Below are 57,671 nucleotides of genomic sequence, written 5' to 3'. Positions count from 1 at the left end.
ACCGCGGGCAGCGTCGGCGCCACGGCCAGCAGGCCGGCGAACAGGCCGCGGCGCACGGCGCCGGCCAGGGTTTGAGTGGTTGGTGTCGGTTGGTAAGGCATTCCGGAACTCCCCATGAGAATGCGTCTTGATCGGTTTCAAGAGGTATCCCGAACGGGTGGCAAAAAACGACAAGGGGAAAAACGGATTTTTTCAATCGCGAGCCTTCAGGCCCTCGGCTTGAGCGTCACCCAGTAGCGGGTGACCGCATGGGCGCGCACCGGCAGCGAGCGTTCCAGCGCGGCCAGAATCGCGTCGCTGTCGTCCAGGGGGAACACCCCGGTCAGCAGCAGATTGGCGACCTCGGGGTCGCAGCGCAGGACGCCCGGCCGATAGCGCGACAACTCGGCGATGAACTGCCCCAGCGGCTGGCGTTCGGCAACCAGTCGGCCCTCGCTCCAGCTGCTGGCGTTCGGGTCGGCCGCGTACACCGTCGACACCCAGCCGGCGTCGAACCACAGGCTGGCGCCGGCCTTCAAGTGCACGGCCGGCGCCTGGCGCGGGCTGATCCGCAACTCGCCCTCGTACAGGTTCACCCGCGTGCCGCCGTCGACTTCGCGAACGCTGAAGCGCGTGCCCAGGGCCTGGATATCGCCGGCCGGGGTTTCCACGATCAACGGGCGCGAGCGGTCATGGCCGCTGGTCAGCTGGATCTCCCCGCTGATCAGGCGGATACGCCGCTCGCGGTCGCTGTACAGCAGGTCGACGGCGGTGTCGCTGTTGAGGTCCAGCCGCGTGCCGTCGCTGAGGGTCAAGTGGCGGATCTCGCCGGTTGCCGTGCGCTGGCCGGCCAACGCATTGCGCCAGGGCTGGCTGCCCTGGACCAGGTAAGCGCTGCCGCCGACCACCAGCAGCAAGCCCAGCAGTTTCAAGGCCGAACGCCGCTGCGCATCGGGGATTTCGCGCAACACCGCGCGCGCGCTCTCGGCCGGCACCTCGCCCAGGGTCCGTTGCAGTTGCTGCAACCGCTGCCAGGCGCGCAGGTGTTCGGGGTCGGCGGTTTGCCAGCGGGCAAAGGCCTGGCGCTGTTCGGCGTCCAGTTCGCCGCCCCAGTGCAGCATCAGCCATTCGCTGGCCTGCTCGACGATGGCCGGCGCGATGGGCGCGTCGTGGTGGCGGCTCATTCTTCGTAGACCACCTGATAACAGGCCTGGATGGCGCGGATCATGTACTTCTGCACCGAACTGACGGTGACCCCCAGGCGCTCGGCGATCTGCGCGTAGGTCAGGCCTTCGAACTGCGACAGCACAAAGGCCTCGCGCACCTTGTCCGGCATGCGGTCGAGCATGGCGTCGATCTGCATCAGGGTTTCGAGAATCAAGGCGCGGGTCTCCAGCGACGGCGATTGCGGCTCGGGCAAGTGAGCGATGCTGTCCAGGTAGGCGCGCTCGATGCGCAGGCGCCGCCACTGGTCGATCACCAGGTTGCGCGCGATCTGCGTCAGGTAACTGCGGCTTTCCAGATGCCCGGGAAAACGCCCCGAGACCAGCAGGCGCAGAAACGTATCCTGCGCCACGTCCGCCGCATGCTCGCGATCGCCCAGGCGCTTGCGCAACCAGCCTTGCAGCCAGCCGTGATGGTCGCGATAGAGACGATGAAGCTGCGTATTGCCGTCAGTCGTTGCTTCCATGAATGGAACCACGCGTGATTGAGAGCAATTATCATTACACTTCTACCACCCTCCAGGCAAAGCGCATCTTCAGTGAGTGATGGTTACCGGCCGAGCGTCCGCCAACGGATACACCGACTCCCAACCCCCGCCCAGCGCCTTGTACAGGCCGACCATGGCCAGCGACACGCCGGTGGAGCTTTCCACCAGCTGTTCCTGGGTGGCGAGCAAGGCGCCCTGGACGGTCAGGACGTTGACGAAGTCCACCACGCCTTCGACGTATTGCTGTTGCGCGGTGCGCAGGGCGATCCGGTTCTGGCGTACGGCTTCGGCGAGGCTGTCGCGGCGCAGCTGGCTGCTGTTGTAGCGGGTCAGCTGGTCGTCGATTTCATGCCAGGCGCGCAGCACGGTCTGCTGGTAGGCGATGGCCGCTTCCTGTTGCTGGGCCTCACGCAGTTGCAGCATGCCGCGCAGGCGGCCGCCGTCGAACAGCGGCAGGCTGAACTGCGGGCCGATGCCGAACTGCCGCGAACCCCAGGAGCCGAAGTCCGACAGTTGCATGGCCTGGGAGCCGAAGTTGCCCGACAGGGTGATGCGCGGATAGAAATCGCCCTTGGCCACGCCGATGCTGGCGGTGGCGGCATGCAGGCGCGCTTCGGCCTGACGGATGTCCGGGCGGCGTTCGGCCAGTTGCGACGGCAGGCCGATGGCGACCTCGCGCGGGGTTTGCGGCACCGGCGCATCCGCCGCCAGCTCCGCGTGCAGCGCCTGGGGCGGCTCGCCCAGCAACAGGCTCAGGGCGTTGATCAGTTGGGCCTGGCGTTGCTGCAAGGCCGGCAGTTGCGATTCGATGGTCGCCACCTGCGCAGCGGCTTCGGCCACGTCCAGGTCGGTGGCGACGCCGTCGGCCAGGCGCAGCTGCGAGAGCTTGAGGCTGTGGCGGGCGACGTCGAGGTTCTGCTCGGTCACCGCGCGGGTGCTCTGCGCGCCGCGCAGCTGGATGTAGTCCTGGGCGGTCTCGGCCAGCACCGACAGCAGCACCCCGCGGCGGTCGTTTTCCGCGACTTCCAGGGTCGCGTCGGCGGCCTCGGTTTCGCGCCGTACGCGGCCCCAGAAATCCAGCTCCCAGGAGGCCGAGAAACCCGCGTCCCACAGGTTGAAAGCCGACTTGCCGGCATGCCCCGAGGGGTCGTTCAGGCCTTCGCCGCTGTTGCGTTTGCGCGCGTAGCCGCCGCTGGCGCTCGTGCTCGGATAACGTTCGGCGGTGACCACCTGGCGCGCCGCGCGGCTCTGTTCCAGGCGGCTGGTGGCCAGTTGCAGGTCGAGGTTGTCGCTCAGCACGCGGCGGCTCAGGGCCGTCAGCTGCGGGTCGTTGAACACGTCCCACCAGCGCTCGTCCAGGGGGCTGTCGACCACCTGGCTCGGCGCGGCTTTCGGCGGCGTGGCCCAGGCCTCGATCCGGGCGCCGTCCGGGCGCTGGAAATCCGGGCCGACGCTGCACGCCGCCAGGGACAGCAGGCTCAAGGCAAACAACGGTTGCAGCAGGCAACGCCGGCTCATCGCTTGGCCACCTCGGACGCGGCGGCAGGCTTGCCGAGGAGATCGACCCGCGCCTCCACCGACATCCCCACCCGCAGGCGCCCGGCCAGGGGCTGGCCGGGCTCCAGCAGGATCTTCACCGGAATGCGCTGCACCACCTTGGTGAAGTTGCCGGTGGCGTTGTCCGGCTTGACCGCGGCGAAGGTCACCCCGGTGGCCGGCGCCAGGCTCTCGATCCGCCCATGCAGGGTTTCGCCGTCCAGGCTGTCGACCCGCACCTCGACCGGTTGCCCGGGGTGCATATGGGCCAGTTGGGTTTCCTGGAAGTTGGCCACCACATAGGCCTGCTCCAGCGGCACCACGGCGAGGATCTTGCTGCCCGGCGTGACATAGGCGCCGACCCGCACCGCGCGTTCGCCGACCATGCCGTCCACCGGCGCGACGATGCGGGTGTAAGACAGCTCATAGCTGGCCATTTCCAGGGCCGCCTGGGCGCGTTTCAGGCCGCCTTGGGCGGCATCGCGCTGGGCGGTGAGGACTTCCACCTGCTTGCGTTCCGCCGCCAGGGCCGCCGTGGCCGTGGCCAGCCGCGCACTCGCCTGGTCGATGCGGGTCTTGGCCTGCTGGGCGTTCTGCACCGTGCCGGCGCCGACGCCGGCCAGGTGGTTGTAGCGGTTCAGCTCATGTTCGGCGAAGGCCATTTCCGCCCGCGCGGCCACCACCGAGGCCTGGGCCTGGGCGATCACCGAGCTTTGCCGGTCGAGGGTGGCCCGGGCGTTCTGCAACTGCGCCTGGGCCACCAGGGTTTCGGCATCCGCCGCCTGGGCCGCGGCGCGCAGGTCGCGGTCGTCGATCAGCGCCAGCAACTGGCCGGCCTTGACCCGCTGGTTGTCCTCCACCAGCACTTCCTTGATGAACCCCGCTACGCGCGGGGCCACCAGGGTGTAGTCGGCGCTGACGAAGGCGTCGTTGGTGGCTTGCTCGGTGGCCTTGCCGGTGACCAGGTACGCCAGCACGCCGAGGACCGCGACCGCCGCCACACTGACGGCGACTTTGTGTTTGATGTGGATTGTCATAAAAACCTTCTGTCTCGGTGAACGTTCAAGTCGGCGCGCGAGGCGGATAGATCCGCGTCGGCAGCCAGAAAATCAGCAGGATCAGGGCCGCCGCCACGCCGGCCATGACGTAGTAGAGGTCCGCGGAGGTCAGCACCACGGCCTGCCGGTGCAGGCGCTGGGCGATGTTGCCGGCATCGACGGCGCTCAGCGGCGAGTTGCCGAGGCTGTCCACCAGCATGGTCGAGTGAAAGTGCAGGCGGCGGGTGGTCAGGGCGTCCAGCACGCCGGTGGCGATCACCGCCGCCAGGCCTTTCACGGTGTTGAACCAGGCGGACGCGAACGGCCCCTCGATCGGCTGGATGCTGCCGGTGGAAAGCATCAGCAGCGGCAGCACCGCCATCGGCTGGCCGAAGATCTGCAACAGTTGCAGCACATAGAAGTCGTCGCGGATCCATACCGAGGTCAGCTGCGTGCCGCCCAGGCACGACAGCACCAGCATCGTCAGGCCGATGCCCAGCACCCAGCGGCAATCGACCCAGCGCAGGTTGCACAGGGCCGCCACCAGGGGTAACGCGATCAGCTGCGGCAGGGCCATCACCAGCATCACCGGGGCGGTCTGCAACGGCCGGTAGCCCTGGACCTGGGCCAGGAAGCTCGACGGAATGATGATCACCGCGGTCAGCACCACCAGCACCCCGGCCAGGGTCAGCAGCGCGAAGGACAGGTTGCGGATGCCGAGCATCTGCAACTTGAAGAACGGAATCGGCTGCGACCATTCGTTGATCAAAAACAGCACCAGCAACAATGAGCCGCCGCCCAGCAGCAGGCAGATCAGCGGCGAGCCGAACCAGTCCAGGCGGTTGCCCTGGAGGATGCCGATCACCAGCATGCAGATCGCCGGAAAGCCCAGCAGCAGGCCGCGCCAGTTGAACGCCTTGAAGCGCTCCAGGCGCAGCGGGTCCTGGGGCAGGCCGTAGGCCACCGCCAGCATCGCCAGCAAGCAGGGCGCCACCACCTGCCAGAACGCCCATTGCCAGCCGACGTATTCGGTCCACAGGGCGGCCAGCGGCGTGCCCAGGCTGGGCCCGAAGGTGGCGGTCAGGGCGTAGCCGGCCAGGCCGTAGAGCTTGACGTTGGCCGGCAGGAAACGCAGGGCCACGGTCATCAGCATCGGCGGCAGCGCGCCGCCAGCCAGGCCCTGCACGGTGCGCAGCAGCAACAGGCTTTGGTAGTTCGGGGCGAACGGGCAGAGCACGCCCAGCACGGTGAACAGGGCAATGGCGCAGAGGGTGAAACGGCGCAGCGAGAAGGTCACCGAACACCAGGGCGCGAAGGCCATGGCCGCCACCGAGGTGGCGGTGTAGCTGGCCACCAGCCAGGTGCCTTCGTCGTAACCGATGGCCAGGGCGCCGCGGATGTCGGCCAGGGCGATCTTGGTCACCATCTCGTTGAGGCCCGACACCAGCACCGCCAGCAATACGCCGAGCAGGCCGATGACAATGCGCGGGCCAAAGACCGCAGGGCTGGCGGCGACCGGTTTGCTGGCCGTTTCAAGGGGCGCCGCCGCGGCGAGGGAACTCATGCAGGAAACAACTCCGGAGAAAAGAGACCGGAGCAGTTTAAGAAGCCCGAAAGCTGACGAAAACTGACTTATCGACAGCTTATAAGTGCATCAAACACAATGATTGGAGCACCTAAAACTGTAGGAGCGAGCTTGCTCGCGATCGCGGAACTACATCCAACCGAGATGTCGGCTGTTACGGCCCTATCGCGAGCAAGCTCGCTCCTACAGGGGTTTCGGGGTCAGGGCTGGGCGTCCTGCCAGGTTTCGTTGCACGAGGCGCGCAGGGTCTCGCGGAACCATTTGTGCGCCGGGTCCTTGTCGTAGCGCGGGTGCCAGGCCTGGGTCAGCACCAGGGTCGGCAAGGCGATCGGCAGGGCGAAGGAGCGCAGGCGCAGGCCCAGGCGCGACACACTGAGCAGGGTTTCCCTCGGTACCGGCAGGATCAGGTCCGAGTCCGGCAGCATGAACATCGCCGCATGGAAACTCGGCGCGATCAGCGGCACCCGGCGCTCCAGGCCCAGGGCGTTGAGCGCCGTATCGATAGGCCCGCGGGCCAGGCCGCGCCGCGACATGCTGATGTGCGGAAAAGCGGCGAAACGCTCGGCGGTGATCTCCTCGTCGAGCAACGGATGATGCTCGCGGACCAGGCCGACGAAGGTCGTGGAAAACAGGTTCTGTACCTTCACTTCCGGGGTCAGCGGCCGGGTGTTGCTGATGCGCAGGTCGATGCGGCCTTCGCGCAGGGCCTCGTCGTCGCCGTCGCCTTCGGGGACGAAACGCAGTTCGCAATGGGGCGCCTGGCGCTCCAGGGTGTCGATCAGGCGGCCGCCGTAGACGCCGACGAAGAAGTCGTTGGCGCGCACATTGAAGCGCCGGCGCAGGGTGCTGAGGTCGACCTGGTCGGCGGAGCGGAACACCAGCGCCGCCTGTTCCACCACATCGCGCACCTGGCTGCGCAGTTCCAGGGCCTTGGGCGTGGGCACCAGGCCGCGACCGGCGCGCACCAGCACCGGGTCGCCCAGGGCTTCGCGGATCCGCGTGAGGGTGCGGCTCATGGCCGCCGGGCTGAGGTTCATGCGGCGCGCCGCGCCGACCACGCTGCCCTCGTCGAGCAGGGCGTCGAGGGCGACCAGAAGGTTCATGTCCGGGAGTTGCATGCTGAGCACTCGTAAGCGACCGGGAGTGAGTCGGGTGCAATGCTAGCAGGTTGGATAATCGGTGGCTGATAGGGCCTTATCGCGAGCGAGCTCGCTCCTACACCACGCCTGGGGATCGGTGAACTGCCTGGAAAACGTGTTGGCCGGTCTACGACGGCTACGCCGCCGATCGCAGCCTGCGGCAGCGGCTACAGGAACCGCGGTGTTTGTGTAGCCGCTGCCGAGCCTGCGAGGCTGCGATCGAGGACGAAGTCCTCGCCAGATCTGCGCACGCGGTGTGCCAGACAGAAGGCGCGGTCAGGTTTCGCGGCTCTCAGCGCTGCATGCCCCAGCGTTTCACGGTGACCCGCTCCAGGGTGTCGAACACCAGATTTTCCACCAGCAGGCCGATCAGGATCACCACCGCGAGGCCGGCGAAGACCTTGTCGGTGTACAGCTCGTTGCGGTTCTGGAAGATGTACCAGCCCAGGCCGCCCTTGCCGCTGGTGGCGCCGAACACCAGTTCGGCGGCGATCAGCGTACGCCAGGCGAAGGCCCAGCCGATCTTCAGGCCGGCGAGGATCGACGGCAACGCCGCCGGGATCAGGATGAACAGCACGAAGCGCAGGCCCTTGAGCCCGTAGTTGCGCCCGGCCATGCGCAGGGTTTCCGAAACCCCGAGAAAGCCCGCGTAAGTGTTCAGGGCCAGGGCCCAGAGCACCGAATGCACCAGCACGAAGATCAGGCTGTTCTCCCCCAGGCCGAACCACAGCAGGGCCAGCGGCAGCAGGGCAATCGCCGGCAGCGGGTTGAACATCGACGTCAGGGTGCTGAGCAGGTCTCGGCCCACCTGGGTCGACACCGCCAGGGTGGTCAGGGCGAAGGCCAGGACAATGCCGATCAGGTAGCCCTTGAGCAGCACGACCAGGGAAATGCCGACCTTGCCCAGCAGCTCGCCGCTGAGCAGGCCGTCGTACAGCGCGCTGGCGGTCTGCAGGAAGCTCGGCAGCAGCAGGTCGTTGTTCTGGTAGCGGGCCACGGCTTCCCAGAGCAGCGCCAGCACGATCAGGATCAGGCTCTTGCGCAGCCAGCCTTGCTGCCACAGGCGTTGGCCCAGCGGCAATTCGCGCTCCAGCGGCACCGCCAGCAAGGGTTCGAGGGCCACTTCGTATTCCTGGCGAACGGGTGATGAATGGCTCATCGGGTGCTCCTTATGCAACGTCGGCCTACAGGCTCAATAAGCGATACGGATATCGGTGAAATCCAGCTCGCGCTCGGTTTCCGGCGACTGGCCTTCGTCGAACAGCAGCCGGTGGATACGTCGCGCGGTTTGCTGGAAAGCCACGCCGCCGAGGCTTTGCAGGTCGTACTGATGGCTGTGGATTTCCGCCCGCACCCGCCCCGGATGCGGCGACAGCAGCAGGATGCGATTGCCCACCACCAGCGCCTCCTCGATGGAGTGGGTGACGAACAGCAGGGTGAAGCGCACCTCCTCCCAGAGCAGCAGCAATTCTTCCTGCATCTTGCGCCGGGTCAGGGCATCGAGGGCGGCGAAGGGCTCGTCCATCAGCAGGATTTTCGGCTGCATGGCCAGGGCCCGGGCAATGGCCACCCGCGCTTTCATGCCGCCGGACAGGGTATGCGGATAAGCATCGGCAAACGCCGCCAGGCCGACCTTGCCCAGGTAATGCAGCGCCCGTTCCTCGGCCTCGCGGCGGTTGAGGGTCTTCGACGCCAGCAGCGGGAACATCACGTTCTGCTTCACGGTTTTCCACGGCGGCAGCTGGTCGAACTCCTGGAACACCACGATCCGGTCCGGCCCCGGCTGGCTGATCCGCTGCCCTTGCAGGCGGATTTCGCCCTCGCAGGGCGCGATGAACCCGGCGACCGCCTTGAGCAGGGTCGACTTGCCGCAGCCCGAAGGCCCGAGCAGGACGAAACGGTCGGCGGGATCGATTTCGAAACTGACCTGGTGGGTGGCGCGCACCACGCGCTGCGGAGTGCGGTACTCCAGGCTGACCCGGTCGACCGCCAGCAGCGCCTGGGCCGCTGCGGTCGGGTTGCTGGCCGTGTGGCCTGGCAAGGGGGCGTTCATGGCATCAGCTCCCTTGCAGCGGGGTGGCGTCCTGGAAGAAGTAGTCCTTCCACGATTGCGGCTTGTTCTTGATCGCGCCCACGCGGTAGAGGAACTCGGCCAGCGGGTAGGTGTTCTTCGGTGTGACGGTGAATTCGTACTGCGGGTTGTCGATGATTTTCAGCAGCGCCTCGCGATCGATCTTGGCCTTGGTCACGCGGATATAGGTATCTGCCGCCGCGCCTTTGTCTTTCTGGGCGAAGTCGGCGGCCTCGGCCAGCGCCTCGACAAAGGCCTTGTAGGTTTTCGGGTTCTCGCTGCGGAATTTCTCGGTGGCGAACAGCACGGTCGGCGAGTTCGGGCCCAGCAGGTCGTAGGTGTTGAGCACCACGTGCACGTTCGGGTTGGCCAGGGCCTGATCCTGGAACGGCGGGTTGGAGAAGTGCCCGGTCAGCTCGGTGCCGCCGGCGATCAGCGCCGCGGTGGCGTCCGGGTGCGGGACGGCGATGGTGTATTTGTCCAGGCGGTTGAATTCCTTGTCGCCCCACTGCTTGGCGGCCGCGTATTGCAGGAAGCGCGACTGCACGGAAACCCCCACCGCCGGTACCGCGATGCGGTCCTTCTCGCTGAAATCGGCGATGGTCTTGACCTTGGGATTGTTGCTCACCAGGTAGTAGGGGAAGTTGCCCAGGGACGCCACGGCCTTGACGTTCTGCTTGCCGTGGGTGCGGTCCCAGATGGTCAGCAGCGGGCCGACGCCAGCCCCGGCGATATCGATGGAGCCGGACAGCAGCGCATCGTTGACCGCCGCGCCGCCGGACAGCTGGGTCCAGTCGACCTTGATCTCGATGCCTTCTTCCTTGCCGTGTTTCTCGATCAGGTTCTGGTCGCGCACCACGTTGAGCAGCAGGTAGACGATGCCGAACTGTTCGGCGATGCGGATCTCGCCTTCGGCCTGGGCCGCGCTCGGCGCGAGCAGGCTGCCGGCCAGCAGGCTGAAACCGAGGCCGATGGCCGCGGCCAGTTTGCCCAGGCGCGGGCGACGTTGAGTCGGTTGGGACATGGTGATTCTCCTGCCGTGGGTGGCCGATCAGTAAGGGGCGTCGCCCTGGATGGTGGTGCGGTACAGCTTGCGGCGCAGATGGCTGGGGCAACCGGCGGCCAGGTGGATCAGCGAGCGGTTGTCCCAGAACACCAGGTCGTGGGGCTGCCACCGATGGCGGTAGATGTTTTCCGGCAGCACGCTGTGGGCGTACAGCTCGGCGAGCAGTTGCCGGCTCTCGTCTTCCGGCAGGCCGACGATGCGGGTGGTGAAGCCTTCGCTGACGAACAGCGCCTGGCGGCCGTTCTCCGGGTGGGTGCGCACGACCGGGTGCACCACTTCGGCGACCTGGGCCAGTTGCTCCGGGGTCAGGGTCGGGCGCCAGTTGCCCTCGAACTTGGTCTCGCTGTAGCGCGCGGTGTAGGAGTGGGCGGCGGAGCGCCCCTCGACTGCCTTGCGCAGCGCTTGCGGCAGGCTGTCCCAGGCTTTGTGCATGTCGGCGAACAGCGTGTCGCCGCCTTCGGCGGGCAGCTCCTGGGCGTGCAGCATCGAGCCCAGGCTCGGCAGCTCTTTATAGGAGAGGTCGGAGTGCCAGAATTTGCCGGCGTCCCCCAGGCCGATGGACTGGCCGTTTTCGATGATGTTGGAAACGATGAGGATTTCCGGGTGCCCGGCCAGCAGGAACTGCTTGAGCACATGGATTTGCAACACGCCGAAACGCCGGCTGAAGGCGATCTGTTGTTCGGGGCTGATGCGCTGGTCGCGAAATACCACGACATGATGGTCCAGGTGCGCGCGGTGAATACGCGCGAAGTCCTGGTCGTTGACCGGTTGGGCCAGGTCCAGGCCGACGATCTCGGCACCGACGGCGCCGTCGAACGGGCGGATGGCAAAGCCTTGTGCGGCGATGGGCGCGGCACTTGGAGAGGGTACGGACATAAATCACTCCCACGCAGGGCACGCCCAGTGGCGCGCGCGTCGATCAGAAACTCACGGAGGTCCCGTGTTGGTTCGTGTCGTGCGGCGCGCCGATTGGTCGGCAGGTACGCAGGGAGTCGACTTTATAGATATAAGAACTTAATTTTAAATACCGTTAGCGAATAACGATATGGCGATTCGGGCGGGGAGTTTCGTGGCGAATTCGCAGACGCCATCGCGAGCAAGCTCGCTCCTACAGGTGGATACCAATCATGTAGGAGCGAGCTTGCTCGCGAAGCGGTTTCAGCGTTCGTGCAGCGCCTCGGCGCGGGCGCGGATGATCGGCTTGAGCAGGTAGCTGAGGATGCTTTTCTTGCCGGTGATGATGTCCACCGAGGCGACCATGCCGGGGATGATCAGCAACGGCTTCTCGTCGGTGCCCAGGTGGCTGCGTTCGGTACGCAGCTTGATCATGTAGTAGGTGGTCTTCTTGTCTTCGTCGGTGATGGTGTCGGCGCCGATCTGCTCCAGCTTGGCCTTCAGGCCGCCATAGATGGTGTAGTCGTAGGCGGTGAACTTGACGATCGCTTCCTGCCCCGGGTGCAGGAAGGCGATGTCCTGCGGACGGATCTTCGCTTCCACCAGCAGGGTGTCGTCCAACGGTACGATTTCCACCATGTCGCTGCCCGGCTGGATCACCCCGCCGATGGTGTTGACCATCAGTTGCTTGACGATACCGCGCACCGGCGAGGTCACCAGGGTCCGGCTGACCCGGTCTTCCAGGGCCTTGCCGGTGGCGCTGGCCTTGTTCAGTTCGGTGCGCGCCTCGTTGAGCTGGGTCAGGGCTTCGCTGCGGAACTTGCCGCGGGTTTCGTCGACCTTGCGCTGCACTTCCTTGATCGCCGACTCGGCACGGGGGATCGCCAGGGTGGTGGCGTCCAGTTGCCCGCGGGTTTCGACTTCGGCGCGCTTGAGCCGCAGCACTTCCACCGGCGATACCGCGCCCTGGGCCACCAACGGCTCGGACATGGCGATTTCCTGGCGCTGCAAGCCCAGTTGCTGGCGGTATTGCGCCTGCTTGGAGGTGAATTCGCGCAGCTCCTGCTGCTTCTGGATCAGTTGTTCCTGCAAGCCGCCGACTTCGTCGTGCAACTGCTGGCGCCGGCTTTCATACAGCGACTTCTCGCTGGCCGCCTGGCCGGGCACAGCGGCGATGGCATCGGCCGGGAAATTCAGCTCGCGGTCGTCGATCTCCGCGCTCAAGCGTTCCACCCGCAGCAGCATCGACAGCCGGTCGGCCTCGGTCTCGCCGACGTTGGACTTGAAGCGCGTGTCGTCGAGACGGATCAGCGGGGCGCCGGCTTCGACGATTTCCCCTTCCTTGACGAACAGCTCGGCAACGATGCCGCCTTCCAGGTTCTGGATTTTCTGCACCTTGGACGACGGGATCGCCTTGCCCTCGCCCTTGGTCACTTCGTCGATCACCGCGAAGTTGGCCCACAGCAGCAGGAACAGGAAGAAACCGATGATGCCCCAGATGGTCAGGCGGATAACCCGCGGCGCATCCTCGATCAGCGCCTTGTTGACCTCCGGCAGGGGTTGGTCGTGCAGCGATTCGGTACCTTTGAAATAGCGCAGGATCGAATCTTTCACACCGGACTTAAGCAACACTGATCTGCCCCTTCTTCAACGCTTCCATCACCACGGCCTTCGGCCCATCGGCCAGGATCTGCCCACGGTCGATCACCAGCAGGCGATCCACCAACGACAGCAGCGAAGCACGGTGGGTGACCAGTACCACCGTCTTGGTTTCCACCACGGCTTGCAGGCGTTGTTTCAAGCGTTCTTCACCGGTGTTGTCCATGGCGCTGGTCGGTTCGTCGAGCAGCAGGATCGGCGGGTTGAGCAACAGCGCACGAGCCAGGGCGACGTTCTGCCGCTGGCCGCCGGACAGGTTCTGCCCGCGCTCGCCCACCTGCAACTCGTAGCCCTGCGGGTGCAACCGGGCGAACTCGTGGACGCCAGCCAGTTCGGCGGCCTGCAGCACCAGTTCGTCTTCGACGTAACGGGCGCCGGAGGTCAGGTTGTCGCGCAGGGTGCCGGCCAGCAGCTGGATGTCCTGGGCCACGTAGCCGATGTTATGCCGCAGTTCGCTGACGTCGATCTGGCGAATGTCCACGCCATCCACCAGCAGCGCGCCGGAGTCCGGGGTATAGAGGCCCACCAGCAGCTTGGCCAGTGAGCTCTTGCCCGAGCCACTGCGGCCGATGATGCCGATCTTCTCGCCCGGCTTGATCACCAGGTTGATGTTCTTCAGCGCCGGGTTCTGCTGCCCCGGGTAGGTGAAATTCAGTTGCCGGCATTCGATGGCGCCTTGCAGCACGTTGCGGCTCAGGGGGCGCTCGTCGAAGTTGCGCTCCTGGGGCAGCTCCATCATCTGGTCGACCGAGGTCATGGTCACCCGCGCCTGCTGGTAGCGGGTCAGCAGGCCGGACAACGAAGCCAGCGGGCTGAGGGCGCGGCCGCTGAGCATGTAGCAGGCGATCAGCCCGCCCATGCTGAGGTTGCCGTCGATGATCTGGTAGACGCCGAAGACGATCATGATCACCCCGGCCAGTTGCTGGATCAGCAGGGTGATGTTCATCGCCAGGCTGGACAGCATCTTCACCCGCAACTCGAGACGGCCGAGGGTGCCGATGGTCTGCTCCCACTGGTACTGGCGCTCGCTTTCGGCGTTGTTGACCTTCACCGCGTCCAGCCCGGCCAGGGTCTCGATCAGGCTCGACTGGCGCTCGGCGCCCAGGGCCATGGTTTTTTCCATGGTCGCGATCAGCGGCTTCTGCAGGGCGTAGCCAATGCCCAGGGCAATCGGGAAGGCCAGCACCGGAATCCACACCAGGTGCCCGCCGAGGATGGCGATCACCAGGAAGATCAACAGGGTGAACGGCAGGTCGATCAGGCTGGTCAGGGTCAGCGAGGCGAGGAAGTCACGCAGGCTCTGGAACTCGTGGATGTTCTGGGCAAAGCTGCCGACCCGTGCCGGCCGGTACTTCATGGCCATGCCGACGATGCGCTCGAACAGCGTGGCCGAGATGATCAGGTCGGTCTTCTTGCCGGCCAGGTCCAGGCACAGGCTGCGCAGGCTCTTGAGGATCAGGTCGAACAGGTAGGCGCCGGTGATGCCGATGGCCAGCACCCACAGGGTGGCGGCGGCCTGGTTCGGTACCACGCGGTCGTAGACATTCATCACGAACAGCGGCGCGGCCATGGCGATGATGTTGATCAGGAAACTGGCGGCGATGGCGTCGGCGTACAGCCAGCGCGAGCGCTTCAGGGTGTCGCGGAACCAGGAGCGGGCGCGGGGAATCAGCGAGCCGTGGTTCACATCGAACTTGTGTTGCGGCTGGGCAAAGAACACTTGCCCGCTGTAATCGTCGGCCAGCATCTGCCGGCTGACGCTGACTTCGCCGCCATCGCTCTCGCTGAGCAGCAGGCGGGCCCGGTCCTCGCCCTGCCAACCGAGCAACACGGCGCTGCGGCCGTCCTTGAGCAACAGCAGGGCCGGCATGGCGATGGCGGGAATCTGTTCCAGCTGGCGCCGCAGCAGGCGCCCCTGCAAACCGGCGCGAGCGGCGGCGCGGGGCAGCAGCTCGGCGCTCAGGCGCTGGGACGGCAACGGCAGGCCGGTGGTCAGCATGGCGGCGCTGGCCGGTTTCTGATGCAGGGAGCAGAGGGTCAGCAGGGCATCCAGCAGCGGGTCGTCATGCATGCCGCGTGGATCATGGCTGAGTTGCACTCGACTGACTTCTGATTCCACGCTCGGCACTCTTTAACTGTCAATTGGATGAAATGTACTCAATTCATCCCAGGCAGTTGGACCTTGGGCTTCACGTCGTTCTGCACGACGGAAGCCATGGGTGCGACCACTCCCTGGCTCTTGAGCAACTCGCCCATGGTCGCCTTGATTCGATACTGAGTAAATAACTGAATGTTCTTGATTTCGGCCAAGCGGCGCGAAGCGGTGAACAGTTCATTCTCGCTATCGAGCAAGTCGAGCAAGGTACGCTCGCCCAGACTGAATTGCTTCTGGTACGCCTCGCGGACGCTGGCGCTGCGATCGACATATTGCTGGGCGATCGGTACCTGGGCATTCGCGTTGTTCAAGGCGTTCCATGCCAAGCCTAGCTCTTCATTCAAAACACGCAGGGCATTGTTGCGAATATCCAGGGCCTGGGTGGACTGGTAGGCCTTGGACTCCAGGTCGGCCTTGTTGCTGCCGCCGGCGAACAGGTTGAAGCGCATGCGCAGCATGGCCTGCCATTCGTTGTTGTGGCCGTCGAGCCCGTCCAGGTTGTTGTCGGCGGTACGCCCAAGCTCGGCATCGAAGCGTGGGTAGAAGGTCGATTTGGCGGCCTCGTACTGTTTCTCGGCGGCGACGATGTCGGATTCGGCCGAACGCAGGATCGGGCTGTTTTCCAGCATCTGGCGCTGGGCCTCGTCGAGGGTGGCCGGCAGCAGGGCCATGAAGCCCGCCGGACGCTCCAGCTGGTCCGGCATTTGGCCGACCGCGCTGAGGTAGTTGGTCTGGGCATCGGCCAGGTTGGTCTGCTCGGTGATCAGGTTGTTGCGGGCCTGGGCCATGCGCGCGTCGGCCTGGTCGAGGTCGGCACGGCTGCCGACGCCACGCTGGGTACGCAGCTGGATCTGGTCGAAAATGCGCTCGTGATTGCGCATGTTGTCTTCGGCCAGGCGCACGAACTCGCGGCGGGTCAGTACGTCCAGGTACACCTGGGCTACAGTCAGCGCGGTGCGCTCGGAAGTCCCGAGCAACGAATAGGCCCGGGAGTTGACGGTGGCTTGTTGACGCCCCACTTCGCTGGAGGTGGCAAAACCGTCAAAAACCATTTGTTGGAGACGTAAACTTGACTCGCTACGGTTCAGCGTTTCCCAGTGGTTGCTCGAGCCGGCACGGGTGGTCGGGCTGTCGGTGCCCTCGCGACCGTAGCCACCGAGCAAATCGACCCGCGGCAAATAGCCGCCCTTGGCCGCTTTGAGTTGGTAATCGGCCGACAGACGGCTGTTCACGCCAGCCTGGATTTCCGGATGCACATCCAGGGCTTTCTGCATGGCTTCAGGCAAGGTTTGCGCGTGGACAAAACTGCTGGCGAGGACGAACGGTAAGGCTTTGAACAACTGCGGACGCATAGGAGGGGTTTCCCAGGACTTCTTGTCCCAAATCACAGCAATACAAGGTGCTGCATCGGATGATGGCAACCGGAATGACCGTATATCGGAAAGTTCAAAATAAGAACTGGGTCACACACTTTTAGACAGGTCACCGCATAAATATCAATGTGACATTACCTTGACGATTGTTTAGGATGGCACACAGAAGGTCAATAGTTTGGCATATACTTAATCGCAAAAAAATATAGCCAATTTATTGACGAATACTCGCGTCAAAAGCACGTGTTTCTACACTCTGAATAACGTCCAGACTGCATTGGCTATCGCCCGTCAGGAACATGGAAGTTTACTGAACGGTACCCCCCGGAGAATCCTCAATGAGCAGTGTTGTTGCTACCGTCAAAAGCATTGTCGGCCAAGTTTTCGTCGTGTCCCCAGAGGGGGTCCGCCGCGTACTCGTTGAGGGGGACCGCCTGTATGTAGGCGATCAGGTCGACACTGGCCTGGCGGGTGCCGTGAGCCTGGAACTGGCTGACGGCCGGACCCTGGACCTGGGCCGCGAAACGCAGTGGAGCGGTACTGCTCCGGATTCCAGCATCGATACCGCTGCTGCCGCGCAAGCCGCGCCGTCGGTGGCCGAGCTGCAGCAGGCGATCGTCGCCGGCGCGGACCCGACCACCGACCTGGAAGCCACCGCGGCCGGCCCGACCGCCGCGGGTACCGGCGCGGCGGGCGGCGGCCACAGCTTCGTGATGCTCGATGCCACGGCGGGCCGGGTCGATCCGACTATCGGCTTCCCGACCGCGGGCATTGGCGCGACAGCCACGGCAGCGCAGGACACCACCGGCGCGCTGACCAACAACAACGACAGCACCACCCAGGTCCTGCGCGGCTCGACCCTGACCCTGGGCGCGACGCCGACCATCACCGAAGCCGGCGGCGTGCTGGTGTACACCGCCACGCTGACCCAGGCACCACTGACCGACCTGACCATCACCCTGTCCAACGGTTCGGTGATCGTGATCCCGGCCGGGCAAACGACCGGCAGCGTCAACGTCCCGCTGGCCCCGAACGACACCGTCTATAACGACCCGAGCCAGATCACCGTGAGCGTTACCGGCACCACGGGCGGCAGCGGCCTGGTGGTGACCGTCGACCCGACGCCTGCCGTAACCCAGGTCACGGACACCGTGGACACCACCACCGTGACCCTGACCGCGGGCTCCAGCGTGACCGAAGGTGGCCAGATCACCTACACCGCGACCCTGACCAACCCGGCCCAGACTCCGGTGACCGTGACCTTGTCCAACGGTTCGACCATCACCATCGAAGCCGGCAAGACCACCGGTACCGTGGTGGTCGATACTCCGCCGAACGATGTCTACAACAACGGCAGCACCGTCAGCACCACCATTACCGGCGCTACCGGCGGCAACTTCGAGAACCTGGTGCCGAACACCACGCCGGCCGTCACCACCATTACCGACTCGGTGGACACCACCGGCCTGACGTTGACCGCCACCGGCACCGTCGTCGAAGGCGGCCAGATCACCTACACCGCGACCCTGACCAACCCGGCCCAGACCCCGGTCACCGTGACCCTGTCCAACGGTTCGACCATCCTCATCGACGCCGGCAAGACCACCGGTACCGTAGTGGTCGACACTCCGGCCAACGATGTCTACAACAACGGCAGCACTGTCAGCACCACGATTACCAGCACCACCGGCGGCAACTTCGAGAACCTGGTGCCAAGCACCACGCCTGCGCAGACCGTCATTACCGACTCGCCGGACGCCACCGGCCTGACGCTGACCGCCACCGGCACCGTCGTCGAAGGCGGCCAGATCACTTACACCGCGACCCTGACCAACCCGGCCCAGACCCCGGTCACCGTGACCCTGTCCAACGGTTCGACCATCCTCATCGACGCCGGCAAGACTACCGGTACCGTGGTGGTCGACACCCCGGCCAACGATGTCTACAACAACGGCAGCACCGTCAGCACCACGATTACCGGGGCGACTGGCGGCAACTTCGAGAGCCTGGTGCCGAGCACCACGCCAGCCGTCACCACCGTGACCGACTCGGTGGACAACACCGGCCTGAGCCTGACCGCCACCGGCACCGTCGTCGAGGGTGGCCAGATCACCTACACCGCGACCCTGACCAATCCGGCCCAGACCCCGGTCACCGTGACCCTGTCCAACGGCTCGACCATCGTCATCGACGCTGGCAAGACCACTGGCACCGTGGTGGTCGACACCCCGGCCAACGACGTCTACAACAATGGCAGCACCGTCAGCACCAGCATTACCGGCGCCACTGGCGGCAACTTCGAGCAGCTGACACCGGACACCACGCCCGCACAGACCGTCATCACCGACTCGGTGGATGACACCGGCCTGAGCCTGTCGGCCAGCGGTTCGGTCGCCGAAGGCGGTTCGATCGTCTACACCGCGACCCTGACCAACGCTGCCGGCACGCCGGTGACCGTGACCTTGAGCAACGGCGCGGTGATCACCATCGCCGCGGGCGCGACCACCGGTTCGGTGAGCGTTGCCGCGCCTGCCGATGACGTCTACAAGGACGCCGGCAAGGTCGAGGCGACCATCAAGGACGCGACCGGCGGCAACTTCGAGAACCTGGTGCCGAGCACCACGCCGGCCGTGACGGACATTACCGACACCATCGACACCAGCACCGTGTCGCTGACCGCCACGCCGTCCGTGGCCGAGGGCGGCACCGTGGTGTACACCGCCTCCGTGACCTCGCCCGTGACTGGCTCCCCTGTTGTCGTCACGCTGTCCAACGGTCAAACCATCACCATTCCGGTGGGCGAATCCTCGGGCACCGTCAATATTACGGCGCCCAACGATGCCCTGGCGGGCGGCAGCTCCCTGAGCGCGACCATCACCGGCGCGACTGGCGGCAATTACGAGAAGCTGGACGTTGATAGCAAACCAGCTGATACCTCGGTTACCGATACTCCGGACACCACGAATCTCAGCCTGACAGCGACCGACACTGTGGCCGAAGGTGGCTCGATCGTTTACACCGCGACCTTGACCAATGCGGCTGGCACGCCGGTGACCGTGACCTTGAGCAACGGTGCAGTGATCACCATCGCCGCGGGTGCTACTACTGGCTCCGTGACCGTCGCAGCCCCGGCTGACGATGTGTACAAGGACGCCGGCAAAGTTGAAGTCACCATCAAAGACGCCGCTGGCGGCAACTTTGAAAACCTGGTGCCGAGCACCACTCCGGCTGTCACCGATGTCACTGATACCATCGACACCAGCACTGTTTCGTTGACCGCCACTCCGTCTGTTGCCGAAGGCGGCACTGTTGTTTACACCGCTTCCGTCACCGCTCCAGTTACTGGCTCGCCTGTTGTCGTGACTCTGTCCAACGGCCAGACCATTACTATTCCGGTCGGTGAGTCCTCCGGCACCGTGAACTTCACCGCGCCAAACGACGCCCTGGCGGGCGGTAGCTCCTTGAGCACCACCATTACCGGCGCGACTGGCGGCAATTACGAAAAACTGGACGTTGATAGCAAACCAGCTGATACCTCGGTTACCGATACTCCGGACACCACGAACCTGACCCTTAGCGCGACCGATACCGTCGCTGAGGGCGGCTCGATCGTTTACACCGCTACCTTGACCAATGCTGCCGGCACTCCGGTGACTGTGACCTTGAGCAATGGCGCAATCATCACCATCGCTGCCGGCGCGACCACTGGTTCGGTCACCGTTGCGGCCCCTGCCGATGATGTCTACAAAGACGCAGGCAAAGTTGAAGTCACCATCAAAGATGCCGCTGGCGGTAACTTCGAGAATCTGGTGCCGAGCACCACGCCGGCTGTCACCGACGTTACTGACACCATCGACACCAGCACCGTTTCGCTGACCGCCACTCCGTCTGTTGCCGAAGGCGGCACTGTTGTTTACACCGCTTCCGTGACCGCTCCAGTTACCGGTTCGCCAGTCGTCGTAACCCTGTCCAACGGTCAGACCATCACCATTCCGGTCGGCGAGTCCTCCGGCACCGTGAACTTCACCGCGCCAAACGACGCTCTGGCGGGCGGCAGCTCCTTGAGCACCACCATTACCGGCGCGACTGGTGGCAATTACGAAAAACTGGACGTTGATAGCAAGCAGGCTGATACCTCGGTTACCGATACCCCGGACACCACCACTCTTAGCCTGACGGCAACCGATACTGTCGCTGAAGGCGGTTCGATCGTTTACACCGCGACTTTGACCAATGCTGCCGGCACTCCGGTGACCGTGACCTTGAGCAATGGCGCAATCATCACCATCGCTGCCGGCGCGACCACTGGTTCGGTCACCGTTGCGGCCCCTGCCGATGATGTCTACAAAGACGCCGGCAAGGTTGAAGTCACCATCAAAGATACCGCTGGCGGTAACTTCGAAAACCTGGTGCCAAGCACCACGCCGGCCGTTACTGATGTCACCGATACCATCGATACATCAACCGTCAGCCTGACTGCTACCCCATCCGTGGCAGAAGGCGGCGTAGTGGTTTACACCGCTTCCGTCACCGCTCCAGTTACCGGCTCGCCGGTTGTCGTGACTCTGTCCAACGGCCAGACCATTACTATTCCGGTCGGTGAGTCCTCCGGCACCGTGAACTTCACAGCACCAAACGACGCCCTGGCTGGCGGCAGTTCCCTGAGCACCACCATTACCGGCGCGACTGGTGGCAATTACGAGAAGCTGGACGTTGATAGCAAGCCTGCCGACACCACCGTCACCGATACTCCAGACACCACGAATCTGAGCCTTAGCGCGACCGATACCGTCGCTGAGGGCGGTTCGATCGTTTACACCGCAACCCTGACTAACACTGCCGGCACGCCGGTCACCGTGACGCTGTCGAACGGTGCGGTGATTACTATTGCCGCCGGCGCGACCACTGGTTCGGTCACCGTTGCCGCGCCTGCCGATGACGTCTACAAAGACGCCGGCAAGGTTGAAGTCACCATCAAAGATACCGCTGGCGGTAACTTCGAAAACCTGGTGCCAAGCACTACTCCGGCTGTCACCGATGTCACTGACACTATCGACACCAGCACCGTGTCGCTGACCGCGACTCCGTCTGTTGCCGAAGGCGGCGTAGTGGTTTACACCGCGTCCGTCACTGCGCCGGTGACTGGCTCGCCAGTCGTCGTGACCCTCTCGAACGGTCAGACCATTACCATCCCGGTCGGCGAGTCGTCTGGCACCGTGAACTTCACCGCGCCAAACGACGCTCTGGCGGGCGGTAGCTCCCTGAGCACGACCATCACTGGCGCGACTGGCGGCAACTACGAAAAACTGGACGTTGATAGCAAGCCGGCTGACACCACCGTCACCGATACTCCAGACACCACGAATCTGAGCCTTAGCGCGACCGATACCGTCGCTGAGGGCGGCTCGATCGTTTACACCGCGACCTTGACCAACGCCGCCGGCACGCCAGTCACCGTGACCTTGAGCAACGGTGCAATCATCACTATTGCTGCCGGCGCGACTACTGGCTCCGTGACCGTCGCCGCTCCGGCTGACGATGTGTACAAGGACGCCGGTAAAGTCGAAGTCACCATCAAAGATACCGCTGGCGGTAACTTCGAGAACCTGGTGCCGAGCACTACTCCAGCGGTGACTGACGTTACCGACACCATCGACACCAGCACTGTTTCGCTGACCGCGACTCCGTCTGTTGCCGAAGGTGGCGTGGTTGTTTACACCGCGTCCGTAACCGCTCCAGTCACCGGCTCGCCGGTCGTCGTGACCCTTTCCAACGGCCAGACCATCACCATCCCGGTCGGCGAGTCGTCCGGCACCGTGAACTTCACTGCTCCAAACGACGCCCTGGCTGGCGGTAGCTCCCTGAGCACCACCATCACCGGCGCGACTGGCGGCAACTACGAGAAGCTCGATGTCGACAGCAAGCCGGCCGATACCTCGGTCACCGATACTCCGGACACCACAACACTCAGCCTGACGGCCACTGATACTGTCGCCGAGGGCGGTTCGATCGTTTACACCGCGACCCTGACTAACGCTGCCGGCACGCCAGTCACCGTGACGCTGTCGAACGGTGCGGTGATTACTATTGCCGCCGGCGCGACCACTGGTTCGGTCACCGTTGCCGCGCCTGCCGATGACGTCTACAAAGACGCCGGCAAGGTTGAAGTCACCATCAAAGATACCGCTGGCGGTAACTTCGAAAACCTGGTGCCAAGCACCACGCCTGCTGTCACCGACGTTACTGACACTATCGATACGTCGACCGTCAGCCTGACTGCAACCGCAACCGTCGCCGAAGGCGAGACCGTGGTCTACACCGCCTCGGTGACCGCGCCAGTCACCGGCTCGCCAGTTGTCGTGACCCTGTCGAACGGTCAGACCATCACCATCCCTGTGGGCGAAAGCAGCGCATCGGTGAATTTCGTTGCCCCTAACAGCCCATTGGCTGGTGGCAGTTCGCTGAGCACCACCATCAAGGACGCTACCGGTGGCAACTACGAGAAGCTGGATGTTGATAGCAAGCCTGCCGACACCACTGTCACAGATACTCCAGACACCACCACTCTTAGCCTGACGGCAACCGATACCGTGGCCGAGGGTGGCTCGATCGTTTACACCGCCACCCTGACCAACGCTGCAGGCACGCCGGTCACCGTGACGCTGAGCAATGGCGCAGTCATCACCATTGCTGCTGGCGCAACCACCGGTTCGGTCACCGTTGCGGCACCCGCCGATGACGTCTACAAGGACGCCGGCAAAGTCGAAGCGACCATCAAGGATGCTACCGGTGGCAACTTCGAGAACCTGGTGCCGAGCACCACTCCAGCTGTCACCGACGTTACCGATACCATCGATACCAGCACTGTTTCGCTGACCGCGACTCCGTCTGTTGCCGAAGGCGGCACTGTTGTTTACACAGCTTCCGTGACCGCTCCAGTTACCGGCTCGCCGGTTGTGGTCACTCTCTCGAATGGTCAGACCATTACCATTCCAGTGGGCGAGTCGTCCGGCACCGTGAACTTCACCGCGCCTAACGATGCCCTGGCTGGCGGTAGCTCCCTGAGCACCACCATTACCGGTGCTACTGGCGGTAATTACGAGAAGCTCGATGTCGACAGCAAGCCTGCCGACACCACTGTCACCGATACTCCAGACACCACCACCCTCAGCCTGACGGCAACCGATACCGTGGCCGAGGGTGGCTCGATCGTTTACACCGCGACCTTGACCAACGCTGCCGGCACCCCGGTGACTGTGACCTTGAGCAACGGTGCAGTGATCACCATCGCCGCGGGCACTACTACTGGCTCCGTCACCGTCGCAGCCCCGGCTGACGACGTGTACAAAGATGCCGGCAAAGTCGAAGCGACTATCAAGGACGCCACCGGTGGCAACTTCGAGAACCTGGTGCCGAGCACCACGCCTGCTGTCACCGACGTTACTGACACTATCGATACGTCGACCGTCAGCCTGACCGCGACCCCATCCGTAGCAGAAGGCGGTACTGTTGTTTACACCGCTTCCGTCACTGCGCCGGTTACCGGTTCTCCGGTTGTTGTCACGCTGTCCAACGGCCAGACCATCACCATCCCGGTCGGTGAGTCGTCCGGCACTGTAAACTTCACTGCGCCAAACGATGCACTGGCTGGCGGTAGCTCCCTGAGCACCACCATTACCGGCGCTACCGGTGGCAACTACGAAAAACTGGACGTCGACAGCAAACCTGCCGACACCACCGTCACCGATACCCCGGACACCACCACCCTCAGCCTGACGGCCACCGATACCGTGGCCGAGGGTGGCTCGATCGTTTACACCGCAACCTTGACCAACGCCGCCGGTACTCCGGTGACTGTGACCTTGAGCAACGGCGCGGTGATTACCATCGCCGCCGGTGCAACCACTGGTTCCGTCACCGTTGCCGCGCCTGCCGATGACGTCTACAAAGATGCCGGCAAAGTCGAAGCAACCATCAAGGATGCTACCGGTGGCAACTTCGAGAACCTGGTGCCGAGCACTACTCCAGCGGTGACTGACGTCACTGACACCATCGACACCAGCACTGTTTCGCTGACTGCCACGCCATCCGTAGCCGAAGGCGGCACCGTGGTGTACACCGCCTCGGTCACCGCCCCCGTAACCGGCTCGCCGGTTGTGGTCACGCTCTCGAATGGCCAGACCATCACCATTCCGGTGGGTGAGTCCTCCGGCACCGTGAACTTCATCGCGCCGAACGATGCCCTGGCCGGTGGCAGCTCGCTGAGCACTACCATCACCGGCGCGACTGGCGGCAACTACGAGAAGCTCGATGTCGATAGCAAACCGGCTGATACCTCGGTTACCGACACCCCGGACACCACGAATCTGACCCTTAGCGCCACCGATACCGTGGCCGAAGGTGGTTCGATCGTTTACACCGCGACTTTGACTAACGCCGCCGGCACGCCGGTCACCGTGACGCTGTCGAACGGTGCGGTAATCACCATTGCTGCTGGCGCAACCACTGGCTCCGTCACCGTCGCAGCCCCGGCTGACGATGTGTACAAAGATGCTGGCAAAGTCGAAGCGACTATCAAGGACGCTACCGGCGGTAACTTTGAAAATCTGGTGCCAAGTACGACGCCTGCCATCACCGACGTTACCGATACCATCGATACCAGCACTGTTTCGCTGACCGCGACTCCGTCTGTGGCCGAAGGCGGCACTGTGGTGTACACCGCTTCCGTGACCGCTCCGGTGACCGGCTCTCCGGTTGTCGTAACCCTGTCCAACGGCCAGACCATCACCATCCCGGTTGGTGCCAGCAGCGGTACCGTGAACTTCGTGGCACCGAACGATGCTCTGGCCGGTGGTAGTTCGCTGAGCGTCACCATCAAAGACGCCACCGGCGGTAACTACGAAAAACTGGCCGTCGACAGCAAACCTGCCGACACCTCGGTCACCGATACCCCGGACACCACAACACTCAGCCTGACGGCGACCGATACCGTGGCCGAGGGTGGCTCGATCGTTTACACCGCGACCTTGACCAACGCTGCCGGCACCCCGGTGACTGTGACCTTGAGCAATGGCGCGGTCATCACCATCGCTGCCGGCGCAACCGCTGGCTCGGTCACCGTTGCAGCACCCGCCGATGACGTCTACAAGGACGCCGGTAAGGTCGAAGCGACCATCAAGGACGCTACCGGCGGTAATTTCGAGAATCTTGTTCCGAGCACCACGCCTGCCGTTACCGATGTCACTGACACTATCGATACGTCGACCGTCAGCCTGACTGCTACCCCTAGCGTCGCCGAGGGTGGCATGGTCGTTTACACCGCGTCCGTCACTGCCCCGGTGACCGGTTCGCCGGTTGTTGTCACGCTCTCGAATGGTCAAACCATCACCATTCCAGTCGGTGAATCCTCCGGCACCGTGAACTTCACCGCGCCTAACGATGCCCTGGCTGGCGGTAGCTCCCTGAGCACGACCATCACCGGCGCCACTGGTGGCAATTACGAGAAGCTGGACGTTGATAGCAAGCCGGCTGACACCACCGTCACCGATACTCCAGACACCACGAATCTGAGCCTTAGCGCGACCGATACCGTCGCTGAGGGCGGCTCGATCGTTTACACCGCGACCTTGACCAACGCCGCCGGCACGCCAGTCACCGTGACCTTGAGCAACGGTGCAATCATCACTATTGCTGCCGGCGCGACTACTGGCTCCGTGACCGTCGCCGCTCCGGCTGACGATGTGTACAAGGACGCCGGCAAGGTCGAAGCAACCATCAAGGACGCCACCGGTGGCAACTTCGAGAACCTGGTGCCGAGCACCACGCCTGCTGTCACCGACGTTACTGACACTATCGATACGTCGACTGTCAGCCTGACTGCGACCCCATCCGTGGCAGAAGGCGGCACTGTTGTTTACACCGCATCCGTCACAGCACCAGTCACCGGCTCGCCCGTTGTGGTCACTCTGTCCAACGGCCAAACCATCACCATCCCGGTTGGCGCCAGCAGCGGTACCGTGAACTTCATCGCGCCGAACGATGCTCTGGCCGGCGGCAGTTCCCTGAGCACCACCATCAAGGACGCCACTGGCGGTAACTACGAAAAACTGGCCGTCGACAGTAAGCCGGCTGATACCTCGGTTACTGATACCCCAGACACCACAACGCTTAGCCTGACGGCCACCGACACCGTGGCTGAAGGTGGTTCGATCGTTTACACCGCGACCCTGACCAACGCTGCTGGCACCCCGGTGACCGTGACCTTGAGCAACGGTGCAGTGATCACCATCGCCGCGGGCGCTACTACTGGCTCCGTGACCGTCGCTGCCCCGGCTGACGATGTGTACAAGGACGCCGGCAAAGTCGAAGCGACCATCAAGCACGCCACCGGCGGTAATTTCGAGAACCTCGTTCCTAGCACCACGCCTGCCGTCACCGATGTCACTGACACTATCGATACGTCGACTGTCAGCCTGACTGCGACCCCATCCGTGGCAGAAGGCGGCACTGTTGTTTACACCGCATCCGTCACAGCACCAGTCACCGGCTCGCCTGTTGTGGTCACTCTGTCCAACGGCCAGACCATCACCATCCCGGTCGGCGCCAGCAGCGGTACCGTGAACTTCGTGGCTCCAAACGACGCCCTGGCTGGCGGTAGCTCGCTGAGCACCACCATCAAGGACGCCACCGGCGGTAACTACGAGAAACTGGCCGTCGACAGCAAGCCTGCCGACACCACCGTGACCGATACTCCGGACACCACCAACCTGTCGCTCACCGCGACCAACACCGTGGCCGAAGGCGGTTCGATCGTTTACACCGCAACTTTGACCAACGCCGCCGGCACCCCGGTCACCGTGACCCTGAGCAACGGTGCGGTAATCAATATCGCTGCGGGCGCGACCACTGGCTCCGTGACCGTCGCGGCTCCAGCCGACGACGTCTACAAAGACGCCGGCACCGTTGAGGCGACCATCAAGACCGCCACTGGCGGCAACTTCGAGAACCTGGTCACCAGCACCACCCCGGCCGTGACCAACGTCACCGATACCATCGACACTTCGACTGTCAGCCTGACCGCGACCTCGAACGTGGCCGAAGGCGGCACCGTTGTTTACACCGCGTCCGTCACGGCACCAGTCACCGGCTCGCCTGTTGTGGTCACTCTGTCCAACGGCCAAACCATCACCATCCCGGTCGGCGCCAGCAGCGGTACCGTGAACTTCACCGCACCAAACGACGCCCTGGCCGGCGGCAGCTCGCTGAGCACCACCATCAAAGACGCCACTGGCGGTAACTACGAGAAACTGGCCGTCGACAGCAAGCCTGCCGACACCACCGTGACCGACACCCCGGACACCACCAACCTGTCGCTCACCGCGACCAGCACCGTGGCCGAAGGCGGTTCGATCGTTTACACCGCCACCCTGACTAACGCTGCGGGCACGCCGGTGACCGTGACGCTGAGCAATGGCGCCGTCATCACTATCGACGCTGGCAAAACCACCGGCACCGTGACCGTGCCGGCGCCAAGCGACGACGTCTATAAAGACGCCGGTACTGTCGAGGCAACCATCAAGACCGCCACCGGCGGCAACTTCGAGAACCTTGTTCCGAGCACCACGCCAGCGGTGACCAATGTCACCGACACCATCGACACCTCGACCGTCAGCCTCAAGGCCACCGCGTCGGCGGCCGAAGGCGGGACCATCACCTATACCGCAACCGTGACCTCTCCGGTCACCGGCAGCCCGGTCATCGTGACCCTGGCCAATGGCGAGAAAATCACCATCGCCGTCGGCCAAACCACCGGTACGGTCAACGTCACCGCGCCTAACGATGCACTGGTCGGCCACACTCCGCTGACCAACTCGATCAGCACGGTCAGCGGCGGTAACTTCGAGAACCTGGTAGGCGACAAGACCCCGGTCAGCACCACCGTGACCGACACCACCGACACCACCAACCTGTCCCTGAGCGCTACCGCTACCGTGGCCGAGGGTGGCTCGATCGTCTACACCGCCACCTTGACCAACGCTGCCGGCACGGCGATGACCGTGACCCTGAGCAACGGCGCGGTGATCAATATCGCCGCCGGGGCAACGACCGGCACCGTGACCGTGGCCGCGCCGAGCGACGATGTGTACATCGACGCCGGCAGCGTCAACGCCAAGATTACCGCCACCACTGGCGGCAACTTCGAGAACCTGGTCACCAGCACGACTCCGGCTGTCACCAGCGTCACCGACACCATCGACACCTCGACCGTCAGCCTCAAGGCCACTGCCTCGGCGGCCGAAGGTGGAACCATCACCTACACCGCTACCGTGACCTCCCCGGTCACCGGCAGCCCGGTCATCGTGACCCTGGCCAATGGCGAGAAAATCACCATCGCCGTCGGCCAGACCACCGGTACAGTCAACGTCACCGCGCCTAACGATGTACTGGTCGGCCACACTCCGCTGACCAACTCGATCAGCACGGTCAGCGGCGGCAACTTCGAGAACCTGGTGGGCGACAAGACCCCGGTCAGCACCACCGTGACCGACACCACCGACACCACCAACCTGTCCCTGAGCGCCACCACTACCGTGGCCGAGGGTGGCTCGATCGTCTACACCGCCACCTTGACCAACGCCGCCGGCACGGCGATGACCGTGACCCTGAGCAACGGCGCGGTGATCAATATCGCCGCCGGCGCAACGACCGGCACCGTGACCGTGGCCGCGCCGAGCGACGATGTGTACATCGACGCCGGCAACGTCAGCGCCAAGATTACCGCCACCACCGGCGGCAACTTCGAGAACCTGGTGCCGAGCACCGTGCCGGCCGTGACCAGCGTTACCGACACCATCAACACCACCACTGTGAGCATCAACGGCAGCACCTCGGTCACCGAAGGCCAGGCCGCGACCTACACCGTCAGCCTGACCAACCCGGCGCAGACCGAAGTCACCCTGAAGATCAGCTACAGCGGCACCGCCGCCGACGGTTCGGACTTCACCGGCGTGTACACCGTGAAGATCCCGGCCGGCGCCAGCAGCGCCAGCTTCAACGTCGCCACCATCGACGACAAGATCACCGAGAGCACGGAAAACTTCGTGGTCAAGATCGACTCGGCGACTGGCGGCAACTTCGAGAGCCTGGTGGTCAGCGGCACCAACGGCAGCGTCACCACCTCGATCATCGACAACGACGCGCCACCGGTGATCGACCTGGACGCCAACAACTCCAGCGGCGCCACCGGGGCCGACTACAAGGTGACCTTCACCGAAAATACCCCGGGCGCTGGCGTATCGATCGCCGATACCGACCTGAGCATCACCGACCCGGACAGCACCATGCTGACCGGCGCCACCATCGTGCTGACCAACCGTCAGCCGGGCGACTCGCTGAACCTGGGCAACAGCGTCAACGGCATCACCATCAATGCCAACAGCCAGACCGGCACCATCACCCTGACCCTGTCGGGCAATGCGACGCTGGCCGACTACATGCAGCAGATCAAGAACATCACCTTCACCAACAACAGTGAGGACCCGAGCACCACGCCGCGGACCATCACCGTGACGGTGACCGATGGCAGCAACTACTCCAACGTCGCCACCACCACGGTCAACGTGGTCGCGGTGAACGACGCGCCAGTGGCCACCGGCGGCGCCGTGACCGGCACCGAGGACACCGCCCTGACCCTGAACTGGGCCACCTTCGGCGTCAGCGACGTCGACAGCCCCGCGGCCAGCCTGGGCGTGAAAATCACCCAGCTGCCGGGCGACGGCAAGTTGCAGTACCTGGACGGTTCGACCTGGAAGGACGTGACCCTCAACCAGACTCTGACCAAGGCCGATATCGACGCCGGCAAGCTGCGCTTCACGCCGGATGCCAACGAGTCGGGCGTCGACGGTTATAACGGCAGCGGCGTGGGCAACCAACAGGCCGACTACGCACAGATCAAGTTCCAGCCAACCGACGGCCAGGCCCTGGGCAATACCGGCACCGTGAAGATCGACATCACCCCGGTGGCCGACGCGCCGACCCTGAACGTGGCGAACAACAGCGTGAACTCCATCGGCCTGCTCAAGGAGTCCTGGACCAGCCTCAGCGGCCTGGGCACCAACGGCAACGGCATCACCGGCGATGCGCTGAAAGCGGTCTTCGACAAGTCCGGCAACCCGACCAGCACCACCACGGTGACCAATGCCCAGTCCGACAGCAGCGTGGCTGGCGGCAGCGGCTCGAAAACCTCCGGGCTGATCTACCTCGAGGCCGGCAAGACCTACAGCTTCAGCGGTACCGGCGACGACAGCCTGCTGATCACCATCGGCGGCAAGAACGTGGCCACCGCGCTCTGGGGTTCGGGCGGCGGTATCAGCGGGTCGTTCACCCCGACCACCAGCGGCTACTACACCCTGGACATCTACCACGCCAACCAGAGCGGCCCGGGCAGCTATGACGTCAACCTGTCGGTCAACGGCGGCACGGCGGTCGACCTGAGCAGCGCCAACATCCCGATGTACCCGAACGAAGCCGCGCTGAACAATGCCGGCGTGACCCTCTCCGAGCTGCATGGCAGTAACGGCGAAGGCTACTACGACGGTTACAAGTACAACGAAGGGGCCGAAGGCGGCAGCGTCAAGCTGGCGAAGATCACCACCGCCCTGACCGACACCGACGGCTCGGAAAGCCTGAGCGTGAAGATCGGCGGCATTCCGGCGGGCTCGGTGCTCAGCGATGGCGCAGGCCATACCTTCACCGCCAGCGCCAGCGTCGGCGAAGTGAACGTCACCGGCTGGAACCTGGGCTCACTGACCATCACGCCGCCGCCGTACTACAACGGCTCGTTCAACCTGAACGTGACCTCGACCTCCACCGAATCCCTGGGCGGCTCGGCCAGCAGCACGGCGCAGATCCCGGTCACCGTGTACCCGGCGACCTACAGCGCCAGCCTGGGCACCGCGGCCGACGACACCAACTTCGTCGGCACCGAGGGCAACGACATCATGGTCGCCGACGTGGCCGGCCTGAACGTGGTGCAAGGCAAGAACTACAACATCGCGTTCATGGTCGACAGCTCCGGTAGCATGAGCACCGCCTCGCTCACCGCGGCCAAGGACTCGCTGACCACGGTGTTCAACTCGCTGAAGAACAGCCTCGGCGCCAGCACCTCGGGCACCGTGAACATCTTCCTGGCGGACTTCGATACCCAGGTCAACAAACAGATCTCGGTGAACCTGAACGATCCGAACGCCCTGACCCAGCTCAAGTCGGTCCTGGACTCCATGGCGTCCGGCGGCGGCACCAACTACGAAGACGTGTTCAAGACCACGGCGAACTTCTTCCAGAGCGCCCAGGCCACCGGCAATACCAACGCCACCAACCTCACGTACTTCATCACCGACGGCCAGCCGACGTACTACCAGGCCGGCGAGCAGACCAACCCGACGCTGTACGGCAACGTCAAGTTCGACAGCGTGGTGACGACCAGCAACTACACGCTGGGCAACAGCTTCGCCACTTACATCGACAGCACGCACTACCTGACGATCAGCACCGCCGGTGCCGTGGTCTTGCAGACTTACAGGAACGGCAGCTGGAACTGGAGCAACCTGGGCACCATCCATGCCCAGGGCGACGGCACCTACGAGCTGTCCAGCCTGGGCGGCACCGGCTATGGCGACTCATACAATGTGTCCACCAGCAACAACGCCAGCACCAGCAGCTTCACCCTGCTGAGCGGCCTGTCGCAGGTGGAAGCGATCGGCCTGAACAACGACGTCAGCCTCAACGACCTGAAGCCGTACGACAGCGATAAAACACCACAGACCAACATCGACCCGTCGAACTTGGCCAACGCCATCCTCGGCCATACCGAGGCGACATTACCGGGCTCCGATACGGCCAGCGGCGGCAACGGCAACGACATCCTGTTCGGCGACCTGGTGAGCTTCAACGGCATCGCCGGCGAGGGTTACCAGGCCATGCAGGCCTTCGTGGCCCAGCAGACCGGCGTGGACGCCAGCAAGGTCACCACCAGCAACGTGCACCAGTACATCACCGAGCACTACACCCAGTTCGATGTGTCCGGTGCCCATGACGGGGCCGACACGCTGCTGGGCGGCGCCGGCAACGACATCCTCTTCGGCCAGGGCGGCAACGACCTGCTCGACGGTGGCAAGGGTAACGACATCCTGTTGGGCGGTACCGGCAACGACACGCTGATTGGCGGTTCGGGCAACGACATCCTGATCGGCGGATCGGGCGCCGACACCTTCGTCTGGAAGGCCGGCGACACCGGCAACGATGTGATCAAGGACTTCAAGGCCAGCGAAGGCGACCGCATCGACCTGCGCGATCTGCTGCAGGGCGAGACCGGCAGCACCATCGACAACTTCCTGAAGATCACCACGGTGGACGGTACCTCGACCCTGCAAGTCAGCTCCGAAGGCAAGCTCAACGCGGCCGGCGGCATCGCCAACGCGGACGTGACGATCAAGCTGGAAGGCAACAACTGGTCCAATACCAACATCAGCTCGCTGATCGCCGGTAGCGACCCGACCATCAAGATCGACCACAACAACAACTGATCCGCGGTCGACCGGCCACCCGTCCTGGGTGGCCGGTTCTTCGCGCCGTGACGATTGCGCCGCCACGTCGCATACTCGCGACCAAAGCGCGCCGTTGGCCTATGCTGCTGACAGCATGATGCCGGACCATATCTAGAGGGATTCCCCATGTTCTACGTGCAACGCGATGCACAGGGCCAGCTGGTTCGCGTGGAGCCCGCAGCTTATGCCGAGGCCACGGAAACACTGCCGGCCGACCATCACGAGATCCAGGAGTGGTACGCCAACGAAGTGGTGGAAATCAGCCTCAAGCAACTCAAGCAGAGCGACCTGGAAATGATCCGGGTACTCGACGACCTGATTCAGGTGCTGACCAGCAAGGGCGTGATCCGTGTCACCGACCTGCCGCCGGCGGCCCAGGCCAAGCTGATGGACCGGACCCAGGCGCGCGAGGCGCTGGGCGGCTTGAGCCATTTGATCAACGACGACGAAACCGGCCTGATCTGATCCATCGCCGGCCATGGGCTCCCACGTTATAGCGCGGGAGCCGGTGGCCGGCGATGTTCAGCGCCTCAGCGCCAGGGCGCGGGCTCGCCGCACAGGCGGCCCTGCACGCCGTACAGGCCCATCTCGCGAATCACCTGCAACTCCCCTTCGGTTTCCACCCGCTCGGCAATCAGCGGCAGGTCGATGCTGTGGGCGGCGCGCTGGATCGCTTCGATAAACAGGCGCTTGTCGCTTTCCTGGTCGATGTCGCGGATGTAGCTGCCGTCGATCTTCAGGTAGGCCAGGCCCAGGCGCGCCAGGTTGCCGATCATGCTGAAGCGCCCGCCGAAGCGTTGCAGGCTCAGGGAGAAACCCAGTTCGCGCAGGCGCCGGGTCAGTTGTTCCAGCAACGCTTGCTCGGGCAGTTGCTCCTCGCCGATCTCCAGGGTCAGGCGCGGTCCCAGGTTGGGGTGCTGGCGCAGGATCTCGAACACCTTGTTCAAGGCCTGCGGGTCGGCCAGGGTCGCGGCCGACAGGTTCAACGCCAGCGAATCCTGATGCCCGGTCATCTGCTTGAGCACCAGTTCGAGCATCAGCAGGTCCAGGCGCGCGGTCCAGCCAAAGCGCTCCAGCCACGGCAGGAAGCGCCCCGCGGCGATGGTCTGGCCCTGCTCGTCGAGCAAGCGCGACAGCACCTTGTAATGCAGCACCAGCGCGGTGTCCCGAGTCGCCACCACCGGCTGGAAGTACAGCTCGAAGCGCTGCTGGCGCAGGGCTCCGTCCAGCAGGGTGTGCCAGGCATGATGATCGTCGCCGACACTGGCCGCGGCGCTATGGTCCAGGCAGGCCCAGCTGGCGTCGCCCTGCGCTTCGGCCTGGGCCAGGGCCTGGTCGGCCAGCCCCAGCACGGCTTGCGGCGAATCGCCATGGACGAAAGGCGCCAGGCCGATGGACGCCACCGACGCCACGTCGGTGGCCCCCGTGGCATGCAGGCTGGCCAACGCGCTTTCCAGGTTCTGCGCCAGCTGCAGGGCTTCTTCGCGCACCAGCCCCGGCGCCAGCACGGCAAATTCGCCGCCGCGGATCCGGGTCACCAGGTTGTGGGTTTCCGGGTAGCGCGCGCATTCGCGCTGCAATTGTTCGCCCACCGCCTGCAGCAGCTGGTCGGTGCGCTGCCCGCCCAGGCGCTGGTTGAGGCCGGCCAGGTCCTTGACCCGCAGCAACAGCAAATAACCCGAGCTGGCCTGCTCCGGGTTGCTCACCCGGGCGTTGAGCTGCATCTCGAAATAACGGCGGTTGGCCAGGCCGGTCAGGTTGTCCTGGTAGGACTCGACCCGCAGCTTCTCGCTGCGCTCGGCCTGCTCCTGGAACAATGCCTTGAGCTTCTCGACCATCTGGTTCATGGCCTGTACCACGCGGCGCAATTCCGGGGTGCGCGGCAGCTCGGGCAGGCTGAGGAACTCGCGGCGGGCAATGGCATGGGATTGCTGCACCATGTAGTCCAGCGGCTTGAGCTGGCGGCGCAGCAGCAAGGCCCCCAGCACCGCGCTCACGGCGCCGCACAGCAGCAGCCAGCTCAGACTGCCCAGGGCGCTTTGCCAGAGCTTGGCGACGGCGAACATCGGATGGCTGACCACCTCGACCCGGGCCGCCTGTTGCCAGCCGCGGCTGACCAGCGCGTCGCCGCCGGCCGGCTCCAGGCCGATCAGCTTGACGAACCAGTCCGGCACGTTGCTGACCTCGGGGGTGCCGCTGCGCTCGACCATGACTTCTTCAGTCACCTGGTTGACCACCCGGATGCTCGAGTAATAGCCGCTGTCGAAAATCGAACTGACCATCAGCTCGACCATCGCCGGGTCGTCGATATTCGGGGTCAGGGACAAGGCCAGCGCCGTGGCCGCGTCCTGGGCATGGGAACGCAGCTGGTTGACGTACTGGGTCCGCGAACTTTCCAGGCTGACCATGAAGCTGCCGCTGAAGGCGACCACCAGGAACAGACAGATTGCGATCAACAGTTGTTTGAACAAAGACATCTGAGCTCGTGCTCCTAGTGAGTCGTCTCGACCGGAAAACCTTCGGCCTGCATTTTCTTCAACACGTCCTGCCACCGGGACAGGCGCTTGGTGTCACCGACTTTCTTGTTGCCCTTGGCGCCGGGCAGCCACAGGCCCTCGGCGTTGAAGGAGTACACCGGCAGCAGGTCGGTACGCTGGCTGGCCGGCTGGATGGCGTCGATCAAGCTGTCGAGTACCAGGGGCATGGCCTCCGGGCTTGAATAGTAGGTCAACACCATGTGCGCGCGGTTCTGGCGCAGCGCCTTGACGTAGGTGATCCGCAGTTTGTCACTGGAAACGCCCAGGTGGCGCAGGCTGAAATACTTGGCGATCGCATAGTCCTCGCAATCGCCGGCGCCCTTCCACAGGGCCTCGACCGGGGTCTCCCAGTAATCCACCTGGTGCCACAGGTCGATGTCTTCCACATAGCGCATGTTCTTGTTGAAGAACAGGTTGACCACCTTGAGCTGTTCCATCTCGCTGGCCTGGTTCTGGGCCACCAGCAGTTGCTGCCAGGCGTCGATGCGTTTCTGCCCTTCGCCCAGCGGCCCGTACAGCGCCGTGGCGCGGCGGCTGATCTGCGAGAAGTCCCAGTCGGCTTGCAGGCCGCCCAGCAGCAAGCCGGCCAGCAGCAGCGCCGAACACAACCAGCGCAGGGTCCGAGAAAGAGCTAAACGTGCCGCCAATGCGAAGAGTCCATGGGAGCTGTCGTGAGTCGAAGGATGGTGCAGGCTGGGCCGGCAAAAGACAATGGCACCTTACAATCACCGCCCTTGCGCAGACGCTAAGCTGAAAGCAGGCACCTGTTCGTTTATCGGCCGGTACTTGAGCCGCAGGAGCGCTACCCCGAAAATCGGCGCCGGCCAAATCCGCGACAGCGCGCCGCCCGTTCGGCGCAGCCCTGGTTTGACAAGCGACAGGGCGCTATCTAGCGTCCATTGGATCCAAATCTTCATAGAAAACAGGATAGCGTTAACGTGACAGAAAAACCGAGGCCCTTGAGCAAGATCGCCGTCAGCGGGCCCATTCCCGCCCACCTCGCGCGCTCGGTGATCGAAGAAACCCTGCGCGCGGCGATTCTCGACGGCCGCCTGCCCAGCGGCACCGCACTGCGCCAGCAAGACCTGGCCGACCTGTTCGGCGTCAGCCGCATGCCGGTGCGCGAGGCCTTGCGCCAGCTCGAAGCGCAATCACTGCTACACGTGGTGCAACACAAAGGCGCGGTGGTCGCCGAGCTGATCGGCTACGACGCCGTGGAAACCTATGGCCTGCGGCTGCTGCTCGAACTGGAAGCGCTGCGCCTGTCGATCCCGTTGCTCGACGCCGAGGACATCGCCCGGGCCCGCGGCTATATCGCGCAACTGGAAAGCGAAACCAGCCATGCCGAGATCGGCCGCCTCAACCGCCTGTTCCACATGTCGCTGTACCACCGGGCTCCGAACCGGAAGCTGCTGGGCCTGATCGAGCTCGAGCTGAACGAGGAAGAGCGCTTTCTGCGTTTCCATCTATCCTCCATGGGCTTGGGCAAACTCACCCAGGACGACCACAACGCCATGACCGATGCCGCCGAGGCCAAGGATGTCGAGCGGGCGCTGGAGGTTTTGCGCAGCCATCTGGAAAAGGCCGCGAAGACCATTCGCAACTACCTCGAACGGCCCGCCGACAGCTGACAGCGGTAACGGCGGCAGGAGCCGCCAGAGGCAACACGCAATGACCGGCACACCGGCTTAAGGAAAAGCAGTGCACGCTCGCAATGAAAAATGGCTGATGGTCCTCAATTCCGGCGAACCGGCGCGGACCCGGCTCATCTGCTTTGCCCAGACCGGCGCGGACCCGGAGCAACTGCGCAACTGGTCCACGGGGCTGGCCGGGCACATCGAGCTGGTGCTGGTCCGGCTTCCCGGCCATGGCAGCCGCCAGGCCGAAACGCCGCTCGACGACTGGCCGCTGCTGCTGGTGGATACCTTCGCCGCGCTGCGCCCGATGCTGGCCGAGCCCCATGCGCTGTTCGGCCATGGCCTGGGCGGGCTGTTGGCTTACGAAACCGCCAAGCGCGCCCAGGCGCACTATCCGGGGCAGACCCGCCACCTGTTCGTTTCCGCCTGCCGCAGCCCCGACAGCCCCTCCTCCCGGCCACTGCTGCACACCCTGCCGGCGACGCCTTTCCAGGAAGCCATGCTGTCGCTTGGCGCCACGCCGATCGAAATCCCCCGCGACGAGGCCAGCCGCAATCAGTACGAGAGGTTGTTGCGCGCCGACCTGAAGCTGTTCGAGTCCTGGTGCGACCAGTCCAGCGACAACCTCGAGATTCCCCTCACGGCCCTCTATGGCAGCGAGGACCCGCTGGCCCCCGCCAGCAACATGGCCAATTGGCGAGAGTTCACCCGTCGCGAGTTCGAGCTGATCGAGGTCGCCGGCAACCACTTTTTCATCAAGTCCCAGCGCCAGCGCCTGCTGCAAATCATCAATACCCACCTGGGCCTGCTCGGCGAATAATCCGCCGCCGCGCCATCCTCATCCGCCCCCGAACGCACGCCGACGATGGCTCAGCCATCGATTTAGGCCCACTCTTGCTGTCGCCGACTGAAAAAGGGACGTGGGCGCGGCTATCCGCCCGCTACACGTCGTTCCAAAAGCCCCATGCAAGGAGCCCAGCGACTGGAGGACATGACCGGGATCGGCTCCCGGACCTGTTCTCCCGGATATTCAACGACTTCAACTCAGCGCTGCAAAGGTTGCTTCGAGTGAGGCATTCACTCAGCTTTGAAATTCTGACTTATATAAGTCGGAAGGGGCAACTTCATCCCGAAGAAACTTTAACTTAAAGTTTCCATGCAACTTGTCGCGCATTAAAAACACACAATATGAAAGTATTCCAAAAACAACTTGCCCGATACTTTTCCCTGTATTAGTTTTTCTTCGTCGACGTTATACGAGTCGATCGTTAGTTCACCACCCGATGGGCAGGGAGCCTCGCCCCCAAGCCAGCCTTGGCCTACGCCTTATTGCGGATAAGGCCAACAACTTAAAAGACTATCCACTCAGGTGCGAGGCCCCTGTTCGCCCGCAATAAACAATTTTTCATCAACACCCATACGAGCCGGAACTTATCCGGCCAAGAAAACACACTTGAACACTTACAGAAGGCAACTCAAATGAACGCCAGTAAAACACTTCTCGACGCCCGTAAAACGATACTTGGCAACCACCCCATCTTTGCTGAAATCAATACACTCGCGGTACTTCAACGTTTTATGCAGACCCATGTTTTCGCGGTATGGGACTTCATGTCGCTGACCAAGCGCCTGCAACAGGAACTGACTTGCGTGCGCCTGCCCTGGCTACCGCCGCAGGACCCTCAGGCCGCGCGGCTGATCAACGAGATCGTGCTCGGCGAAGAGTCCGACGATCGACCCGGGCAAGGTCATTACAGCCATTTCGAGCTGTACCTGGATGCCATGCGCGAAATCGGCGCCAGTACCCGCGCCGTGGAACGCTTCGTGGCGTTGCAGCGCGAAGGCGTGAGTTTCGACACCGCCCTGCAAAGCGTCGAGGCCGACCCGGCCGCCCGCGCCTTTGTCCGCCAGACCGTGCACACCGCCGTGCAGGCGCCGGCCCATTGCGTGGCGGCGGCGTTCCTCCACGGCCGCGAGAGCGTGATCCCGCCGATGTTCCAGCGCATCCTCGACGACTGGGGCATCGGCATCGAGCAGGCGCCGACCTTTCGCTACTACCTGCAACGCCATATCGAGGTCGACTCCGACGACCATGGCCCGGCCGCGCAACGCTTGCTGGAGCGCCTGGTGGACGGCGACCCGCAGCGCCAGCAAGAAGCATATGCCGCGGCCATCGCCGCGGTGGACAGCCGCATCGCGCTGTGGGACGGGCTGCGCCTGAGCATGGGCCAGGCCGCGGTCGGGGTGAGCGCATGAACGCCCTCGACTACCAGTCCTTCGCCGACGCCTGGGAAGAGCGCGCGACCATCCGCACCCGCCCGCGGCGCCTGCTCGAAGACGACGACAAGCTGATCTACCCGCTCAGCCGCCAACCCCTGGTGCACAGCCAGGGCTTCCTCGACCACTGCGCCCACCTGCGCGATTTCGTGCTGGTGCAAAGCCTCTACAAGTTCATCAACGACGTGGTGATCTTCGAGACCGAACTGGTGGACAAGACCGCCCGCAGCATCGCCAAGAACCGCTTCGCCATCGCCTTTCCCTTCGCCTGTCGCTACGACGCCATGACCGTGGTGGTGGACGAGGACTACCACGCGCTGGTGGCGATGGACTTCATGCAGCAGACCATCGCTATGAGCGGTATCGAGCCCATCGAACTGCCTCGGGAAATCGAGCTCAGCCGGGCCATCCCCGCGGCCCTGCAAAACGCTCCCGGGCACCTGCGCGACGCGGTGGAGCTGATCTGCGTGGCCATCGCCGAAAACACCGTGACCAACGATGTCGCCGCCTTCGCCAAGGACGATACGGTCAAGCAATCGATCAAGGGCTTGATGGCCGACCACCTGCAGGACGAAGGCCGGCATTCGGGTTTCTGGTCGCGGCTGGTGCGCATCTATTGGCACGGCGCCAGCGACGCCGACCGCGAAGCGATCGCCCGGGTGCTGCCGGTGTTCATGGCCCAGTACCTGACCAACGATATCCAGAAGGACTTCGACCTGCGGTTGATCGAACAACTGCCGGTCGCCGAAGCGGTCAAGGACGCACTGCGCGAGGAGGCGGCGGGCCTGGCCTATCCGATCAACCGCCAGCACCCCCTGGTCGTCAACATCCTGCGCTTCTTTCGCAACAGTTCGATGCTCGACTCGGCCTGCGTCCAGGACGCCCTGGCCGACTACCTGGCCTAACGGAGGGATCCGCACATGAGACGCCTCGACATTGTCTTGACGGGCCGCAGCCAGGCCCTGGACGCACTGGCCACGGAGCTTGCGCAGCACGGCCACCTGGTGCGCCGACTGGCCTCGCCCCAGGCGGTCGCCAGCGCGGTCGGACTGCGCAGCGACCTATGGATCGACGACGGCAGCCTGAGCGTTGCGCCTGGCCTGGCGGCAAGCGCCGCCCGCCTGGACCTGCGCATCGCCCTGAACGCGCAAGCGGCGCCCGAGCTGCCGCAGGTGCGCCTATTTTACCTGTATGGCCCGCGGCTGATCGAGCAGGCGAGCCTGGCGCCGGAACCCAGCGGCAACGGCCAGGCCCTGCGCAGCAACGCGGTGGCTCGGCTGGTCGCCGGCGGCGCGCGGCTGGCCAGCGGTTTTTCCCGCGGCGCGGCGTTCTTCGAGCAGCTCGCGCCGTTGCCCGATCCGGGCGAAGCGCTGTTGGGCCTGGAACAACTGGACGCCCTGGCGTTCGAGCACCGGCACAACCCGCAGCCCGACCCCGCGCTGCTGCAAGAGATGCAGGTGCCGCTCGCCCGGCGCATCGACCAGAGCCTGCTGGCCTTCGCCGAGCGCCCGGCCTTGAACGTCCAGGGCGTCGACTACAGCTACCGGGCGCTGCACCGCCTGAGCCTGAACCTGCAACGGCAGATGCTGCGCCACCTGCCCGGCGCCTCCTCGCAACCGCCGGTCGTTGCCCTGTGCCTGACCAAGTCGGCGGCGCTGTATGCCGGGATTCTCGCGACCCTCGGCTGCGGCGCGGTGTACCTGCCCCTGGACCCGGAACACCCGGCGCAACGACGCCGCTACATCCTCGACAACGCCGGCGCGGCGCTGTTGCTGCACGACGGTTGCGCAGACCTGGGCGACCTCGACCTGCCCCAACTGGATGTGCGCGACCTGCCGCCCGACGACGCCGACGACCGCGCGCCGCTGCTGCGCCAAGCGCCACCGCCAGAGGCGCCCTGCGTGGCGATCTATACCTCGGGCACCACCGGCCAGCCCAAGGGCGTGTTGCTCGGCCAGGGCAACCTCAGCCACTTCTGCGCCTGGTACATCCGCCATGTGGCGCTCAACGAAAACAGCCGGGTATTGCAGTTCTCCACCATCAACTTCGACGCCTCGCTGCTGGATATCCTGCCCACCCTGCTCTGCGGCGCGCTGCTGGTGGTGCCCGACCCGGACCAGCGCCGCGACCCGCGACAACTGCTGGCCCTGCTCCAGCGCCAGCGCGTCAGCCATGCCTTCCTGCCGCCGGCGCTGCTGAGCATCCTGCCCCTGGAACAGCCGCTGGGGCTGCAACACCTGGTGACCGGCGGCGACGTCTGCGAGCCCTTCGTCATCCAGCGCCTGGCCGACCAGTGCGCGCTGCACAACATCTACGGCCCGACGGAAACCACGGTGCTGGCCACCACTCGCCGCTTCCAGGCCGACGACAACCCACGCCACCTTGGCCTGCCGATTGCCAACGGCCAGGTGCTGATCCTCGACGAACAGCGACAACCGGTGCCGGACCATACCCCCGGCGAGTTGTACCTGGCCGGCCCGGGCATCGGCCTCGGCTACCTGAACGACCCGGCACTGAGCGCCGAGCGCTACCCGACCCTGGCGTTGCCGGACGGACGCCGCCTGCGGGCCTATCGCACCGGCGACATCGGCCGGTGGACCGCCAGCGGCATCGAGATCTGCGGGCGGCGCGACAATCAGGTGAAGATCCGCGGCTTCCGGGTCGAACCCGAGGAAATCGAGCACTGCCTGCGCGACAGCCAGCTGTACCGCCAAGTGGCGGTGGTGATCGACGAGCAGCGGCGGATCCTCGCCTTCCTCGCCCGGCCGAACCTGCCCGACGGCGCCCTGCCGGCCCTGCGCGAGCAGGCGCGGCAACGCTTGCCGGACTACATGCGGCCCAGTGCCTACCTCGAACTGCCGAGCATGCCCTACACCGCCAACGGCAAGATCGACCGCCGCGCCCTGCTGGCCCTGCCGCGCACACCGCTCGGCAACCCGCAGCGGCGGCTGCCGCGAACCGCCTGCGAACAGCGGCTGCTGGCGCTGTGGGCCGAGCTGCTGGAACTGCCGGCCGACGACATCGGCACCGACGACAGCTTCTTCAACCTCGGCGGCCACTCGATTCTGCTGTCGCGGCTGCTGCTGGCGATTCGCGAACAGTTCGGCCGCAGCCTGTCGATCAATCGCTTTATCGAAACGCCGACCCTGGTCAACCTGGCGAGCCTGATCGATGGAGAGGCCCAAGACGGCCCCGACGCCGCCCTCGACCGGGTGTTCGCCGATGCCAACGCCGCATTCGACCTGCAGGTGCTGCCGCCCAGCCGGCTGGGCGACGTGCACAAGGTGCTGGTTACCGGCGCCAACAGCTTTCTCGGCGTGCACATCGTCCAGGCGCTGCTGGAGTGGGGCGCCAGCGAGGTGGCGTGCCTGGTGCGGGAAACGCCCACGCAATCGGCCGCCGAGCGTTTCGCCCAGGCCCTGCGCGACAACCGCCTGGAGCATCTGGACCTGAGCCGGGTCCGGGTGCATGCCGCCGACATCAGCCAGCCGCGACTGGGGCTGGCGGCCGACGTCTACGAACGCATCGACCGCGAGTACGGCGCGCTGGTGCACAACGCCGCTAACGTCAACCACGTGCTGGATTACCCGGCCCTGGCACGCGACAACATCGAACCGCTGTTCGAGTGCCTGCGCCTATGCGAAGGGCGCAGCAAGAAGCTCTTCAACTTTGTCTCGACCCTGTCCGCCTGCAGCAGCGTCGACGCCCAAGGCCGAGTGCTGGAGCTGCCGCCCGCGGCCACCCCGCCAATCTATCTGCGCAACGGCTACAACCTGTCGAAATGGGTCGGCGAACGGATCCTGCAACGGGCTCGCGAACAGGGGGCGTGGGTCAACCTCTTTCGCCCGGGCAACATCAGTTTCAACAGCCAGACCGGGGTCTGCCAGCCCCACAAGAACCGCTTGATGCTGATGCTCAAGGGCTCTTTGCAACTGGGCCAGGTGCCGCGACTGGCGATCAACTTCGACCTGATGCCGGTGGACTTTCTCGCCCGCTTCATCGCCTTCCACGCCAGCCGTTATCAACCGGCCCACGCGGTGTTCAACCTGCACAACCCGCAACCCTTGAGCTGGGAAGCCTACGTCGCCTCGTTCCGCGAGGCCGGGCGCGAGTTCCGCCTGGTCAGCGTCGCCGACTGGCAGCGCCAACTGGGCCGGGTCGACCGCGACAACGCACTGTTCGGCGTCCTCGGCTTCTACCTCGACGGTTTCGAGGAAGACATCGGCGATACCTCGCAGATCGTCCATGCCAACGCCGAAGCCGGGGTACGGCGCATGGGCGCCGACTACCCGCCCAAGGATGCGCAGCTGCTGCGCAAGGGCTGCCAATACCTGAAAGACATCCGCTTTATCTGAACCCACCCACGCTGGAGAACAGCATGAAAAACCTGCAACCCGACACTCTGATCAAGAACCCGAACGCCTGCGAGGTCCTGTCCACCGTGGACATCGGCGCCGACGCCCGGAGCGTCTGGGCCATCGTCGGCAACTTCGCCGGCTTCCCGGCGTTCATTCCCGCGCTGGCGCGCATCGAGATGACCGGCGAGGGCGTGCGCTCGGTGCGCAAGAAGTTCTTCCATGACGGCAATATCGTCATCGAACAACTCAACTCGCGGGACGACCAGGCGCTGTGCATGACCTGGAGCCTGATCTACGACACCCTCGGCATCGGCAACCTGTGGGCCGCCATGAGCGTCGAGGCCCTGCCCGGCGCACGAGCCCGCGCGACCTGGCGCATCGTCGCCGACCCGGCCGCAGGCGGCGCCGAGGTGGCGGCCTTCCAGGGGTTCCTGCAAGGGTTTGCCGATGAGGCGATGGGCAATGTGCGGAGGATGTTCGAGTAGGGCGTAGGAGCGGCAGCGCCTCTCGGGCGCCATCGCGAGCACGCTCGCTCCTACAGGGGAAATGCAAACGCGATGCGGTCAGGCAGACCGCATCGCGTTTTTTTTGGCGGCGCCGATCAGATCTTGAAGCTGTCCACCAGTTGCTTCAGGCGGTTGGCCTGCAGCGACAGGGCGTCGCAATCCTTCAAGGTTTCGTTGAGGTTGGCCACGCCCTGCTGGTTCAGCAGGTTGATCTGGCTGATGTCGACGTTGAGGGTTTCCACCACGGCGGTCTGCTCTTCGGTAGCCGCGGCCACCGACTGGTTCATGCCGTCGATCTCGGTGATGCGCTGGGTCACGCTGACCAGCCGCGCACCGGCCTGGTTGGCCACCTCGACGCTCTCTTCGCTGGACGCCTGGCTGGCGTTCATGGTCGACACCGCCTCGCGGGAGCCGATCTGCAGCGAGGTGATCATCTTGTGGATCTCTTCGGCCGACTCCTGGGTGCGGTGGGCCAGGTTGCGGACCTCGTCGGCCACCACCGCGAAACCGCGACCGGCTTCGCCGGCGCGCGCCGCTTCGATGGCCGCGTTGAGCGCCAGCAGGTTGGTCTGCTGGGAGATGCCTTTGATCACATCGAGGATGTGGCCGATGTTATCGGTGCTGGCGTTCAGGGTTTCGATCTGGGTGCAGGACAGGCTGATCTTCTGCGACAGCTCGGTCATCGCCAGGATGGTCTGCTCCACCACTTGCCGGCCATCGTCGGCCTGCTCGCTGGCGCCGCTGGCGTGCTGCGAGGCATCGGCGGCATTGCGGGCGATTTCCTGGGTCGCGGCGCCCAGCTCGTTGATCGCCGCGGCCACGCTGTTGGTGCGCGCGCTTTGTTCGTCGGAACCGACGATCGAGGCGTTGGAAGAAGCCATCACGCGCTGGGACAGGTCATGCACCTGGCGGGTGGCCGAGGACACCTCGGAAATCGACGCGTGGATACGTTCCACGAACTGGTTGAACGAACCGCCCAGTACGCCGAACTCGTCCTTGCTCTCCACCACCAGACGGCGGGTCAGGTCGCCTTCGCCCTGGGCGATGTCCTGCATGGCACGGCCCATGGTGGTCAGCGGACGCATCAGCACCTGGATCAGCAGGCTCAGCAGCACGGCAATCGCGGCCACGGCGATGAACATCGCCAGCAGCGCCGAGGTGCGGAACTTGCCCAGCGGCGCGTAGGCCTTGTCGCGGTCGATGGACAGGCCGATGTACCACTCGGCATTCGGCAGGCCGGTCACCGGAGTGAAGGACAGGATGCGTTCCTGGCCGTTGAGCAGCACGTCCTGGGTACCCTTCTGGATACGCACGTTAGCGCCCGGGTAGATGTCCTTGAGGTTCTTCATCACCTGGCCCTTGTCCGGGCTGACGATCACCTGCCCGTCCGCGCTGACCAGGAAGGCATGGCCGAGGCCGCCGAAGTCCACCGAGTTGATGATCTTCACCAGGGTTTCCAGGCTCAGGTCGCCACCTACCACGCCCAGCAGCTGGCCGTTCTTTTTCACCGGCATGGCAATGGTCACCACCAGGCCGCCGACCGCTGCCATGTAGGGCGGGGTCAGCATGGTCGTGTCGGCTGCCACGGCCTGCTTGTACCAGGGACGCTGACGCGGATCGTAGCCATCGGGCATCTTCGCGTCAGGCCGCTGGGTGAACACACCGTTGGCCTGGCCCACATAGGTGAACTGGAAGTTCGAGGTGAACGCCGGCTGGTCCACCAACCCCGGGAAATCGGCATTGGCGCCCTGGTGCGCAACGTTCTGCGAGAGGTTCTCGAGCACCAGGATGCGCCCGCTCATCCAGTTCTGGACGCTGCTGGAAGTGAGGTCACCGGCCTGCTGGATGGACGATTCGAGGTTCTGGGCAATGGTATTTCGCTGCAGATAGTCGTTGTACAAAGTGAACAACGCAAAAGCCAGAACCACTACGCCGGAAGCGGCCAAAAGGATTTTATGGCTGAACTTGAGATTCATGTCATGGGACTTCTTATGCCGAAAGTGGGGATGCGTACGGGATGCAACTTTCCATGTAACAGCGCAGGCGGCGTTCTACGACCGCTCTACTTTGGTGCACGCATGGGTCTCACTGTCTGTCGGCACGAAGCGGATAAATCTTAGCTATTGCTCAGAAATATACGTGTTATCCGCAAAAAACCCGCCGAACGGCAGGCTAGAGCGGTCGCCGCGGACTTTTCAGCGTCAGGCGCCCTGCGGTTGTTGCAAAATCCAGGACCCTTGATGAAAATGCGACTAATTATCACTTGTGACACCCGGGCAGTCGCATCCATGTCATCACCTGAGTTCGCGGTACAGGCGCTATACAGCCATCACCATGGCTGGCTCAACACCTGGTTGCGCAGCCGGCTGGGCAATGCCGCCGATGCCGCCGACCTCGCGCAGGACACCTTCGTGCGCCTGTTGCAGCGCACTGAACGCCTGGAACTCAAAGCTCCCCGCGCCTTCCTGCGGACCATTGCCCGTGGCCTGGTGATCGACCACTGGCGCCGCGAGGAACTCGAACGCGCCTACCTGGAAACCATCGCCCACCTGCCGGAAGCCGAAGCCCCTAGCGAGGAAGCCCGCGCCCTGGTGCTGGAACTGCTGGAAAACATCGCGCGCCTGCTCGAAGGCCTGAAGCCGAAAGTGCGCCAGGCCTTTCTCCTGGCCCAGTGCGAAGGCCTGACCCACAAGCAGATCGCCGAGCAGATGGGGTTGTCCCTACGCTCGGTGGAGCGTTACGTGGCCGATGCGCTGTTCCATTGCTACCTGTTGCGCTATGAGCCTTGACCGCTGTGGATAACCCATCGCTCAACCTGCGCCGCCCCACCGACCCCAGGCATCTGGTCGTCAAGCAGGCCATCGACTGGATGCTGCGCCTGCGCAACAACGCCGGTAACCCCAGGCTGTTGCAGCAATGCGAGACCTGGCGCGCGGCCCATCACGAGCACGAGCTGGCCTGGCAGCGGGTACAGTCGCTGCAACAGGAATTGCACGGCAACCTGCGGGCCGTCCCCGGCGCCCAGGTGGCCTTCGACACCCTGGAAAACAGCGCCCAGCGCCTCGGCCGACGCCAGGCCCTGAAGCTGCTTGGCGGCGTCGTGCTGGTAGGTTCCGCCGCCTGGCTGGGCAAGGAACAACTGGCCTGGCAGCAATGGAACGCCGACTTCGCCACCGCCACCGGCGAACGCCGCGGCTTCCAACTGCCGGACGGTACGCGCCTGGAGCTCAACACCGACAGCGCCGCCGATATGGACTTCAATGCCCGGCAGCGACTGATCCGGCTCAACCGCGGAGAGCTCATGCTGAGCTGCGGGACGGACCCGCAGGCGGGCGGCGCCAGGCCGCTGCTGGTGCAGACCCGCCACGGGTTGTTCGAAGGTCTCGATGCGCGCTTCGTGGTACGCCTGGAGGGCGACTGCACGCGGCTGAGCGTCACCGCCGGCAGCGTCGCCATTCATGCCCCGCACACCGCCGACGGCGCCGCGGCGCGGGTACAAGCCGGACAAAGCTACCTCGTCAGTGCATCGCAAGCGGTGCCGGTACGGCCGCCGGACATGGACGTGGGCGCCTGGGCCGACGGCCTGATCGTCACCCGCAACATGCGCCTGGCGGATTTCCTCCACGAAGTCGGGCGTTATCGCCACGGTTTTCTCGGCTGCGCCGACGAGATCGGCGATCTGCGCTTGTCCGGCGTGTTCCGCCTGGAAGACACCGACAAACTGTTGGCGATCCTCCCGCAGACCCTGCCCGTGCGCCTGCGTTATCGCACCCGTTGGTGGGTCACCTTGGAGCGTCTCGCCTGAGACGTTGCAGCGTCCTGAAATTTTTTGGCGGCTTTTCCGCGTGAGTCCGGCTTAGACAGTAAGCACTTCCATCGGCCTTCAGCGACTCAACGGAACCCCTTCATGACTGTGCGTAGCAACCTCTGCAACTCCTCGTGGCCTTCTCTCGACCTGCGTTGCGCCGTGCGCGCGGCCCTGCTCGCTTCGGCGCTGGGGGTTTCGGCCTTGCCTGGCCTGGCTCAGGCTGCCGAGACCAGTGCGGCCAGCCTCAGCCACAGCTACAACATTCCCGGCGGCTCCCTGAGCGAGGTGCTCAACCGCTTCGCCCGCGAAGCCGGCATCACTCTGGCGATGACCCCGGCGCAGCTTCAGGGGCGCCAGTCCGCGGGCCTCAAGGGCGAGTATTCGACCGACCGGGCCCTGGGCCAACTGCTGGACGGCTCCGGCCTCGAGGCCGTCAGCCAGGACGGCAGCAGTTATGTCTTGCGGGCATTGCCCGAAACCGGCGCCCTGGCGTTGCCGACCACCGACATCAAGGGTTTTGCCCTGGGCAACGCCTTGGGCAGCATGGACGGCTACAACGCCACTCACAGCCAGATCGCCACCAAAACCAGCACCGCCTTGCTGGAGACCTCGCAAAGCGTATCGGTGGTAACCCGCGAGCAAATGGACGACCAGGGTTCGCAGACCGTTTCCCAGGCCATGCGCTACACCCCGGGCGTGCTGACCAACCCCTACGGCGCGACCCACAGGTACGACTACGTGGCCATGCGCGGCTTCAACGATGGTTCGGTGGATAACATCTACCTCGACGGCCTCAAGTCCATGGGCGACAGCGGCACCTACAGCACCATGCAGGTCGACCCGTACTTCCTGGAGCGGGTGGATATCCTCAAGGGCCCCTCGTCGGTGCTCTATGGCCGCAGCTCCCCGGGCGGCCTGGTGGCGCTGACCAGCAAGAAGCCGCTGTTCGAGCCTTATCATCAGGTCCAGGCCACGGTCGGCACCCAGGGCCAGCGTGGCATGGGCTTCGACTTCAGCGGCCCGCTGGACGACGACAAACGCATCGCCTATCGCCTGACCGGGCTGACGGACCAGTCCGACACCCAGTTCGATCACAACAAGGAAAAACGCTACGCCCTGGCGCCGACCCTGAGCATCGACTTCAGCGACGACACCTCGCTGACCCTGCAGGCCTACCTGCAGCACGATCCGGATGGCGGTTACCACAGCGGCATGCCGGCCGACGGCGCCTTGCATCAGCGCAACGGCCAGCGGATTTCCGAACACTTCTTCGAGGGCGAACCGGGCATCGATGGCTACAAGCGCGACCAACAATCGTTCGGTTATCAGTTCGAGCATCGCTTCAACGATGTCTTCACCGCACGGCAGAACTTCCGCTACCTCGACTCCAAGGTGAAGCTGGACCAAGTCTACGGCTACGGCTGGACCACACCGACCAGCAACGAGTTGAACCGCTACTACACCGGCGGCGACGAAAAGCTGCATGCGTTCATCGTCGACAACATGCTGCAGGCCGAATTCTTCACCGGCGCGACCAAGCACACGGTGCTGATGGGTGCCGACTACCAGCGGCGCAAGACGGTAGTGGACTGGACCAGCGGCTCGGTGGCGCCGATCAATGCGTTCGATCCGGTCTATGGCAACTCGGCCATCACTTACTACGACCCGCTGAGCTACCTGCGCCGCCTGGAACAGACCGGCGTCTACCTGCAAGACCTGATCGAGATGGACCAATGGCGCTTCTCCCTGGGCCTGCGCCAGGACTGGGTCGAGACCTCGGACGAGAACCGCCTGGCCGAAGCCTCGCGCCCGGAGGGCACCGAGATCAACGACAAACGCACCAAGCTGACCGGCCGCGCCGGGGCGCTGTACCTGTTCGATAACGGACTGGCGCCGTACATCAGCTACTCCGAGTCCTTCAACCCCAACTCCTACGCGGACAGCGCCGGCAACCCGCTGCCGCCAACCGATGGCACCCAATGGGAGCTGGGCCTGAAATACCAGCCACCGGGCACGGATGACCTGTACACCGCCTCGCTGTTCCGCATCGACCAGGAAAACCTGGCCACCAAGCTGCCCCAGGAAAACTTCTACCGCGCCGTCGGCGCCGTACGTTCCCAGGGCCTGGAACTGGAAGCGCACCTGCAGTTGAACGACAACCTCAAGGTGCTCGGCAGCTACACCTTCACCGATATCGAGTACTCGAAATCGATGGTCAGCACCCTGAGCACCGCCACCGACATCATCGAGAACAAGGGCAACTCGCCGACTCAAGCACCACGGCACATGGCTTCGCTCTGGGCCGATTACCGGTTCCACGGCGCGGCGCTCGACGGCCTGCGCCTGGGCGGCGGCGTACGCTACGTGGGCTACAGCTGGGCCGATGCGGAGAACACCATGAAGGTTCCGTCTTACACGCTGTTCGACGCCTCCATCGGCTATGACCTGAGCAAGGTCGGGCTGAAGGGCGTGGATGTCCGGCTCAATGCCAACAACCTGACCAACGAATCCTACATCGCCTCCTGTGCCAGCCTGAGCTTCTGCTACATGGGCGAGGAGCGAAACGTCGCAGCCACGGTCAGCTATCAGTTCTGATCATTTACCGATTCCCTCAAAGCCAGCGCTCGCGCTGGCTTTGTCGTCTCTATGGGAAAATCCTATGCGCGCAATTCTGGTTCTCCTGCATCGCTATATCGGCTTGGCCACCGCGGTGTTTCTACTGTTGGCGGGGCTGACCGGCAGCCTGCTGGCTTTCAATCATGAGCTGGACGAGTGGCTCAACCCGGGGTTCTACGAAGCCCCGGCCAAGGGGCAGACGTTACCGCCTGGAACCCTGGTCGAACAGGTGCAGACACAGCATCCGCGCTTGCAGGTCTGGTACATGGAGTACCCCAACGAAGCCGGGCATACCGCGCTCCTCGCGGCGGTACCACGCAACGATCCAGCCACGGGCAAGCCGTTCGACGAAGCCAACCAGGTGTTCTACCTGGACCCGGTCAGTGGTGAGCAGACCGGCAAGCGGTTCTGGGGCGCCTGCTGTTTCCAGCGGGAGAACCTCATCCCCTTCATCCTCGAATTCCACTACAACCTGACACTGCCGGGTAACTGGGGCCTGGTGCTGATGGGGTTGGTGGCGATCCTCTGGGTGGTCGACTGCTTCGTCGCCTTGCTCCTCACTCTGCCTCGTGGCCGGCCGTTCTGGAGGAAGTGGTCGACCGCCTGGAAGATCAAGGGCGGGCATGCCTATCGCCTCAACATGGACCTGCATCGAGCAGGCGGTTTATGGCTGTGGTTACTGCTGTTGCCCGTTGCCGTGAGCAGCGTGGCGATGAACCTGCCAAGCCAGGTGTTCAAGCCGGTGGTGTCGCTGTTTTCACCGATCGAACCTAGCGTTTACGAGGCCCGCGGGCGTCTGCCCAGCGACCAGTTGGGAGTGACCCGGCTCAGCTATCAACAGGCCTACCAACGAGCGCAGGAGGAAGGCGAGCGGCTGGGCCTGACCGCGGCGATCGGCGAGCTGTATTACAGCTTCGAATACAACTTCTATGGCGCCGGTTTCGGCCAACACGATACCGAGGCCCATGGGAAGTCGTGGTTGTTCTTCCATGGCACGGATGGGCGCTTGTTGGGGCAGGAGATCGCCGGGCAGGGTACTTTGGGCGAGCGCTTTTATCGGTTGCAGCTGCCGATCCATGGTGGCCGAATCATCGGCTTCACCGGGCAGGTGCTGATTGCGGTTTTAGGGTTGGTTATCGCGATGCTGTCCGCCACCGGAATCTACATCTGGTGGCGTAAATGGCTGGCTCGCCGAAGCAGCAAGAGGCGCCGGAGGTAATCCGGGAATACAGAGTGCAGGCCCTTCGGCATGTTGTAAGAGCCGTCCAGTAGCCAGCGTGGAAGCCTGACCAGGACATAAGCCACGAAGTTTCGGCCGTACAAAAACAAAACCCCAACCGCTTTCGCAGTTGGGGTTTCGGAATTCAATCTTGACGATGACCTACTCTCACATGGGGAAACCCCACACTACCATCGGCGATGCATCGTTTCACTGCTGAGTTCGGGATGGGATCAGGTGGTTCCAATGCTCTATGGTCGTCAAGAAATTCTGTGGCCAGACCGTTGGCTCAAGGGCCGAACGTGCTAGCAAAATCAGGCACTTCTACAAAAACAAAACCCCAACTGCTTTCGCAGTTGGGGTTTCGGAATTTAATCTTGACGATGACCTACTCTCACATGGGGAAACCCCACACTACCATCGGCGATGCATCGTTTCACTTCTGAGTTCGGGATGGGATCAGGTGGTTCCAATGCTCTATGGTCGTCAAGAAATTCGGGTACTGATTCGTGACCGGATGGCCTCGCTTCAGCAAATTGGGTATGTAATAGCTTTGTGTGTTGTGCAAACTTTCGGTTTGTATCGTCTTCACACACCGCAATCTGGCCTCTTTCGAGTTCGCAAATTGCTTGGGTGTTATATGGTCAAGCCTCACGGGCAATTAGTATTGGTTAGCTCAACGCCTCACAGCGCTTACACACCCAACCTATCAACGTCGTAGTCTTCGACGGCCCTTCAGGGAACTCAAGGTTCCAGTGAGATCTCATCTTGAGGCAAGTTTCCCGCTTAGATGCTTTCAGCGGTTATCTTTTCCGAACATAGCTACCCGGCAATGCCACTGGCGTGACAACCGGAACACCAGAGGTTCGTCCACTCCGGTCCTCTCGTACTAGGAGCAGCCCCTCTCAAATCTCAAACGTCCACGGCAGATAGGGACCGAACTGTCTCACGACGTTCTAAACCCAGCTCGCGTACCACTTTAAATGGCGAACAGCCATACCCTTGGGACCGGCTTCAGCCCCAGGATGTGATGAGCCGACATCGAGGTGCCAAACACCGCCGTCGATATGAACTCTTGGGCGGTATCAGCCTGTTATCCCCGGAGTACCTTTTATCCGTTGAGCGATGGCCCTTCCATACAGAACCACCGGATCACTAAGACCTACTTTCGTACCTGCTCGACGTGTCTGTCTCGCAGTCAAGCGCGCTTTTGCCTTTATACTCTACGACCGATTTCCGACCGGTCTGAGCGCACCTTCGTACTCCTCCGTTACTCTTTAGGAGGAGACCGCCCCAGTCAAACTACCCACCATACACTGTCCTCGATCCGGATAACGGACCTGAGTTAGAACCTCAAAGTTGCCAGGGTGGTATTTCAAGGATGGCTCCACGCAGACTGGCGTCCACGCTTCAAAGCCTCCCACCTATCCTACACAAGCAAATTCAAAGTCCAGTGCAAAGCTATAGTAAAGGTTCACGGGGTCTTTCCGTCTAGCCGCGGATACACTGCATCTTCACAGCGATTTCAATTTCACTGAGTCTCGGGTGGAGACAGCGCCGCCATCGTTACGCCATTCGTGCAGGTCGGAACTTACCCGACAAGGAATTTCGCTACCTTAGGACCGTTATAGTTACGGCCGCCGTTTACCGGGGCTTCGATCAAGAGCTTCGCGTTAGCTAACCCCATCAATTAACCTTCCGGCACCGGGCAGGCGTCACACCCTATACGTCCACTTTCGTGTTTGCAGAGTGCTGTGTTTTTAATAAACAGTCGCAGCGGCCTGGTATCTTCGACCGGCATGGGCTTACGGAGCAAGTCCTTCACCCTCACCGGCGCACCTTCTCCCGAAGTTACGGTGCCATTTTGCCTAGTTCCTTCACCCGAGTTCTCTCAAGCGCCTTGGTATTCTCTACCCAACCACCTGTGTCGGTTTGGGGTACGGTTCCTAGTTATCTGAAGCTTAGAAGCTTTTCTTGGAAGCATGGCATCAACCACTTCGTCACCTAAAAGGTAACTCGTCATCAGCTCTCGGCCTTAGAACCCCGGATTTACCTAAGATTCCAGCCTACCACCTTAAACTTGGACAACCAACGCCAAGCTGGCCTAGCCTTCTCCGTCCCTCCATCGCAATAACTAGAAGTACAGGAATATTAACCTGTTTTCCATCGACTACGCTTTTCAGCCTCGCCTTAGGGACCGACTAACCCTGCGTCGATTAACGTTGCGCAGGAAACCTTGGTCTTTCGGCGTGGGTGTTTTTCACACCCATTGTCGTTACTCATGTCAGCATTCGCACTTCTGATACCTCCAGCAAGCTTCTCAACTCACCTTCACAGGCTTACAGAACGCTCCTCTACCGCATCACTTACGTGATACCCGTAGCTTCGGTGTATGGTTTGAGCCCCGTTACATCTTCCGCGCAGGCCGACTCGACTAGTGAGCTATTACGCTTTCTTTAAAGGGTGGCTGCTTCTAAGCCAACCTCCTAGCTGTCTAAGCCTTCCCACATCGTTTCCCACTTAACCATAACTTTGGGACCTTAGCTGACGGTCTGGGTTGTTTCCCTTTTCACGACGGACGTTAGCACCCGCCGTGTGTCTCCCATGCTCGGCACTTGTAGGTATTCGGAGTTTGCATCGGTTTGGTAAGTCGGGATGACCCCCTAGCCGAAACAGTGCTCTACCCCCTACAGTGATACATGAGGCGCTACCTAAATAGCTTTCGAGGAGAACCAGCTATCTCCGAGCTTGATTAGCCTTTCACTCCGATCCACAGGTCATCCGCTAACTTTTCAACGGTAGTCGGTTCGGTCCTCCAGTTAGTGTTACCCAACCTTCAACCTGCCCATGGATAGATCGCCCGGTTTCGGGTCTATACCCAGCGACTAAACGCGCTATTAACACTCGCTTTCGCTACGCCTCCCCTATTCGGTTAAGCTCGCCACTGAATATAAGTCGCTGACCCATTATACAAAAGGTACGCAGTCACAGAACAAAGTCTGCTCCCACTGCTTGTACGCATACGGTTTCAGGATCTATTTCACTCCCCTCTCCGGGGTTCTTTTCGCCTTTCCCTCACGGTACTAGTTCACTATCGGTCAGTCAGTAGTATTTAGCCTTGGAGGATGGTCCCCCCATATTCAGACAAAGTTTCTCGTGCTCCGTCCTACTCGATTTCATGACTAAGAGACTTTCGCGTACAGGGCTATCACCCACTATGGCCGCACTTTCCAGAGCGTTCCGCTAATCTCAAAGCCACTTAAGGGCTAGTCCCCGTTCGCTCGCCACTACTAAGGGAATCTCGGTTGATTTCTTTTCCTCAGGGTACTTAGATGTTTCAGTTCCCCTGGTTCGCCTCTTGCACCTATGTATTCAGTACAAGATAACCATCTTATGATGGCTGGGTTCCCCCATTCAGAGATCTCCGGATCAAAGTCTGTTTGCCGACTCCCCGAAGCTTATCGCAGGCTACCACGTCTTTCATCGCCTCTGACTGCCAAGGCATCCACCGTATGCGCTTCTTCACTTGACCATATAACCCCAAGCAATCTGGTTATACTATGAAGACGACATTCGCCGAAAATTTGCATTCTTAATTAAAAGAGAACTCACAAATTTTACCTTAGCCTGATCCGTTACCAGTGAAAGTAACGTTCAGTCTATCTTTCTATCACATACCCAAATTTTTAAAGAACGATCTAATCAAAAGACTAGAAATCAACATTCAATTTGAATGCTCATTTCTAAGCTTTCCGAAGCAGTTTATGGTGGAGCCAAGCGGGATCGAACCGCTGACCTCCTGCGTGCAAGGCAGGCGCTCTCCCAGCTGAGCTATGGCCCCATAACAAAATTGGTGGGTCTGGGCAGATTCGAACTGCCGACCTCACCCTTATCAGGGGTGCGCTCTAACCAACTGAGCTACAGACCCAATTTCGAGCTTGTAACTGTTAGCTTGGAGCTATCAGCTTGGAGCTTAAAGCTGCTTCTATCGTCTTCTTCAATGAATCAAGCAATTCGTGTGGGAGCTTATGAAGCAGCTGATGTCGTCGATTAAGGAGGTGATCCAGCCGCAGGTTCCCCTACGGCTACCTTGTTACGACTTCACCCCAGTCATGAATCACACCGTGGTAACCGTCCTCCCGAAGGTTAGACTAGCTACTTCTGGTGCAACCCACTCCCATGGTGTGACGGGCGGTGTGTACAAGGCCCGGGAACGTATTCACCGCGACATTCTGATTCGCGATTACTAGCGATTCCGACTTCACGCAGTCGAGTTGCAGACTGCGATCCGGACTACGATCGGTTTTATGGGATTAGCTCCACCTCGCGGCTTGGCAACCCTTTGTACCGACCATTGTAGCACGTGTGTAGCCCAGGCCGTAAGGGCCATGATGACTTGACGTCATCCCCACCTTCCTCCGGTTTGTCACCGGCAGTCTCCTTAGAGTGCCCACCATTACGTGCTGGTAACTAAGGACAAGGGTTGCGCTCGTTACGGGACTTAACCCAACATCTCACGACACGAGCTGACGACAGCCATGCAGCACCTGTCTCAATGTTCCCGAAGGCACCAATCTATCTCTAGAAAGTTCATTGGATGTCAAGGCCTGGTAAGGTTCTTCGCGTTGCTTCGAATTAAACCACATGCTCCACCGCTTGTGCGGGCCCCCGTCAATTCATTTGAGTTTTAACCTTGCGGCCGTACTCCCCAGGCGGTCAACTTAATGCGTTAGCTGCGCCACTAAGAGCTCAAGGCTCCCAACGGCTAGTTGACATCGTTTACGGCGTGGACTACCAGGGTATCTAATCCTGTTTGCTCCCCACGCTTTCGCACCTCAGTGTCAGTATCAGTCCAGGTGGTCGCCTTCGCCACTGGTGTTCCTTCCTATATCTACGCATTTCACCGCTACACAGGAAATTCCACCACCCTCTACCATACTCTAGCTCGCCAGTTTTGGATGCAGTTCCCAGGTTGAGCCCGGGGATTTCACATCCAACTTAACGAACCACCTACGCGCGCTTTACGCCCAGTAATTCCGATTAACGCTTGCACCCTCTGTATTACCGCGGCTGCTGGCACAGAGTTAGCCGGTGCTTATTCTGTCGGTAACGTCAAAATACTCACGTATTAGGTAAGTACCCTTCCTCCCAACTTAAAGTGCTTTACAATCCGAAGACCTTCTTCACACACGCGGCATGGCTGGATCAGGCTTTCGCCCATTGTCCAATATTCCCCACTGCTGCCTCCCGTAGGAGTCTGGACCGTGTCTCAGTTCCAGTGTGACTGATCATCCTCTCAGACCAGTTACGGATCGTCGCCTTGGTGAGCCATTACCTCACCAACTAGCTAATCCGACCTAGGCTCATCTGATAGCGCAAGGCCCGAAGGTCCCCTGCTTTCTCCCGTAGGACGTATGCGGTATTAGCGTCCGTTTCCGAACGTTATCCCCCACTACCAGGCAGATTCCTAGGCATTACTCACCCGTCCGCCGCTCTCAAGAGAAGCAAGCTTCTCTCTACCGCTCGACTTGCATGTGTTAGGCCTGCCGCCAGCGTTCAATCTGAGCCATGATCAAACTCTTCAGTTCAAACATCTTTGGGTTTTGAGAAAACCCTAAACTTGGCTCAGCAATCGTTGGTTACATCTTTGATTTCTCGCGGAGTAACTTGTGATGCTGATAATCTTTCTGACTATCAGTCTGACTCCACAAGCACCCACACGAATTGCTTGATTCAGTTGTTAAAGAGCGGTTGGTTAAGTCTTTCGTCTCAACCGAGGCGCGCATTCTACAGCAGCCTCATTTGCTGTCAAGTGATTATTTTCAGAAGTTTTTGAAGATTTCCTCAACAACTTCAACCACTTGCGCTTCCGATCTCTCGTCAGCGGGAGGCGAATTCTACAGC

General features: G+C 63.0%; 29 protein-coding genes, 2 tRNA genes, 4 rRNA genes and 2 pseudogenes (1 of these 37 running past the window's edge). 13 read left to right on the top strand and 24 right to left on the bottom strand.

The genetic code is table 11. The features are described 5' to 3' along the window. The 14 genes from BTN82_RS00180 to BTN82_RS00115 all read right to left on the bottom strand — a co-directional run. On the bottom strand, positions 1–101 hold the beginning of the coding sequence (locus BTN82_RS00180; RefSeq protein WP_075117176.1) for a TonB-dependent siderophore receptor. Its footprint begins 2,365 nt before the window's first position; 101 of the gene's 2,466 nt are visible here — the first part of the coding sequence; the start codon lies at positions 99–101; its stop codon lies off the left edge, out of view. A 105-nt stretch (positions 102–206) separates the two neighbouring features. Continuing rightward, positions 207–1,163, bottom strand: a complete 957-nt coding sequence (locus tag BTN82_RS00175; RefSeq protein WP_075117175.1) for a FecR domain-containing protein — start codon at positions 1,161–1,163, stop codon at positions 207–209. Further along, positions 1,160–1,669 carry a sigma-70 family RNA polymerase sigma factor gene (locus BTN82_RS00170; RefSeq protein ID WP_075117174.1) on the bottom strand — a complete coding sequence of 170 codons (510 nt, stop codon included), beginning with the start codon at positions 1,667–1,669 and terminating at the stop codon, positions 1,160–1,162. Before BTN82_RS00170 ends, BTN82_RS00175 begins: the two co-directional genes overlap by 4 nt. Before the next feature lie 69 nt (positions 1,670–1,738). After that, positions 1,739–3,208 carry an efflux transporter outer membrane subunit gene (locus tag BTN82_RS00165; RefSeq protein ID WP_075117173.1) on the bottom strand — a complete coding sequence of 490 codons (1,470 nt, stop codon included), beginning with the start codon at positions 3,206–3,208 and terminating at the stop codon, positions 1,739–1,741. After that, positions 3,205–4,263, bottom strand: a complete 1,059-nt coding sequence (locus BTN82_RS00160; RefSeq protein ID WP_075117172.1) for an HlyD family secretion protein — start codon at positions 4,261–4,263, stop codon at positions 3,205–3,207. The genes BTN82_RS00165 and BTN82_RS00160 overlap by 4 nt, the downstream gene beginning before the upstream one ends. Positions 4,264–4,288: 25 nt before the next feature. Further along, positions 4,289–5,827, bottom strand: coding sequence for an MFS transporter (locus BTN82_RS00155; RefSeq protein ID WP_075117171.1), 1,539 nt, complete (start codon positions 5,825–5,827; stop codon positions 4,289–4,291). A gap of 221 nt (positions 5,828–6,048) precedes the next feature. After that, positions 6,049–6,966 (bottom strand): LysR family transcriptional regulator, encoded by a 918-nt coding sequence (locus BTN82_RS00150; protein WP_075117170.1) that lies wholly within the window; start codon positions 6,964–6,966, stop codon positions 6,049–6,051. A gap of 313 nt (positions 6,967–7,279) precedes the next feature. Next, positions 7,280–8,146: an ABC transporter permease gene (locus tag BTN82_RS00145; protein WP_075117169.1), complete on the bottom strand. Its 867-nt coding sequence runs from the start codon at positions 8,144–8,146 to the stop codon at positions 7,280–7,282. Positions 8,147–8,179: 33 nt separating this feature from the next. Next, a complete protein-coding gene (locus tag BTN82_RS00140; RefSeq protein WP_075117168.1) occupies positions 8,180–9,040 on the bottom strand; it encodes an ABC transporter ATP-binding protein in 861 nt (286 codons plus the stop codon). Positions 9,041–9,044: 4 nt separating this feature from the next. Next, positions 9,045–10,082: an ABC transporter substrate-binding protein gene (locus tag BTN82_RS00135; protein WP_075117167.1), complete on the bottom strand. Its 1,038-nt coding sequence runs from the start codon at positions 10,080–10,082 to the stop codon at positions 9,045–9,047. A gap of 27 nt (positions 10,083–10,109) precedes the next feature. Beyond that, a complete protein-coding gene (locus BTN82_RS00130) occupies positions 10,110–11,000 on the bottom strand; it encodes a TauD/TfdA dioxygenase family protein (RefSeq protein ID WP_075117166.1) in 891 nt (296 codons plus the stop codon). A 282-nt stretch (positions 11,001–11,282) separates the two neighbouring features. Continuing rightward, a complete protein-coding gene (locus BTN82_RS00125; protein WP_075117165.1) occupies positions 11,283–12,650 on the bottom strand; it encodes an HlyD family type I secretion periplasmic adaptor subunit in 1,368 nt (455 codons plus the stop codon). Next, entirely contained in the window at positions 12,640–14,796 is a 2,157-nt protein-coding gene (locus tag BTN82_RS00120; protein WP_075117164.1) for a type I secretion system permease/ATPase, read from the bottom strand. Before BTN82_RS00120 ends, BTN82_RS00125 begins: the two co-directional genes overlap by 11 nt. A 38-nt stretch (positions 14,797–14,834) precedes the next feature. Continuing rightward, positions 14,835–16,184 carry a TolC family outer membrane protein gene (locus tag BTN82_RS00115; RefSeq protein ID WP_075117163.1) on the bottom strand — a complete coding sequence of 450 codons (1,350 nt, stop codon included), beginning with the start codon at positions 16,182–16,184 and terminating at the stop codon, positions 14,835–14,837. Between the two features lie 359 nt (positions 16,185–16,543). On the opposite strand from BTN82_RS00115, the pseudogene BTN82_RS31740 reads away from it, so the two are divergent. From BTN82_RS31740 to BTN82_RS00105, 3 genes and pseudogenes are all read left to right on the top strand, one after another. Continuing rightward, a pseudogene (locus BTN82_RS31740) lies at positions 16,544–18,541 on the top strand (retention module-containing protein); the annotation flags it as partial. Between the two features lie 15 nt (positions 18,542–18,556). Continuing rightward, positions 18,557–32,788: an immunoglobulin-like domain-containing protein gene (locus BTN82_RS00110; RefSeq protein WP_410002776.1), complete on the top strand. Its 14,232-nt coding sequence runs from the start codon at positions 18,557–18,559 to the stop codon at positions 32,786–32,788. A gap of 147 nt (positions 32,789–32,935) precedes the next feature. Then, positions 32,936–33,274 (top strand): tryptophan synthase subunit beta, encoded by a 339-nt coding sequence (locus BTN82_RS00105; protein WP_075117161.1) that lies wholly within the window; start codon positions 32,936–32,938, stop codon positions 33,272–33,274. 65 nt (positions 33,275–33,339) lie between these two features. Here BTN82_RS00105 and lapD read toward each other — a convergent pair whose 3' ends face one another. Then, entirely contained in the window at positions 33,340–35,286 is a 1,947-nt protein-coding gene (gene lapD / locus BTN82_RS00100) for a cyclic di-GMP receptor LapD (protein WP_075117160.1), read from the bottom strand. A gap of 14 nt (positions 35,287–35,300) precedes the next feature. Further along, on the bottom strand, positions 35,301–35,993 hold the full coding sequence (lapG, locus tag BTN82_RS00095; protein WP_075117159.1) for a cysteine protease LapG: 693 nt from the start codon (positions 35,991–35,993) through the stop codon (positions 35,301–35,303). A 291-nt stretch (positions 35,994–36,284) separates the two neighbouring features. On the opposite strand from lapG, the gene BTN82_RS00090 reads away from it, so the two are divergent. From BTN82_RS00090 to BTN82_RS00065, 6 genes are all read left to right on the top strand, one after another. After that, positions 36,285–36,977, top strand: coding sequence for a GntR family transcriptional regulator (locus BTN82_RS00090; RefSeq protein WP_075117158.1), 693 nt, complete (start codon positions 36,285–36,287; stop codon positions 36,975–36,977). Between the two features lie 70 nt (positions 36,978–37,047). Further along, the gene (locus tag BTN82_RS00085) at positions 37,048–37,803 is read left to right on the top strand and encodes a thioesterase II family protein (protein ID WP_075117157.1); all 756 of its coding nucleotides are present in this window, start codon (positions 37,048–37,050) and stop codon (positions 37,801–37,803) included. Positions 37,804–38,462: 659 nt separating this feature from the next. Then, positions 38,463–39,239 carry a DUF3050 domain-containing protein gene (locus tag BTN82_RS00080; protein ID WP_075117156.1) on the top strand — a complete coding sequence of 259 codons (777 nt, stop codon included), beginning with the start codon at positions 38,463–38,465 and terminating at the stop codon, positions 39,237–39,239. Then, positions 39,236–40,165, top strand: a complete 930-nt coding sequence (locus tag BTN82_RS00075) for a diiron oxygenase (protein ID WP_075117155.1) — start codon at positions 39,236–39,238, stop codon at positions 40,163–40,165. Before BTN82_RS00080 ends, BTN82_RS00075 begins: the two co-directional genes overlap by 4 nt. 15 nt (positions 40,166–40,180) lie before the next feature. Next, positions 40,181–43,615: a non-ribosomal peptide synthetase gene (locus BTN82_RS00070; RefSeq protein WP_075117154.1), complete on the top strand. Its 3,435-nt coding sequence runs from the start codon at positions 40,181–40,183 to the stop codon at positions 43,613–43,615. A gap of 23 nt (positions 43,616–43,638) precedes the next feature. Then, positions 43,639–44,103 (top strand): SRPBCC family protein, encoded by a 465-nt coding sequence (locus BTN82_RS00065; protein ID WP_075117153.1) that lies wholly within the window; start codon positions 43,639–43,641, stop codon positions 44,101–44,103. 116 nt (positions 44,104–44,219) lie between these two features. Here BTN82_RS00065 and BTN82_RS31735 read toward each other — a convergent pair whose 3' ends face one another. Together BTN82_RS31735 and BTN82_RS31730 are read right to left on the bottom strand one after the other, a co-directional pair. Continuing rightward, complete coding sequence (locus tag BTN82_RS31735; protein ID WP_410002775.1) at positions 44,220–45,005, bottom strand: methyl-accepting chemotaxis protein; 786 nt, start codon at positions 45,003–45,005, stop codon at positions 44,220–44,222. Positions 45,006–45,074: 69 nt separating this feature from the next. Beyond that, positions 45,075–46,100 (bottom strand): annotated as a pseudogene (locus BTN82_RS31730) (cache domain-containing protein); the annotation flags it as partial. 312 nt (positions 46,101–46,412) lie between these two features. On the opposite strand from BTN82_RS31730, the gene BTN82_RS00055 reads away from it, so the two are divergent. The 4 genes from BTN82_RS00055 (at position 46,413) to BTN82_RS00040 (ending at position 51,767) form a co-directional block, all read left to right on the top strand. Then, positions 46,413–46,913: a sigma-70 family RNA polymerase sigma factor gene (locus BTN82_RS00055; protein ID WP_075117151.1), complete on the top strand. Its 501-nt coding sequence runs from the start codon at positions 46,413–46,415 to the stop codon at positions 46,911–46,913. Between the two features lie 5 nt (positions 46,914–46,918). Continuing rightward, the gene (locus tag BTN82_RS00050; protein WP_075117150.1) at positions 46,919–47,929 is read left to right on the top strand and encodes a FecR domain-containing protein; all 1,011 of its coding nucleotides are present in this window, start codon (positions 46,919–46,921) and stop codon (positions 47,927–47,929) included. A gap of 102 nt (positions 47,930–48,031) precedes the next feature. Continuing rightward, a complete protein-coding gene (locus tag BTN82_RS00045; RefSeq protein WP_075117149.1) occupies positions 48,032–50,527 on the top strand; it encodes a TonB-dependent siderophore receptor in 2,496 nt (831 codons plus the stop codon). 64 nt (positions 50,528–50,591) lie between these two features. Continuing rightward, positions 50,592–51,767 (top strand): PepSY-associated TM helix domain-containing protein, encoded by a 1,176-nt coding sequence (locus BTN82_RS00040; protein WP_075117148.1) that lies wholly within the window; start codon positions 50,592–50,594, stop codon positions 51,765–51,767. Between the two features lie 149 nt (positions 51,768–51,916). On the opposite strand, the gene rrf (BTN82_RS00035) is transcribed toward BTN82_RS00040, so the two are convergent. From rrf (BTN82_RS00035) to BTN82_RS00010, 6 genes are all read right to left on the bottom strand, one after another. Next, a 5S ribosomal RNA gene (gene rrf, locus BTN82_RS00035) occupies positions 51,917–52,032 on the bottom strand. A 110-nt stretch (positions 52,033–52,142) separates the two neighbouring features. After that, positions 52,143–52,258: ribosomal RNA gene (rrf, locus tag BTN82_RS00030) — 5S ribosomal RNA — on the bottom strand. A gap of 149 nt (positions 52,259–52,407) precedes the next feature. Next, a 23S ribosomal RNA gene (locus BTN82_RS00025) occupies positions 52,408–55,299 on the bottom strand. Positions 55,300–55,532: 233 nt separating this feature from the next. Then, positions 55,533–55,608: transfer RNA gene (locus BTN82_RS00020), tRNA-Ala, on the bottom strand. Positions 55,609–55,618: 10 nt separating this feature from the next. Next, positions 55,619–55,695 (bottom strand) — tRNA-Ile (locus BTN82_RS00015). A gap of 123 nt (positions 55,696–55,818) precedes the next feature. Continuing rightward, a 16S ribosomal RNA gene (locus BTN82_RS00010) occupies positions 55,819–57,355 on the bottom strand. Together the 16S, 23S and 5S rRNA genes with 2 tRNA genes alongside form the textbook arrangement of a ribosomal RNA operon. Positions 57,356–57,671: the final 316 nt, after the last annotated feature.

The organism is Pseudomonas chlororaphis, from assembly GCF_001921865.1.
GTDB classification, from domain to species: Bacteria; Pseudomonadota; Gammaproteobacteria; order Pseudomonadales; family Pseudomonadaceae; genus Aquipseudomonas; species Aquipseudomonas chlororaphis_D.
The sequence above is the reverse complement of the archived record's forward strand: the minus strand, read 5'-3'. Positions and strand labels throughout refer to the sequence as shown.

What these genes read in the sequence shown, in the direction of transcription:
- BTN82_RS00145 (WP_075117169.1), bottom strand. Translation starts at nt 8,146, where the DNA reads ATGAGCCATTCATCACCCGTTCGCCAGGAATACGAAGTGGCCCTCGAA.
- BTN82_RS00130 (WP_075117166.1), bottom strand. Translation starts at nt 11,000, where the DNA reads ATGTCCGTACCCTCTCCAAGTGCCGCGCCCATCGCCGCACAAGGCTTT.
- BTN82_RS00075 (WP_075117155.1), top strand. Translation starts at nt 39,236, where the DNA reads ATGAACGCCCTCGACTACCAGTCCTTCGCCGACGCCTGGGAAGAGCGC.
- BTN82_RS00065 (WP_075117153.1), top strand. Translation starts at nt 43,639, where the DNA reads ATGAAAAACCTGCAACCCGACACTCTGATCAAGAACCCGAACGCCTGC.
- lapD (WP_075117160.1), bottom strand. Translation starts at nt 35,286, where the DNA reads ATGTCTTTGTTCAAACAACTGTTGATCGCAATCTGTCTGTTCCTGGTG.
- BTN82_RS00080 (WP_075117156.1), top strand. Translation starts at nt 38,463, where the DNA reads ATGAACGCCAGTAAAACACTTCTCGACGCCCGTAAAACGATACTTGGC.
- BTN82_RS00115 (WP_075117163.1), bottom strand. Translation starts at nt 16,184, where the DNA reads ATGCGTCCGCAGTTGTTCAAAGCCTTACCGTTCGTCCTCGCCAGCAGT.
- BTN82_RS00170 (WP_075117174.1), bottom strand. Translation starts at nt 1,669, where the DNA reads ATGGAAGCAACGACTGACGGCAATACGCAGCTTCATCGTCTCTATCGC.
- BTN82_RS00175 (WP_075117175.1), bottom strand. Translation starts at nt 1,163, where the DNA reads ATGAGCCGCCACCACGACGCGCCCATCGCGCCGGCCATCGTCGAGCAG.
- BTN82_RS31735 (WP_410002775.1), bottom strand. Translation starts at nt 45,005, where the DNA reads ATGGCTTCTTCCAACGCCTCGATCGTCGGTTCCGACGAACAAAGCGCG.
- BTN82_RS00155 (WP_075117171.1), bottom strand. Translation starts at nt 5,827, where the DNA reads ATGAGTTCCCTCGCCGCGGCGGCGCCCCTTGAAACGGCCAGCAAACCG.
- BTN82_RS00070 (WP_075117154.1), top strand. Translation starts at nt 40,181, where the DNA reads ATGAGACGCCTCGACATTGTCTTGACGGGCCGCAGCCAGGCCCTGGAC.
- BTN82_RS00040 (WP_075117148.1), top strand. Translation starts at nt 50,592, where the DNA reads ATGCGCGCAATTCTGGTTCTCCTGCATCGCTATATCGGCTTGGCCACC.
- BTN82_RS00135 (WP_075117167.1), bottom strand. Translation starts at nt 10,082, where the DNA reads ATGTCCCAACCGACTCAACGTCGCCCGCGCCTGGGCAAACTGGCCGCG.
- BTN82_RS00105 (WP_075117161.1), top strand. Translation starts at nt 32,936, where the DNA reads ATGTTCTACGTGCAACGCGATGCACAGGGCCAGCTGGTTCGCGTGGAG.
- BTN82_RS00140 (WP_075117168.1), bottom strand. Translation starts at nt 9,040, where the DNA reads ATGAACGCCCCCTTGCCAGGCCACACGGCCAGCAACCCGACCGCAGCG.
- BTN82_RS00160 (WP_075117172.1), bottom strand. Translation starts at nt 4,263, where the DNA reads ATGACAATCCACATCAAACACAAAGTCGCCGTCAGTGTGGCGGCGGTC.
- BTN82_RS00055 (WP_075117151.1), top strand. Translation starts at nt 46,413, where the DNA reads ATGTCATCACCTGAGTTCGCGGTACAGGCGCTATACAGCCATCACCAT.
- BTN82_RS00165 (WP_075117173.1), bottom strand. Translation starts at nt 3,208, where the DNA reads ATGAGCCGGCGTTGCCTGCTGCAACCGTTGTTTGCCTTGAGCCTGCTG.
- BTN82_RS00150 (WP_075117170.1), bottom strand. Translation starts at nt 6,966, where the DNA reads ATGCAACTCCCGGACATGAACCTTCTGGTCGCCCTCGACGCCCTGCTC.
- BTN82_RS00045 (WP_075117149.1), top strand. Translation starts at nt 48,032, where the DNA reads ATGACTGTGCGTAGCAACCTCTGCAACTCCTCGTGGCCTTCTCTCGAC.